The sequence below is a fragment of the Paenarthrobacter aromaticivorans genome (genome assembly GCF_019038615.1).
GTDB lineage: Bacteria > Actinomycetota > Actinomycetes > Actinomycetales > Micrococcaceae > Arthrobacter > Arthrobacter aromaticivorans.
Genome location: NZ_JAHOPC010000012.1, coordinates 1 through 55,523, shown reverse-complemented (window position 1 = coordinate 55,523; position 55,523 = coordinate 1). Strand labels below are relative to the sequence as shown.

Sequence of the window (55,523 nt, the reverse complement as noted above, 5' to 3'; positions counted from 1 at the left end):
ATCAACGCAGCCATGCTGTACCTGACAGCGTGGCTGAGCAGCTTTACGCCTGTGCACCTCACCATTGACTCGTTCTTCTGGACAGCCATCCTCGCCTCGATCATCATCAGCATCATCAGCCTGGTTGCCGGCCTCATTCCAGGGGCCCGCAAACGCTAGATGCAGTTCCCGCAACTGGCGATCCACGTACCGCTTGGGCTGCATTGACCATCGGACTGTATTACCGCGCACTGTACTTACCGTGCCGCGCATTTGCGGTGCCCTGTACTAACGGCGCGCTGTACTGACGGCGCCCCGTACTTACCGCGCCCCGTACTTACCGCGCGCCGGCCACGGATCGCGTCTCTGGAAGATTGGGGTTCCGCAGGCCCGGCCTTTTGTCCGGCACGGGTGCCCGTTGCAGTTTGAAATGCGTCACCTTTGCCGCCCCGCCTACACCAACAACACCCGCGAACGCCGCGGTAGAAGCCGCAAGCGAGGCATCCTGACTCGCCGTGACCAATTCGGCGCCTGCTGCGTAGTTATCCAGGCTATGACCGGGTCCCAAGCCATGGCCTTCCCCCTCGGGCGTTTTGACGTCATTGTTCAGCGTGACAGTGACCCTGTCCCTGGTATCCGGGTTTAACCGGCCATCCGAACTCGGGACCCAATCCTGGACATGCTCCAGATGCAACGCAGCAATTCCTGGTTCCGGGCTAATACCGCCAACGGGGGCTCCAGCCGTTAGGACGTACCGGAGATCGAATTCGCTAAGGAATGCCTTGTTCTGGCTGAGGTTCATAGCGTGAGCGCCTCCTTGGCTATGACCGACTGCCACCACCTGCTCGCCGGCTTCAGCGCCCGCTTCCCGCAATGCCTGACCAATAGCCGGCACCACTTCTTCAGAGTTGTAACCGAGGGCTTCACCAACACCCGGCATGTCGAAAGGATTGGTATCTGGTGCTTTAGGTTGTGTTCCCGGAATCAACACCATCCAAGAGGACGAGCCATTGTGGTCGAGCTGGATGATCTCAATTTCTCCATCGCCCCGGGCATGAAGTTGCTCGAGTCGCCGGAGGCTTTCCGCCATGGACGGATCCACTTGCTCGATCGACTCGTCGATCTTCTCGATGCTCACCGGGTGCGGTCTCAGTCCGGGAACGAGGGGTGATTGCAGAAGTCCACGCATGATGCTCCGAGCCTCCATCCCCGGGGGAATGACGCTTGTGGCCACGTTGTGCATGATGTCCCGGCCAGGTAGCCACGGTGCACCTGACATCTTCATCTCATCAGGCCTCAATATCCGCGGGTACATGTTCCGGACCTCTGTTTGCACGTAATCGTTATGGCTGGACCGCACACTCGCGGTGACACCAACCAATTCCTGACGCACCCTGCCTACCTCCTGACCGCTTTCAGCCACCGCATCGATCGCGGCGCACCCCGAGGCGTACGAGTCGAAGAGGTAAGGCCCCAAATCAGCCTTCACCCTGCGGGTTTCTGCTTCCACACCAATTAATTGTTGGATCAACTCGTCAAGAAGCGCCGCTCCACGCAGGAGCTCTTCCAACTGGCAGGATATTCCGCCCACTCCGCCACGAATGCTGAGGATCCCATTGGGGGCGGGGGCCGTAGGTTGAGGGGCTGAACCCGCGCCAACAGGAGCAACATCAGCCATCAGTAGCCCCTCCCGCCGGAGACGGCGACGTTCTGGGAATGACGGAGTACTGAGGCAGCAGCGTCTTCCAATGATGCCCGTGCACGCATTAGCGCCGACGCGTGAAGCGCAATGGTTGTCCTGTATGCACTTCCGGCGGGAGACTGCCACTCTTCCAACTGGGTCCGCCGCAAGGATGCCAGCACGGCATCCGTCTGATCCACGCACGACTTAATTCGCCACGCGATCCTCTGGACCTCGTGACTGCGCGAGGCACACTCCAAGGGATCGAAGGTGGGTGGGGTGGCTGCAGGCATCAAGCCGACGCTCATGTCCGTGTACTCCATTGATTGTTCTGCTGATCGGTTGGTATGACGCTACGGAGCCGCGGAACCGGGCGGAAGCGCCGCCGCCGGCTATGTGGATAACGCGGGCGGCTGTCCACATAGCGCAGTCACCAACTCGGGCGCCTCCACGGATCATGAAAGAATAGGCACCATGGCTGAATCCCCTCGCGTGTCCCTCGCTTCTGAACCCCTCGCTCTTGGCGCCCTCGATGGCCGGTACCGTGCCGCCGTCGCGCCCCTCGTTGACTACCTGTCCGAGGCCGCATTGAACCGAGATCGCGTTCACGTTGAGGTTGAGTGGCTGATCCACCTGACCAGCCAGTCGGTGCTGCCCGGCGCGGGTCCCCTGACGGACGAGCAGGTTTCACAGCTCCGTGCCATCGTCACCGAATTCAACGCCGCATCGGTTAACGAACTCGCCGAGATCGAGGCCGTCACTGTCCACGACGTCAAGGCAGTGGAGTACTACATCGGCCGCCGCCTGCCCGCGATTGGCATCGAAAACCTGACAGCCATGGTCCACTTCGGCTGCACGTCAGAGGACATCAACAACCTCTCTTACGCTGTTGGCATCAAGGGCGCCGTAGAGGATGTTTGGCTCCCCAACGCCACCGCACTGGTCCAGCAGATCGAGGCCATGGCCGAAGCCAACCGCTCGGTTCCCATGCTGTCCCGCACACATGGCCAGCCCGCCACGCCCACCACGCTCGGCAAGGAACTGGCGGTCATCGCGCACCGCCTGAGCCGCCAGCTGGCACGGATCTCCAAGACCGAATACCTGGGCAAGATCAACGGTGCCACGGGCACATACGCGGCACACGTTGCTTCCGTCCCTAGCGCCGACTGGGAAGCTGTTGCCAAGACCTTCGTAGAAGGACTGGGCCTCACCTGGAACCCGCTCACTACGCAGATCGAAAGCCATGATTGGCAGGCAGAGCTCTACGCCGATGTTGCCCGCTTCAACCGCATCCTGCACAACGTCTGCACGGACATCTGGAGCTACATCTCCATCGGATACTTCCGGCAGATTCCCGTTGCCGGTGCCACCGGATCCTCCACCATGCCGCACAAGGTCAACCCGATCCGCTTCGAAAACGCCGAGGCCAACCTCGAAATCTCGAATGGCCTGCTGGACACCCTGGGCGCAACGCTGGTTACTTCCCGCTGGCAGCGTGACCTCACGGACTCCTCCTCACAGCGCAACATCGGCGTAGCCTTTGGCCACTCCCTGCTGGCGATCTCCAATGTAGCCAAGGGCCTCAAGGCGCTTGACGTCGCCGAGGAAGTGCTTGCGGGCGACCTCGACACCAACTGGGAAGTCCTGGGCGAAGCGATCCAAATGGTCATGCGTGCTGAGGCCATTGCCGGTGTGGAAGGCATGGAGAACCCCTACGAGCGCCTGAAGGATCTAACCCGCGGCCAGCGCGTGGATGGCGCCCGGATGCAGGAATTCGTGCAGGGGCTCGGCCTGTCCGCCGACGCCGAAGCCCGTCTGCTCGCCCTCACCCCGGGCAAGTACACCGGCATCGCCGACAAATTGGTGGACCACCTGAAGTAGCAACAAACGCTTGACGACGGCGGACCAGGGCTGGATGCCTCGGCCCGCCGTTCGCGTTTAAGGCCTTAAGGCGCTGTCGTCGAGTAGCCCACTGCCCTACCCGCTGTCCTCGTTAACCCGCCGACGTTTTACTAAATCAGCACAGCCATTCAACGCTGCCTTTAAGCTGATAGAACCCACCAGCGCAACCAGACAGCTACGAAGTAAGGAGCGGAGCACCCATGAAGCTCCTACTGATCAGGCACGGACAGACCCCCGGCAATGTGGCGGGCCAACTGGATACTGCTTTTCCTGGCCCGGGGCTGACGGAACTCGGCGAGCGGCAAGCGGAGGCGCTCCCGGAGGCTCTTGCAGACGAGTCCATTCAGGCGCTCTACACTTCCACGCTTCTCCGGACCCAGCGGACGGTGATACCGCTCGCCGCTGCCACAGGACTGGAACCGGAAATCCTGGACGGCGTCCACGAGATCGAGGCGGGTGCTCTGGAGAAGAAGACCGATCATGAGTCGCATATGCGCTACATGAGCACGGTGTTCGCCTGGTCTGACGGCGACCTCGACGTCCGCATGCCGGGCGCCTTCAACGGCCATGACTTCTTTGCCCGCTTCGATGCCTCTGTGGAGAAGGTTGCGGCGGCAGGACATTCGACGGCGGCCATCGTCAGCCACGGTGCAGCAATCCGCTGCTGGGCAGGCCGCAGGGCAGAGGATATCGACACACTCTTCGCTGAGACCCATCAATTGCCCAATACCGGAATTGTGGCACTCGAAGGTGATCCGGAATCAGGGTGGCGCGTGCTTCATTGGGACCAGATTCCCGTGGGTGGGCTCGCCTTGGCGGACCAGACGGCAGAGGACCCAACAGGCGAGGCGTTGTGAGGCCTGCTCTGCGCGCCAAAATCCCGCGCGAAGGCGCAGAGCAGGCCCCGCAACGCGAGAAAAATCAGCAATTCTCCCGAAGCTTACGCGCAGGAAACACGGCGGTAACCACGGCTTCCTAGGCTTAAGACGCATAAACACCTCAGCGAAACCAAGCGAAATGAGGCATCGATGCAGACCAACCCCCGGCTCAACATCCGGCAGGTCACCTGGGCGAACCCGGTAGGCGCTGACCTCCGCGCCGCGCAACAGGCTGAACTGGACGCCCGTTTCGGAACCACGGATCATGAGCCCGGTCCCCCGCCCTCGGAAGCTGACACGGCGGTTTTTGTTGTGGCTTACGAGAAATGCTCCGGACAGCCCCTCGGGTGCGGCGGCCTGAGGATGTTGGACGAGAACACAGCTGAAATCAAGCGATTGTACGTGGTTCCCTACGCGCGGGGATCAGGAGTCGCAAGCTCCATCCTGGCGGCACTCGAAGCACAGGCTCACTCACACGGCTTCAGCGTCATCGCAGCTGAGGCAGGATCAGCGCAGTCTGATGGACGGAGCTTCTATGTAAGCGCCGGATTCGCCGAAGTTCCTAATTTTGCGCCGTACGTCGGCGTAAATGGGTCTTACTGCTACTCCAAGCGGATCAACTCCCATAGCGCCTCCCACACTGCGATGGCCTAAACACCTGTGCTCCGGCAGCAACCAGCGTCGCGCAACATCAAGCACGCGCTCCGGTAGTCAGATAATCTCGGAAAATGGAAAAAGCAGACATCACCTTCCGCACGCGCAAATGGGTGCGGCCCGAGGACCTCAATGCCAACGGCACACTCTTCGGTGGAAGCCTGCTGAAGTGGATCGATGAAGAGGCCGCGATCTACGCCATCCTCCAGTTGGGCAATGGCCGCGCGGTCACCAAGTACATCTCCGAAATCAACTTCGTGAGCTCAGCCGTTCAGGGCGACCTCATCGAAATGGGGCTGACGGCCAAACGCTTCGGCCGCACGTCCTTGACCATGCGCGCCGAGGTCCGGAACATGATCACCCGGCAGAGCATCCTGACCATCGAGGAAATCGTGTTCGTGAACTTGGGCGCTGATGGCCGCCCGCAGCCCCACGGCTACACGGAAATCACGTACGACCGGGACCGCATCCCAACCCATCACCTGACTGAAACCCTGCACGAGGACTGAACCACGCGCCGTCGGGAGTTTATACCGTTGAACCCCAGGGTCCTGGAGGGTAGAACGGAGGCATGACCGACGTGAACTCCTGGATGAGCCAATACATACGCGCTTGGACCTCGAATGAGCCCGATGACATCCGGGCGTTGTTCACTGAGGACGCCATCTACCACGACAGGCCGAACACTGAATCACCATGGAACGGCCATGAAGAAATCGTCAAATCATGGTCGGACGCTGGCGACAAGCCTGATGATTGGACCTTCGAGTGGACGCTCCTTGGCCAGGATGGTGACACGGCTTTCGTCCAGGCCGTGACTACATACCTCAACGGCGAGCCCACCTACGACAACCTTTGGGTCATCCGCTTTGCCGAGGACGGCCGTGCGCGCGAATTCACCGAGTGGTACATGGCCAGGAAGGAATCCACGCCCGACACTACAACCGAGGAAATGGCTCAGTAGCTGTCGCGCTCCGCCGATTCCGACACAGGAATGAACGTCGAGGCGAACCCTTCCGATGCCCGGGCGAGCACCGCAACATCGGCGCCTACCAGCACAAAGGAGGCACCGGCGTCGAGATAGGCGCGGGCGGTGGACTCATTGAAGGCGTTCACGCCGGCTGGCTTGCCGGCCGCTTTGGCAGCTTCAAGGCAATGCTCGACGACGGCCCTCACCAAGGGATTTTCCTGCTGTCCCAGCAAACCCATGGAAGCTGCGAGGTCCGAGGGGCCAAGGAAGATGCCGTCCACGCCATCGACTGCCAGGATTTCCTCCACAGCCGAAGCCGCTGCCTCGGATTCAATCTGAACTGTGAGGCTGATCGATTCCGAAGCAGCAGCAAGGTAGTTAGGAACTCGGTTCCAGCGCGAAGCCCTGGCCAAAGCAGAACCCACACCACGTACGCCCAGGGGCGGGTACCGGACGGCGGCCACCGCAGACGCGGCGTCGAACGCAGAATTCACCATGGGAATCAGGAGATTCTGTACTCCGAGGTCAAGGTATTGCTTGATGACCACGGTGTCGTTGACCGGCGGCCGGACCATGGCCTGAATGGGGTAACCACTCACGGCGTGGAGTTGCGCAAGGATCGATTCGAGGCCATTGGGACTGTGCTCGGCGTCAATCAACAGCCAGTCCAGCCCGGATCCCGCGCACACCTCAGCCACCAACGGGCTACCGGAACAAACCCACATTCCAGCCAACGGACGGCCAGCCTCTGAGAGGGCCGAATAGAAGGTGGGGCTCAGTCGAAGTTGCATGTCACGACTCCCAACGGTCCGTAGTCCGCGTGCACGGTATCACCTTTGTACACCCACAAGGGCCGGGTAAACGAGCCCGCAAGAATAATATCTCCGGCTTTCATCGAGTCCCCGTGCGCGGCGATTTTATTGGCCAGCCAGTGCACGCCGTTGGCCGGGTGATCAAGCACTCCGGCTGCCACTCCGGTCTCTTCCACGGTCTGGTTTTTGTACAGGATCGCAGAGACCCAGCGGAGGTCGACCGCGTCGGGACGTACTGGTCGGCCGCCAATCACCATGGCCCCCATCGCGGCATTGTCCGAGATGGTGTCCACGATGGTCCGGCCCTCCATTTCGATCCTGGAGTCCAGGATTTCGAGGGCCGGAACCACGTAATCGGTGGCGTTGAGCACATCGAAAATCGTGCAGCCAGGCCCCTTGAGTGCGTCCTTCAGCACGAACGCGAGCTCCACTTCAACGCGCGGGTGCGTGTACTGGTCCCATTGCACGGAGCAGCCGGTTTCCAGGACCATGTCATCGAAGATCGCCCCATAGTCCGGTTCGGTGATGCCGGTTGCGGCCTGCATGGCCTTGGACGTGAGGCCGATCTTGCGCCCCACCAACGTGCGCCCGGCTTCCTCGTTCCGTCGCCGCCACAACTGCTGGACGGCATAGGAATCCTCCACCGTCATGTCAGGGTAGCGGGCGGTGAGGCGCGGGACCGGCTTGCGGTTCCGGCCGGCGTCGAGCAGTTCGTCGGCAATTGCTTCGATCGTCTTCGCGTCCATCATGGTTTAGACCTGCGCCCCCAGTTTGAATCCTTCAGTAGCCCCACCGGAGGCGCCTTCGGGACGGGTGTAGGAGAAGCCGTCGGCACCTACGGTGACGGCCATTTCGGATTTCTCTTCGCGTTCGATGACGGGCTGGGGGTTACCGTCCAAGTCCAGGACCAGGGAGGCTTCGGTGTACCAGGACGGGACTACGGGGTTGCCCCACCAGTCGCGGCGCTGGTTGTCGTGGACGTCCCAGGTGACGGTGGGGTTGTCCGGGTCGCCGGTGTAGTAGTCCTGGGTGTAGATCTCCACTCGGTGGCCGTCCGGGTCCAGGATGTAGAGGTAGAACGCGTTGGACACGCCGTGGCGTCCGGGGCCTCGTTCGATGCGGTCGGAGATGCGCAGGGCGCCCATCTTGTCGCAGATCTGGATGATGTTGTGCTTCTCGTGCGTGGAGAACGCGATGTGGTGCAGGCGGGGTCCGTTCCCGCCTGTCAAGGCGGTGTCGTGCACGGTCTGCTTGCGATGCATCCACGCGGCGTAAGTGACGCCGTCGGAGTCCTTGATGTCTTCGGAGACGCGGAAGCCGAGGTCTTCGAGGTACTTGCGGCCGCGCGGAACGTCCGGGGTGACCTGGTTGAAGTGGTCCAGGCGGACCAGTTCACCGGCGGAGTACAGGTCGTAGCGCTGGGTGAGGCGTTCCACGTGCTCCACGTCGTAGAAGAATTCGTACGGGAAACCCAGCGGATCTTCCACGCGGACGGAGTCGCCCACGCCCTTGGTGAAGCCTTCCTTGCGGCGCTCCACCCGGCAGCCCAGTTCGCGGTAGTAGGCCTCGGCGGCGTCTACTTCGGCCGGGGACTTCACCCGGTAAGCGAAGGCAGCAGCGGCGGCAACCGGTCCCTTACGGAGGACCAGGTTGTGGTGGATGAACTCCTCGAAGGAGCGCAGGTAGATGGTGTTCTCGTCTTCCTCGGTGACGTGCAGGCCGAGGAGGTCCACGTAGAACGCACGGGACTTGGCGAGGTCCGTGACCACGAGTTCCAAGTAAGCGCAGCGGACGATATCCGGGGCCGGAACCGTGGGCGTGGGGATGGGGCCGGTAAAGGGGTTGCTCATGATGGTCTCTCTTCGTTGGAAGGGTGGTTGTGGAACCCAACTGAGTAGCAGTAGATGCCGTTTTGGGGGCTCAAAACGCGCACTATTGCGACCTAGTTGGGTTTAGGCGCCGAACTTGGGGGTGTGCACGGAGCCGAGGGTGATGTGCACGGCCTGCTGGTCGGTGTAGAAATCGATGGACCGGTAGCCGCCCTCGTGGCCCAGGCCGGAAGCTTTGACGCCCCCGAACGGGGTGCGGAGGTCGCGGACGTTGTGGCTGTTAAGCCACACCATGCCGGCTTCGACGTTCTGGGAGAAGTTGTGCGCCCGGGTCAGGTTCTGGGTCCAGATGTAGGCCGCCAGGCCGTACTTGGTGTTGTTCGCCAAGGCGAGGGCTTCGTCGTCGTTCTCGAACGGCGTGATAGCCACAACCGGCCCGAAGATTTCTTCCTGGAAGATCCGCGCATCAGGCCCGACGTCGGCAAACACGGTCGGTGCGATGTAGTTGCCTTCGGGCAGGTGCTCGGGTCGGCCGCCGCCAGCCAGGAGCCTGCCTTCGGACTTGCCGATCTCCACGTAGGACGCCACTTTTTCGTAATGCTCCGGGTGGACCAGCGCACCTACCTGGGTCTTGGGATCGTGGGGATCGCCCACCACGATGTTCTTGGCGCGGGCGGCGTACTTTTCGCAGAATTCGTCGTAGATGGCCCGTTCCACCAGGATGCGGGAACCGGCGGTGCAGCGCTCGCCGTTCAACGAGAAGACACCGAACAAGGCTGAATCGATAGCGGCATCAAGGTCGGCATCGGCAAACACGACGCACGGGGACTTTCCGCCCAGCTCCATGGACAGGCCCTTGAGGTTGGCTGCTGCGTTGCGGAAAATCGTCTGGCCGGTGGTGGTCTCACCGGTGAAGGAGATCAACGGTACGTCCGGGTGCTTTACCAGGGCGTCGCCGGCTTCTTCGCCCAAGCCGTTGACCAGGTTGAACACGCCGTCAGGCAGTCCCGCATCCTTGAAGATCTGAGCCCAGAGCGAGGCCGAGAGCGGCGTGAACTCGGCGGGCTTGAGGACCACGGTGTTGCCGGTAGCCAGTGCCGGTGCGAGTTTCCAGGACTCAAGCATGAACGGGGTGTTCCACGGCGTGATCAAGCCCGCGACGCCGATCGGCTTGCGGTTCACGTAGTTGATCTGTGACCCGGGGACCTTCATGGCGTCATCGAACTGTGCCACGATCAGGTCAGCGAAGAACCGGAAGTTCTCGGCTGAGCGCAACGCCTGGCCCTTGGACTGCGTGATCGGCAGGCCGGTATCAAAGGTCTCCAGCTCGGCGAGGCGCTCTTCCTGGGCCTCCACGGCGTCGGCGATCTTGTTCAGCACACGAGCACGTTCGCGCGGCTTCATCTTCGGCCACGGGCCATTGACGAACGCTTCACGGGCTGCGGCCACAGCGAGGTCGATGTCTTCCTTCTGGCCGGCCGCTGCCGTTGCGTAATTTCCGTTGGATACCGGATCCAGGACATCAAAGGTCTTCCCGGAAACGGAGTCTACGAACTCACCGTTGATGAAGTGCTGGATGTGCGTGGGCAGGTTCTCAGGCACGTGGTGCTTTGCTGATGTTTCTACAGGGGTCGTCATCGTTGTCTTCCTTTTTCATCCAACGCGGGGTCACTTACGGCCCATGTTGGGTGCGTTTATGGGCCGTAAGTGACCCCGGGTTGCTTTTAGTTGGTGGTGGCGAGGTACGCGTCCAGTGTTGCGGCGCGGTGGCGGCGGGCGGCGTGTTCGATCGTGTCGGCGTCCGCTCCAGACTCGATGAGCTGCAGCAACGCTTCGTGTTCTTGCACCGATTCCTGCGCGCGGCCGGGAACGAAGCGGAACGTAGACGATCGGAGCGATGCCAGCCGGTTCCATCCACGATGGACCAGGTCCAGAATGTGCGGGTTGGGGCAGTGCTCAAACAAGACACTGTGGAAGTCCTGATTCAATGCAGTGAAACGAACCGGGTCGAAGTGCTCCAGGCATTCCCGCATTTCCTCGTTCACGGCACGGGCCCGCGAAATCGCAACGGCATCTATCAACGGTGCGGACAGCGCGGTGGCCGCACCCTCCACGATGCTTAGCGTCTGCATCGTGTACAGGTACTCCGTGGGATCAATCCCGGAGACTGTGGCACCAACGTTCCGCTCGAACTTCACCAGACCTTCGGCTTCCAAGCGGCGGATCGCTTCCCGCACGGGGACCACACTGAATCCCAGGTCCTCGGCAATCTTCGCGAGTACCAGCCGGTAACCCGGCGTGTAGATGCCTTCCACGATCCTGGCCTTGACGGCGGTATACGCCTGCTGGGACTTACTTTGGGCAGCGGCGCTTTCGACGGCGGTTTCAGTCACTTTTGGCTCCCTTGCCGGCTCTGCCAGTCAGCAAACCTGGCCTGCCATTCCTTGTTCATCGGGTAAAGCCCGTCCACGCTGTTGCCTTCCTTGACCTTCTGGAAGATGAACGTCTCTTCCTTCTCCTGCTGAATGCAGTCGTCCGCCAATTCCTCAGCGAGGGACGGCGGGATCACCAGGATGCCGTCCGAATCGGCAACAATGATGTCTCCCGGCTGGACTGTTGCACCACCGCACGCGATGGTGATGTCCGTATCCCACGGGATGTGCCGGCGCCCCAGCACGGCCGGGTGCGGATTCGCGAAGTAGGTAGGCATCTCCAGGTCGGCCACCGCCGAGTAGTCACGGACGCCACCGTCGGTAATGATCGCAGCGGCTCCACGGACCTGGGCGCGCAGGGCGAGGATGTCTCCAACAGTGCCCGTGCCCTTTTCGCCGCGGGCTTCCATCACGAGGATTTCGCCTTCATTCACGGAATCGATGGCGCGCTTCTGTGCATTGAATCCGCCGCCGTGGGTCTTGAAAAGGTCCTCGCGGTTGGGTACGTACCGCAGGGTCCGGGCCAGGCCCACCACTTTGCGGTCGGGACGCGTGGCCTGCAGGCCGTCGATGCTGACGTTGTTCAGTCCGCGCTTGCGGAGCTGCGAAGAAAGCGTGGCGGTTGCAACGCTTTCCAGCTTCGCCTTCAGCTCGGGCGTCAGGACGGAGACATCAGCGGGCAGGCCCGCCGCTTCACGCGATCCGTACGCCTCTTCCCGCTGTGTGTCATCAGCCTTGGGCTTGGCACCAAAGTCCGCGAACGGCGTCGTACCTTCCGCTACTTTGGTGGTCAGGCGGCCGCTGCTGAAGCTAGCCCCGGTGACCTCAACCTCGACGACGTCACCTGGTTTGGCGACCGACGCGCCGGCTGGGGTGCCGGTCAGGATAATGTCGCCCTCTTCGAGCGTGAGCAGCTGGGACAGGTCCGCCACCAGTTGCGTGAACGGAAAGAGCAGGTCCTCGGTGGTGTCGTCCTGGACGAGGTCGCCGTTGTGCCAGGTGCGGATCCGCAGCTGGGCTGGATCAACGGCGTCGCCTGGAATCAATAAAGGGCCCACAGGTGTGAAGCCATCGCCGCCCTTGGAGCGAACATTGGAGCCCTTGTCTGCGTAGCGAAGATCGTAGACACCCAGATCGTTGGAAGCGGTCACCCACTCGACGTGGCTCCAGGCGTCCTCGAGGCCAACGCGGCGGGCCGACTTGCCAATCACCAACGCGATCTCGCCCTCGTAGCCGAGCAGTTCGCAGCCGGCAGGGCGCTCAACGATGCCAGGAGCGTCGGCGGAACCGAGCGCCAGGGAAGACGGCGGCTTCAAGAAGTACGACGGTTGCCCCGGGGTGCGCCCACGCTGGGCCGCGCGGCTAGGGTAATTGATGTGGACGGCAATGACTTTGCGCGTACGGGCCAGCATGTCTTGGCTGACTTCCTCGGTCCGAAACTCCAATGTCACGGCGCCTCCTCCTGATTCAACATCTATCGAGTACGAAATCGTATACGATAACTATCACTCTTGAAGCGCCAGTCGTCAACCCCCTTTTTTCAGCCCACATGACGAGGTGGTCTGCCAAATGATCCAGCAAAAATGAGTGCATACCCCCTGCGGACTCCCGTAGGGTACCCGCATGGACATCATCCTGGTACCCGGTTTCTGGTTGGACGCTTCGTCGTGGGAGGAGGTGACGCCGCCGCTTGTGGCAGCTGGGCACTCGGTTCACCCACTCACACTTCCCGGGCTGGAGTCCGTTGACGCGCCACGCGCCGGGATTGGCCTTCGCACACACATCGACGCCGTGGTGGACAAGGTGGATTCTTTTGGCGGCAATGTGGTCTTGGTGGGCCATTCAGGCGGTGGCGCAATCATCCACGGCGTTGTTGACGCCCGTCCGGATCGAGTGGACCGGGCCGTCTATGTGGATAGCGGGCCACTCGGTGAAGGCGGCGTGATCAATGATGAACTGCCCGATGATGGCGACGAAGTTCCGCTGCCCCCTTGGGAAGGCTTTGAGGACGCGGACCTCGTCGATCTGACCGATGAGCTCAAGGAAGCCTTCCGCGCACGCGCCATTCCCGAACCCAAGGGCGTAGCCTACGACCAACAGCACCTGCATGACGTCCGGCGCTACGACGTACCAGCCACGATCATCGCCTGCGAGTTCCCCTCGTCCATGCTCAACGAAATGATGGACGCAGGGCACCCCTTCACAGAAGAACTCGCACGCGTCCGCGAAGTCGATTTCATCGACCTACCCACCGGACACTGGCCACAATTCACCAAGCCACGTGAACTGGGAGAAGCCATACTGGCCGCCGTCGAGCGCACCAACTAACGCTCGACGGCGGTACGCGCCATAGCCCGCACGGGAACCTGACGAACGGGGACATCCCGTCGGACGATCTACGTGAAGGCTCGCCCCTGCAAGTCAGGGCTTGGCCGGGGTGTTGGTCGCGGGCCCTTCCGGCGCTGCGCCGCCTTCGTCCGTCCAATCGCTTCCCGTCTGATCATCGAGCGCAGGATCGGATACTACGTCCGACCTGACTGGAGGCGTTGAGGTAGAAGCCGAAGCAGAGGAACCGGTGCTGGAGTTGTCATGGTGCCCGGACTTCGCGTCCAGGATGCCCGGAAACATGGTCTCCGCCTTCTCCAGGAGCTTCTTGCCCGCGGCGTACAGATTGTCCAGGATGTCCGGGACTGATTCCTGGACGGTCTCAGTGGCCTGATGGACGTTCTCCTGGACCTCCGGATTCTTCCAGACCTTTTCGGCGCCTCCGCGAACGCGCCGATACACCTCCGGCCAAGACTTGGACCCCCACACATAGCCAACAGCGATGCCGGCGGCGAACAATGCTTTCCCTTTCACAGGACCCACTCCTTTCGAGGTGCTATTCCTACGACACTAGTCCGGCCTTCACCCACTGTCACGCGTGCTTTCAAGGGCGGATGGTTAACGGACATTTGCTGAATTGAGAAACAGGACTAAACTTTAATGCCAACCAGCGGAAAACCCGCAGGCTACAACCACAGGCAACCCGAGGAGTGAAAACCATGGGACTGGATGACAAGATCAAGAATGCCACGGAAGAAGCAACGGGCAAGATCAAGGAAAAGACCGGCGAAGCCACTGGTGATCGGGACCTCCAAGCCGAGGGCGCGGGCGAGCAAGCTGCGGCCAATGTGAAGCAGGCTGGCGAGAAGGTCAAGGACGCTGCGAAGGACGCTTTCGGCGACAAGTAGCCGGATTTCAGGCCATACGACCCCGCCCGAGGGGCAAGGGCCCCGACCGGCAAAAATAGCAAGGTTACTTGCTGTTGTTCCCGGGACCAGCTAGCGTTGCTGTTGTAGTACTACGGTCCGGCCCCTTGGACAGGAGTGCTTTTGGCTGCATTTAATAATTCTTCGGCGTTTGCAAAATAAACATCCCGACCCATATTCCACTGGGCCTCGAACGGCCCCGTTACAGCGCTTAGCCGCTGGAACTGACAACCGATGAACGGAACCGCTTCACCGAGTTCATGGAATTTCCATCAACAAGAAAGTAGGAGCAAAAATGGGTTTCTTTGGTTTTCTTTTGCTCGGCCTTTTGGCTGGGGCTATCGCAAAGCTTATTCTTCCGGGACGCCAGGGAGGCGGCTGGTTTGTTACCTTGCTGCTGGGCGTCGTTGGCGCCCTGTTGGGTGGCTGGATCGGCGGCCTGATCTTCGGCGAGGGCCTGACAGAATTCTTCGCCATTCGAACGTGGCTCCTGGCCATCGGCGGATCCATCATCGTCCTGCTGATTTACGGCCTGGCCACAGGAGGACGCCGGGCCCACCATGGCTGACGAAACCACACCCAACACCAACCAGGACGACCTTGAGGGTCAGTACGCAGAAGGTGATTACGGCGCTGCCGGGGCATCGCCCGAGGCCCTGAAAGAAGACGCCGGCGGGGATTACACCGCAGGCGACTACGCCGAGAAGACGGTCCCCTCTGCGGACGCGGAGCTCGACGAGCACAATACGGAGGACACGCCCGCGGACAGGCCGTTCTCGTCCGAGCCGGATGACGAAGCTTCCGGCTCAGGACACCCTTAACAGTCAGGTATCCGCAGGGTCCTGAATACACAAGAACCCGGAGACTGCAGTTGCAGCCTCCGGGTTCTTGCTTTGCCCACTCCTGGGGTTGCGAAATGAATTGGCGCGGGGCGGAAATTCACGGGGCTGATATTTTCGGGCATGGATAGTCGGGGCAGCGGCTGAGCCGTCACCGTAGCGTGATGGTCAGGAATGAAGGGAGGAACAGTGCAGGAATGGACGCGGGCGCTTGAGCTCATCGAACAGGACCTTACTGAAGCGGTCGAGGTCAGCACGTTGGCTCGAACGGCATTGACGTCGGAATACCACTTCAGGAGGATGTTTGCCTCCTTGGCCGGCATTCCGATTTCGGAGTACATCCGTCGACGCCGCCTTACGTCCGCCACCGCGGAAATCATCGCCGGCGCAACGGTGCTGGATGTTGCCCTCCGCTACGGATATGGATCCCCAGAGGCGTTCGCGCGTGCTTTTAAGGCGATGCATGGGCTGACCCCCTCAGAAGCTCGGCAACCTGGCGCAGTCCTCCATTCCCAGCCTCAGTTGAGGTTCCACCTCCGTATTGAAGGGAATACCGTCATGAAGCACCGAATAGTCAACAAGGAGGCTTTCCGCCTGATTGGCCTCAAAGTCCGCGTTCCGCTGGTCCACGAAGGTCCGAACCCTGCAATCATCGAGTTTCATCGCAGCATTGACCCGGATGCCACGAAGCGGCTGATGGCGATGGCGGACACCGAGCCATCCGGGCTCCTGTCCGTAACGGACAAGATCGACGAAGAGCGCAGGGAGGGCAGTGAACTGGACTATTGGCACGCGGTGGCCTCAACCCAGCCCGCTCCAGAAGGTTTCGAGAGCCTGGACATTCCCGCCGGCCAATGGGTGGTGTTCGAAACCGAAGGAAAATTCCCGGATGCCCTGCAGCGCATGTGGGCGGACGCGGCTACTGAATGGTTCCCGGCCAACCCTTACTTTTGGGCACGCGGCCCCGAACTCCTTAGCGTCAGGCCGGACGCGGATGGCACCCACGGGAGCGGGCAACTCTGGATCCCCATTGAGTCCAGTCAGGGGCCCTTCAAGAGTTTCAGCACCTCGTCAAGCGGCAAGACCCTCTGACGATATTCACGGGTAAGAACCCGGAGGACTGCCTCGGCAGACTCCGGGTTCTCCGTTGCCAGGGCTTCAGCTGCATAAATGACCCGGATGTTATGGGCGAAAGCATCAGCAGCAGTCTGGGCAACGCAGTTGTGGGCCGAGACTCCGGCCAGAATGACAGTTTCCACATCCCAGTTCCTGAGGCGCATCCCCAAGTCCGTGCCAAAGAACGCGCTGTCGCGGGTTTTGACCATCTGCGGGAAGTCGGCGGTCACCAGGCCAGGAACGAAGTTGGCCTGTTCGCTTCCCCTGAAGATGAAGCCTTGGTCATCGTCCAGCATGTTCAGGCTCCACGTGGACTTATCCCGCTCATGCTGGGTACCAACCAGGAGCACGTTTGCCCCTGCCTCCCGCGCCGCGCTGGTCAATGAATTGCAGGCAGCAACAACTTCTTCCTGACGCCGCTTCAGGGCCGGTTCCTCAAAAAAGGCGTTCTGCATGTCGATTACCAGCACAGCAATCATGCGCGCATCCCCTTTCCTGTCCTGGCTCAGAGACCCTTGCCGCCGGTCACCGGAAGTACAGCGCCCGAGATATAGGAGCCTTCGTCAGATGCGAGGAGCACATACGCCGGTGCCAGCTCAGCAGGTTGTCCGGCACGGCCCAGCGGAGTGTCCTGGCCGAATGTGGGAAGCTTGTCCGGCCACTCGGTGGCCGGGATCAACGGCGTCCAGATCGGGCCGGGGGCCACGGCGTTGACACGGATTCCTTTGGGCCCCAGTTCCTCTGCCATGGCTTTGGTGAACGCCACTTGCGCGGCCTTGGTCATGGCATAGTCCACAAGTTGGGCGGAAGGATTAAAGGCCTGGATAGATGCCGTGACGATGATCGACGCCCCCGGGCGAAGGTGCGGAATCGCAGCTTGTGCTGTCCAGATCAACGAGTACAGGTTGGTCTTGAAGACCCGATCGAATTCCTCTGTAGGAATGGTCTCCAAACCCTCGCGATTCTTTTGATACGCGGCGTTCAGGACCACCACGTTGAGGCCGCCGAGCTCCTGCACGGTTCGCTCCACAATCTCAGCCGCAAACTTTTCGTCGCGCGCGTCGCCGGGCAGCAACAGTGCCTGGGCCCCGCACTCACGGATCCATTCCGCCGTCGACTTCGCGTCTTCTTCTTCCTCCGGAAGATAGCTAATGGCCACATCCGCACCTTCGCGGGCATACGCGATCGCTACAGCGGCACCGATGCCCGAATCACCGCCGGTGATCAAGGCTTTCTTGCCCTGCAGGCGGCCGTGCCCCACATAGCTGGATTCGCCATGATCGGGCTGGGGGTTCAACGGTTTGGTCAGGCCGGGCTGTTCTTGTTCCTGCTGGGGAAATTCGTCGGAGTGATATCCGCTGCGGGGATCCTTGGGGGCCGAGGTGAGGCGATGATCGCCGTTTGCTTGCTGGCCATTGTGGTTTGGGTCGGATTGAGTCATGGTTCTGGCCTTTCTCAGATGTCTGATTCCCGGCTTGCGACGCTACCGTTGGCTGTACCCAGGCACATTGGACTCTAAACGCACGGGCTAGGTCCGGAGCGTTTTGGCCTTCACCATGAGGAACAGTCCGTAGGCGATCAGGCCCACGGCAACGGCCGCTAGAAGGTACGGACCATACGGTTGCTCCCGCAAAGCACGCAGGCTTCCATCAAGACCTGTGGATTGCTCGGGCTGAACGCGAACCGCCGCGATGACCACCAACAGGCCTACGAGCAACAGTGCTATGCCCTTGGTGATATAGCCCACGACGCCAACACCCGATTGGAACTTCCGTGTTGGTTCCTTGTAGGACAGCGCGAGGTCCTTTTCGAAGGTCCGCATCACGCCCCGGACGACGAACACCACGCCGGTGATCATGATGCCTGCGCCAAGTGCAACAAGCAGGACTATCCCGAACGGCGCTTTCATGAGCGTCACAGTTACATCGCTGGCAGATTCCCGACTGTTTTTCCCCCGACCCATGGTGAAGGACAGGATGGTGGCAGCCAGCCCGGCAAACACTATTGCCTGGCCCACGGCGGAAAGCCGCTTGGAAAGCTTGTTGTCTGAGGCCTTGCGGTAGCCGAAGGTTGCGTTGCCCAATTGCCACAAGGCCAAGGCAGCGCATGCGCCGAAGCACGCCCAGAGCAGGATGGGACCCACCGGTTGTGCGGCCAGTTGGGCAACAGCGCCACTGACGTCGGCTTCACCACCGCGCCCAAAGGCGAGCTGAAACGCAATGACCCCGATGAGTATGTGCAGGAGCCCGCTGACGGCGTATCCAGCCCTCGCAAAAACAGCCAGGGCGGGTGAGTTTGAGGCTTCCTCGGCCGCATCAGCGGCCTTCTTCATCTCCTCTTTGATGACAAGCCTCCTTATTGTTTTGTGACTTGTCACCATGGTGCCACTCGAACGAGTACAAGACCACGGGGCGCAGGTGGCTTGCTAGAAACCACACACCGACTGCGGCCAGATACTCCGAAGCCCCACACCCAAAGGGTTGAAGTGCTCGCGGACGGTGGTGACGGCATGGGCCTGGCCGGGGATTTCGCCCCCATGGCCGCCAGCCTCCCCGGTACCCGCAAGGGGCTCGGACTTCACGTGGGCCGCTCCGGTATTCAGTGACGTAGCTGCGATCTGGTCAGGCATTTCGGTGGTCCTTCCGGAGAGTTCCCATCAACTCCATTGGCTGATAGTTCAACCATGGGACGGGGCCCTCAAGAAGGACGCCGGGTCATCTCAAGATTCGCTCAAGAATCCACGCGGCTGGGAAGGCAGGTTCAGAAGTCGAAAATGACCTCCAGTTGTTGGCCCGTCGACAGGGTAACGTGCCCCCTTACACGGGCCCCGTCGTCGTCAATCACGACGGCGGTAGGAACCGCTGCGGGCGCCTCGCCTCCCAGGTACACCAAGGAGGCGAAGATGCTGCGCCCTCCTGCCAAACGGCCTTCCAAGCATCCACAAGCAGCGTGCTGGCCGAAGGGCGATACACCCTCGGCGCGGAAAGTCCCGCTTCCGGAGTAGCCGTACAACGGCCAGATGCCTGTGTGAAGTCCGCCGACTCCAAGAACATCGTCATGCAGCTCAGGCGGCCGGGTATCTGCGAGCGCATATCCGCCGTCGCGGACGCGCAGCCTGGACGGTACCAGCCCTGGGTCGGCCTCGCCCATGTTAGGCGTCTCAACCACGTGGACCCTGAGCTCATATCCACTGGCAGCAGCTGTCGCTGTTGCCACCCGCCAGCGTGAATCGGCGGGATCCTCCACGTCGTTCCAGACCGGCGCATGCCAGCTAGCTGCCTGGTGTTGCCCGGCTTTAAGCTGCCCGGACTCGAGCCGGTGAATCCTCGCGCGACGGCTGGGCGTTCCCTGCGCATCCACGACGGCGAAGTGGTTGTCCACGGGGTCCTCGGTGAAGAGCGGCGCGGTGTGGCTCGAATAGGCCAGGCGGCGGTAATGGGGGTCGTCCGGTCCAGGCGCGTAGTACTTGTCACTGCCGTGGTTGAGCACGCGGGCGATACCGTCCACAGAGGTGGAGTGGAGCAGGTAGTTCGGGCCTTCTGCGTGTTGCACGGCGTCCATGCACTCCCGGGGCGAAGGCTGTTCGACGGCGGTCCACACCGGATGGTCGGCGGGGAGGAGAAGTCCCACGAACGCCTTGGAGGTCCAGTACGGCGACGCCGGGCCGGAGTATCCCTGGGTCATCGGCTCAAAAGCGCTAAGCCACCCAAGTGACGGCAGGCCGTCGTCGTAAGCGCCGCCGTCGAGGAAGTACTTTGCGGCACCGCTGGCGATCCGGCGGCTCTGTCCGGGGCTGAGGGGCGTCGCTCCGATTGCCTCCCCTAGGAACACCGGAGCCACAGCGGCGTAGCGGTAAATCAGCGAGCGGCCCTGGAAAACCGGGGCGCCGTTCCCGCCGAAGAAACGCACATGATCGTCCATGAACGCGGCGAGACGGGCCCGGTAGACCTTGGACCTGGCTTGGGCTTCAGGGTGCCGGTTGGCCGCGAACCCACACCACAACACGGGATAAAGATGAAGCGCCCAGCCGCAGTAGTAGTCGAAGAAATCGCCCGTGCCGTCATTGTCCCCGTCCCGGTACCACCCATCGCCGACGTACCAGTCGTCAAGCCGCTTCAGTCCATGTTCGATCTGGGCTGCGTTGTGCTCGAACCCGGCGCCAGCCAGGAACTCGGCGATCAGGACCTGGAAGAGCACCCAATTGTTGTCCACGCAGGTGCTCCGCGAGGAACCCTGCAGCCACTCGGCCACCTGGGCCCGCTCGTCCCCGGACAGTGTGTCCCACAGCCAAGGTTTGGTCAGCTGCAGGCCCAGCGCAATGGATGCGGCTTCCACCATGGGCTGGGAGCGGTCGCGAATGGGCAGCCACGCTTCAGGACTACCCGGCCGCGTACCCTCAAGGAGGCCCGTCCTGTACAGGTCAAGATGGCCGTGCGGATCGTTGCCCTGCTCCCCCGCCACACGGAAGGCGGCCAGCATGAAGGTGCGCGCGAACCCCTCCATGCCGTCGGACAAAACACCCGACGACGACGGGCGGCCGCTCAGCCGGATCAGCGCCTTCTGCGCGGAGAAGTAGGGGCGCACCGCGAGAAGCTGCTGATCCGCGAAAGCGACCCAGTGATCCCGCGTCCATCCGGTGATGGGGCTGAGCTCGTAATCCGGGGCGGGCATGGTGAAGCCGGTGGCCATGGGTCTCCTGCGGGTGTGCTGTCTCCAAGAGCCCTAACCGTAAGCCATTGAATACCGCCGTGGGGCAAGGCGAACAAAACTGAACGCAGGCTGGGCAACAGCAGCCCGTGGCGTTTGAGTCGGCTGCGATTTTCGTTGTTGTACCAGTTGGCCAGTGGGAAGATGATCGAAGAGTTGGGCCTCCACCACACGGGGATGCCGGCGAACTGGCGGCGCGTGCCCACCCAAAACAGGCGGTGACCGAGCCATGACAGAGCACAATCTGCAGCGGAGGTTGCGGGTGTCCGACGTCAACGTCGTCGATCACCGCACTCTGCGGAAGGCGCTTGGGGGCACCATCGTGGGTAACACGATGGAGTGGTACGACGTTGGCGTGTTCGGCTATTTGATCACCACAATGGGGCCGGTGTTCCTGCCGGAGGCGGACAGGGCTGTGCAGAACCTGTTCCTGCTGGGAACCTTCGGTGCTACGTTTATCGCCCGGCCGCTGGGCGGGATCTTCTTCGGCTGGCTGGGCGACAAGATCGGCCGGCAGAAGGTCCTGGCCATGACCCTGATGATGATGGCCGGCGCGACGTTCGTCGTCGGCCTGCTTCCTGGGTACGCGGTGCTGGGCATCTGGGCCGCGGTCCTGCTCGTGGTCACGAAGCTGGTCCAGGGCTTCTCCACGGGGGGCGAGTATTCCGGCGCCACCACGTTCGTATGCGAGCACGCACCGGACCGCCGCCGCGGCTTCTTCGTCAGCTTCCTGGACATGGGCAGCTACCTGGGATTCGCACTGGGCGCCGCACTGGTGTCCGCGCTCCAGCTGATCCTGGGTCAGGGACAGATGGAGGAATGGGGCTGGCGCATCCCGTTCCTGATCGCAGGGCCGCTGGGCATCGTGGCCATCTACTTCCGCATGAAGATCGAGGAGTCGCCCGCTTTCAAGGCCACACAGGAGGCAGAGGCCGTGGCTGCCCAGCATCACGAGACCGGCGACGAGCTCCGCCCCGTCGGACCGGTGGGGATCTTCCGCGATCACTGGCGCCACATCGTGCTGGCCATGATCCTCGTGGCCGCGGGCAACACTGTGGGTTATGCGCTCACGTCCTACATGCCCACCTACCTGACCACCAACAAGGGGTACGACGAGATCCACGGAACGCTGCTGACCGTTCCTGTGTTGGTGGTCATGTCGCTGTGCATCCCGCTTACGGGACGCCTCTCGGACAGGATTGGCCGCCGCCCAGTGCTCTGGATCGGGGCCATCAGCACCGTTGTCCTGGCGCTTCCCGCTTTCCTGCTCATATCGATCGGAACCGTTCCTGCCACGCTCGCGGGCCTGGCCATGGTCGCGTTTCCGGTGGCGTTCTTCGTTTCCATCCTCGCGTCGGCGCTGCCGGCACTGTTCCCCACTGCGCACCGCTACTCTGCCATGGGCATCGCCTACAACTTCGCCGTGGCGATTTTCGGCGGCACCGCACCGTTCATCATTGCCTCGCTCATCCAGGCGACAGGCAACGACCTGATGCCGGCGTTCTACCTCATGGCGACGTCGGTCATCGCGGCCGTTGCTATCTACTTCCTGCCGGAGTCCGCCAAACGGCACCTTCCCGGCTCAATGCCCAGCGTGGACTCCGAGGCAGCCGCCCGCGAGCTGGTAAAGACGCAGGATCACAACCCGCTGCTGGAGATGGATACGCTCCCGTTCGACAGCAGCTACGAAGCCGCCCAGGCGGCCCACGAGAACCGCCCGAACAGGCCGACGGCGATGTGAGCACCGGGCCGAACAACCCCTAACGCTTGTGTTGACGGTACGAAGGACGGTCAGAAGCGCCGCCCGTTGAGCGGCGCGGTACGGCCAGCTACTCCGCGCACGACGTCGAGCAGAGCTTGGGCCGTGCGGCCTGAAAGCGCGCCAAGATGTCATCCATGGCCCCCTGAAGGAACTCCGCCGAAATGTTCCAGTGCCTATAGTTCATAATGAACAAACTGAACACAAATGAACTTGATAGGCGGGGACCTACATGCTGTCCGAGGATCGTCAACAGCTCATCCTGAGGGAATTAGCCCTTCACGGTTCCCTGAATGCTGCCGAATTTGCGGCCAAGCTTGGAGCCTCCGGCATGACAGTACGGCGGGATCTCGCGATACTTGCTGAGCGGGGGTTGCTCGAACGGGTGCATGGGGGAGCCGTTCCTGCCGGGGGCCGAACAACCGGAAGCGGCGCGACTGTACAGCATTCCGCCTCCTGGCAACCGGGCGGGAGGCGGCCTTGGGCGACGATCGGGATGATCGTTCCGTCGGCGTCGTACTACTTCCCGGGAGTGATCCGCGGCGCCGAGGCCGCCGCCCAAGAAGCGGGTGTGCGATTGGTACTTGGTGTATCCAACTACTCGGGCGAGGAGGAACGCCGTCAGCTCCGCCGCCTTTATGAACATGGGGTGGACGGGATCCTGGTCACGCCGAGCGAGGAGTCGTTGGCTGGCACAGAAACGCTGGACCTGCTGGCCGCAGCTGAGGTGCCGGTGATCGTCGTCGAGCGCTCCATTGATAACGCCCTGGATCACGGAACGCTCGAAGCCGTGCGGAGTGATCATGCGCGCGGGGCAGAGATCGCCGTTAAGCATCTGCTGGGTCTCGGCCACCGGAAGATCGCGTTGTGCCTGCGCGAGAACAGCCCGACGGCGTCGCAGCTGATTGACGGCTACCGTCGAGCCATGGAGCGGGCCGCGCATACTCACGGCGCCTCGGATCCTAACCGGGACTCCATGGTTCGCACGATGTCCCGGGCGCAGAACGATCCGAAGGCCCACCGGCTGGTGGTTGACGGAATCCTGGACTGGTGCACCGAAACCCGGATCACGGCCGCGATAGTCCACAGCGATGAGGACGCCCTCCAGTTTGCCAGCGCTTGCCAAGAGCGGCAGCTTCGCGTCCCTGAGGACTTTGCGATCATTGCGTACGACGACGAAATCGCCGCCCTGGGGGCCGTTCCGTTGACGGCCGTGGCGCCTCCGAAGTACGACGTCGGGCATCAGGCGATGGTGATGTGCCTGAATCGGATTGGCGCAAGACGCGGGAGCACCTCTGCGCTGCAGCGCGTGAACTTGTCTCCGACGCTGATGGTCCGGGACTCGACCCAAACCTGAATGTTCACTCCTGTTCACTTCGTTGAATTTGTTCATATGTGGCGATTTCAATGGTGATTAGTCAAATGTGCCGTAGAGCACACCCCGACTTCGCATCGTGAACTTCAAAGGAGAACAGAATGAAGCGTCGCAAGCTTCTGCTTGGAGCGGTAAGCCTGATGGCCAGCGCTGCCCTCGTTACCGGCTGTGGCAGCACGACGGCAGCCACGCCAACGCCGACTGAAGACCCTTCAGGGACCATCACGTTCTGGTCCCCGTTGGCCGGGATGGACAAGGTTGCTGCCGCGTTCAATGCCAGCCAGAGCAAGATCAAGGTCAACTTCGAGACGGTGCCCAACGGTTCCGGAGGCGGTTACGCCAAGCTCTCCACCGCCGTCACGGCAGGCAATGGACCGGATGTCGCAACGATTGAATATCCGCAATTGCCGCAATTTGTCAGCAACGGCCAGCTCCAGCCACTTGATGGTTTGATCAACAAGTCCGCCACAGTGGACAAGCTCAAGGACGAAACCAAGTCCCTGGTGCAGTTCGGCGATAAGACCTTCGCCCTGCCTTACGATGCTGCCCCGATGATCATGTGGTACCGCAAGGACATGCTGGACAAGGCCGGTGTAGGCGTTCCGAAGACATGGGATGAGTTCGAACAGGCGGGCAAGAAGTTCAAGGCGATCGCTCCGGATTCCTTCCTGGCCAGCTTCAACCCTAACGAAGCTTCGCTGACCGGCGCCTTGGCGTGGCAGGCAGGGGCCAAGTGGTTCGGCACCGACGGGGAGAGCTGGAAGATCGGAGTGAACGACGACCCAACCCAGAAGGTCGCCAGCTACTGGCAGAAGCTGATTGACCAGAAGATCGTCAAGGTCCAGCAATCCTTCAGCGACGAATGGAGCGCAGATTTGGCCAGTGGCGCCGTCGTCGGTGTCCTGGGCGCGAACTGGAGCGCAACAGGAATTCAGAAGCGTACCGAAGCCAGCGGGCAAAAGGGCCAGTGGATCGCGGCTGAGGTTCCCAACTGGGGAACGCCTTCGGACGCTTTCTACGGCGGTTCCACGTTCAATATCACCAAGAGCAGCAAGAACCCCGCCGCGGCGGCCAAGTTCATCGAATACCTCGCCACCAATTCCGATGCCATCAAGGCACGCGGCAACACCGGGTCCGCGTTCCTGGCCTTCCCCGGGCTCACACCTGTAGCCCAGCAGGCCTACGACGCGAGCTACTTCGGTAACGACATCTACTCGGTCTTTGATAAGGCCTACTCCACCATCACGCCCGGTTGGCAGTGGGGACCGAACTGGGACATTACCAACACGGCCCTCAAGGACGCATACGGCAAGCTGACCACCGGCGGCAAGATCACGGAGGCCGTTGACACAGCACAAACCGCAACAGTGGCCGGACTCAAGCAGAACGGCCTCTCCGTCAAGGAGTAGGGCCCTACGACGGGGTGGTTTCGGGGATCCCGGAGCCACCCCGCCCGAGGAGATGAATCATGGTCACCCAAGAAACCACCGCAAACGCCGGGGCCCGCCAAAGTGCCCGCAAGCAACGCTCAATGTCCGGAACGGGCGGCCGCACGGCGGCGCTGTTCCTCACGCCCTTCTTCGCAGTCTTCACCCTCGCAATGGTGGCGCCCGTCGTTTACTCAATTGTGCTGAGCTTCTTCGCCCAGCAGAAGTCCGGTCTTGGCTTCGGCGAGGCCAAGACCTCGTTCGTCGGTCTGGAGAACTACCTGCAGGTCCTGCAATCCGAAAGCTTCGTGGGCGGCATCGGCAGACTCGCCCTCTACTGTCTGATTTATATACCTTGCATGATGGGCGGCGCCTTGGCGTTCGCGCTCTTGCTGGACGCCGGCGTCGCTCGTGCCAGGAAGCTCTTCCAGCTCCTTGTCTTTCTCCCCCACGCAGTGCCCGGTGTCATCGCGGCCCTGATCTGGGCCTACCTCTACACGCCGGGGGTTAGCCCGATCGTGTCGGTCCTGGAATCAGGCGGGATCTCGCTGAATTTCCTGGACAACCACATGATCCTTCCCTCCATCGTCAACATCTCCGTGTGGGAGTGGACCGGCTACAACGTCATCATTCTCTTCACGGCGCTGCAGGCTGTGTCCCGCGAGGTTTTGGAAGCAGCACGGGTAGACGGCGCCGGCGAAATCCGTGCCGCCATCAGCATCAAGCTGCCGCTGATACTTCCGGCCCTGAGCGTCATCATGCTCTTCACGGTTATCGGCACACTTCAGCTCTTCACCGAACCATCCATTATCGGCAAAGCCACCGCCTCCGTCACCAGCACCTGGGTTCCGAACATGTGGGCCTACGACGCCGCATTCAACAGGCATAACCTCAACCAGGCCGCGGCAGTGTCCATCATTATCGCGCTCCTGGCCGCCGTGCTGTCCTGGGCCGTGACCCGCTTCAGCTCAAGGATGAACAAAGCATGAGCACCAGTACCATGCCCAGACAACACGCCACGCCACCGCAGACAACGGCATCAGAACGCCGGAACGCCAAACGCAGCCGCAGGTTCACCGGCACCTTCACCGTCAACGCACTGCTGGTCATTGGCTGCGCGTACATGGTCCTGCCCGTCCTGTGGCTCTTCATCGCCTCAACCAAGAACACCGCTGACCTGTATGGCACCGGAGCGTACGCGTTCGGCCAACCCGCCTTCCTTGACAACGTAGCTGCCGTTCTGGGGCAGGACGGCGGCGTGTTCCTGCGCTGGATGGCGAACTCGATGTTCTACGCCGCGTTCGGGGCGGTCTTCGGCGGGCTCATCTCCGTCATGGCAGGCTACGCGTTCGACAAGTTCCAGTTCCGCGGCAAGGATTCCTTCTTCGGAGTGGTCCTGGTAGGCGTCCTTATCCCCAACACCGCCACCGTTTTGCCCATGTATTTGTTGGCTTCGGTGTTCGGCATCACCAACACCGTTTGGGCCATCCTCATCCCGGTGCTCTGCAACCCGTTCGGGGTGTATCTGGCCCGGGTGTACTCGGCCGCCTACGTCCCTGGCGAGACCCTGGAAGCCGCCCGTGTGGACGGCGCGGGTCCGATCCGTTCATTCTTCTCCCTCGGGCTGCCGATGATGATGCCCGGCTACGTAACCATTGCCCTGTTCCAGTTCGTGGGAGTGTGGAACAACTTCATGCTCCCCTTGGTGATGCTCCAAGACCAGAAATTGCTGCCCGTCAGTGTCGGTATCTCGATCTGGCAGGGCTACTCCGTGCCACAGCCGGAATTTACGCCCATGGTCATCACGGGGTCGCTGCTCTCGATTGTCCCGCTCCTGCTTGCCTTCGTTATGTTGCAGCGGTTCTGGAAGTCAGGACTCAGCGCGGGAAGCGTCAAATGAGCACCAACTCCCTGAACGTGGCCCTGGCGATGCCCGCCAGCACAGCACGCACTGTCTTTCCGCCGACCAGCCTTGATCCGTTGGAGCGTTCGTTGAACCTTCTCAGTCATGACCCGATTGAGGACTTCCACTCACCGGAAGGCCGGGCTGTCCTGGTGGAAGCGGACGTCCTCATTACTGGCTGGGGATGTCCGATGATCGACGACGCGGTCCTGGATGCCGCACCCCGCCTCCGCTATGTCCTTCACGCTGCAGGCACCGTGAAACACCACATTGGAGACGCCTGCTGGGAACGCGGCATCCAGATCAGCTCCGCCGCTGATGCCAACGCCATCCCCGTTGCCGAGTACACAGTTGCAATGATCGTCCTGGCCAACAAGAAAGTGCTCCAAATCGCCCAGGCCCTGCACTCCACCCGGACGGCAGTACCTGCGGAGCAGCTCTTTCCAGACATGGGCAACTACCGCAAGCGGGTCGGCATCATTGGAGCCTCAAAGATTGGCCGGCACGTCATTCGCCTCTTGGCTGGCTACGAGCTGGAAGTGGTGGTCGCCGACCCATACCTCAGCGCCTCGGAGGCCTCTGCACTCGGCGTCGGGCTCCTCAGCCTGGACGAGCTCGTGGCGAGTAGCGACGTCGTGAGCCTCCACGCGCCGTCGCTCCCCTCCACGAAGAACCTCATTGATGCAGGACTGATCGAACGGATGCGGCCGGGAGCCACGTTCATCAACACCTCGCGAGGTGAGCTGGTGGACCAGGAAGCACTTCTTGCGCGAGTGGAAAAGGGTGACCTTTATGCCATCCTGGACGTCACCACGCCCTGGGTGTTACCGGCAGAGTCCCGGTTTTACTCACACCCCAACGTGCTGCTCACCCCACACGTGGCGGGGTCGCTGGGCACCGAGCTCGAACGCATGGCAGCGAGCGCCGTGCAGGAAGCACTCCGGCTATCCCGCGGCGTGCCCCTCGCCTACCAACTGAAAGCCGAAGATCTCGCAATCACGGCGTAGGCCGCCTCACCACATACCAAGTCCGTGACATGTGTCATTCCCCATTACATCGAAGGCGAATCAATGGAACACACCACGAATTCAACCGCCCCTAAGAACACCCGCCGGGCAACCCCGATAGTCCTGAACCGTAGGACCTTGCTGCAGTTCGGCGCCGTCGCTGCGGCTGTGCTCGGAACTCTCCCACTGACAGCACCACGCGCATCCGCGGCGGATGACCTCTTCATTGCCGCCCGCCAAGCCTGGCAAAAGGCCCTGATGGGCGGTGGCTACGACCCCGCCGATCCAGCCTTCGCATCCCGGCTGACGGCTATAGCTACCACCGGCCGGAAATGGCAGACCTCCATGAATACCGCATCGGGCCGCACATCCTTGTGGGCGGACCTGCCTCTGGGTATCAAATCCTCGAACGTCACCAACACCGCCCGCCGACTCCGCGATATGGCCATGGCCTGGGCAGCAACCGGATCCTCTACGTATCACGACACCGGGCTGGCCGCGACAATCGTGAACGGTCTTGATTGGCTGTGCACCAATGCCTACACCACCAGCGGAACCGCATACGACAACTGGTACGAGTGGAAGATCGCCACGCCCCAAGCCATCAATGACGCCGTGGTCCTGCTCTTCGATCAACTCTCGCCCGAACAGATCAGCTCCTACGTGGCCGCAGAGGCGCACTACGTACCCCAAATGCCGACTACCGGCACAGAGGCCGCCGCCGCCAACCTGGCCTTGGTCGCAGATGGATTCAGCGGCCGTGGCGTACTATCCGGTGACATGCCCACGGTCACGGCAGCGCTGCACAGCCTGTCTTCACTCATGACCTACGCAAAGCCAGCGGGCGTCGCGGTGGGCACGATCGACGGCAACAAGGATGAAGCAGCCTTCTTCAGCTATGACGGCTTCTATCCGGACGGTTCATTCATCCAACACGGCCAGTTCCCCTACGTCGGAGGCTACGGGGCGAGCCTTCTGACGTCCATGGTGGCCACCATCCTCAGAACCGTTCCCTTGGGTGCCTCCATTGATACGAACATCATTTATGACTGGATCCACGATTCCTTTGAACCCTTCATGTGGAACGGACTCATGATGGACACCGTCCGGGGCCGGAACGTCGCTTTCTCTCCCGACGGCGACCACGGTGCCGGACACGGCGTCCTGGCCGCTGCACTGCCGCTGCTGGACACGACTACAGGAGACCAACGCAGTCGGCTCGCTGCCGTGCTCAAGCAGGAACTCACCGGCGACAAGGGCGATGACCCAATGGCTGGCTTCACCCTGGCGGCCTTCAGCATGGCACGGGCACTCGTCAACGACGCGGCCGTGGCACCCCGCGGACCACTGGTCACCACCCATGTTTTCGGATCCATGGACAGGGTCCTGCACCGCAATGAAACGTTCGCAGCCGCCGTAGCCATGAACTCCCCTCGCATCTCCAACTACGAAACCGGCAACAATGAAAATCTGGCCGGCTGGTACACCGCCGACGGCGCCCTCTACCTTTACACTGACGACCCCACTCAATTCGGCAACGGATACTGGTTCACGGTGGACCCCTACCGGATCCCCGGAACCACGATCGACACCGTAACCCGCACACGGGTCACGGTTCCGTGGCGCGCCGAATATCACAACCCTGATTACTGGGCCGGAGGCGTTGCAGACTCAAACTGGGGCCTCGCCGGTTTACGGCTGAAGGCAGAATCCCCCTCCACACTGCAATGCCGGAAATCCTGGTTCTTCTTCGGCGACGAGATCCTTTGCCTGGGCGACGGTATCACCGGGGACCCAGGCCGGACACTCGAGACAATCATCGAAAACCGTCGAACCGGCTCCAGCGCAACCATCACCATCGACGGGCAAGCACTCACCACCAACGGTCCCATCAAACAGACGAGCGCCACGTGGGCGCACCTGGGCAATGCAGCGGGCTACGTCCTCACCGAGCCCACCACGCTAAACGTCCTGCGGGAAGAACGAACCGGCAAACTCTCCGATATCAGCCCCAACCGAACCTCCGCATCATTCACCAACACGTTCGCCACCTTCTGGCTCGAACACGGAACGGCAGGAGCAGACCACTATGGCTACGTCCTCCTGCCCAAGGCAACGGCCGAACAAACCCGTGCCTACGCCCAAAAATTGCCCATCCGGGTGGTTGAGCGGTCCGCGACCGTGCACGCCGCACGCCATGAAACCTTTGGAAAGCTCGGAGTAGCCTTCTTCACCGCGGGCACCACGTCATTCATCACCGCGCAGCAGCCGTGCGCGGTCATCGTTGAAGAAACGGACACGGAATTGCGCCTTTCCGTCAGCGACCCAACCCAGCTGGCCAGCACCGTCGTCCTCGATCTGGACATCACCGGGGCAGAAACGGTATCGGCCGACGACGGCGTCACCATCACCAAAAACGGAAGCGCAACACGCATCTCCGTAGACGTTGCCAACGCCGCAGGCAGCAGCCGATCCGCCCGCATCAAATACGTGCTGTCCCCCACCATCGTGAGGGAACGGCTCTTACGCGATTACGACGCCGGCAAACTCACCAAACCGCTCTACGATGACCTCGACAAATGGCTGAAGAAACTCGCCCACGCCGACAGGAAAAGCCGGGAAAGCCAGGAATACCTCGATGGCTTCAAAGCCCGAATTGCCAGCTCGCAGCAGAACCTCGACCCGGCCACGTACTCCGCAATGCAAGATCTGGCCTCCCGCCTGGTCGCGCGCATTAGCTAACGCCTCCCGACAGGGTGGATGGACCCGTACCAGCCACCCTGTCGGGGCGACGTCACAAGCTGCTGACAATGACCGGTGAGGGGAACGCGTAGCGAACTCGCGCCGTCGCAATGTTGCGCAGATCACATCTGATGCCTACGCTGGGGTGGCTGCAGCGTGGCAGCGAACGGATGAAAGGCAGCATATTGACCAGCGAGAAGCTCTCTGTAGTTGTTCGAGTCGACCTCGACGGAGCACAGATCCAGATCGCAGCAACCGGTCACGTGACCACCTCCAATCTCCACGCGCTATATCCAATCGTTCAACGCACCAACAGCCTGGCCGACGGCAGGGACGTCGAGATGGACCTTACGGGCGCCTTGATCGAACCGGATGCTCTTGAACAACTGCAGGGCTACGCGATGCTGCACGAATTGCCGGTTCGGGTAGATCCTGCCCCAGCGTTGGCAGGGGCTGGGCTGGCGGCGTGAGTTGCGCCAGCCCTCAAACCGAGGACTAACCTGACTGACATGACTCAGTCAGCGCGCGCGTGGATCGGGACCATTGTTTTCCTCTTCCTCGCGCCTGGCATCGTGGCGGGTCTCATCCCATGGCTCATCTCCGGATGGCGGCTCTACGACTGGGACGGCGCGACGTGGATCGTGGCGCCCGTCGCCTGGATCGCGATCGCCCTAGGGGTAGCTTTCCTGCTCCACGCATTTGCGCTGTTCGCCCTTCACCGGGGAACCCCGGCGCCGGTTGCGCCGACCCAGTCGCTGGTTGTCACCGGGGTTTATCGATTCGTGCGCAATCCCATGTACATTGCGGTGCTCACGATCATCCTCGGCCAAGCGCTGCTCTGCGGCAGCTGGTGGCTCGTAATCTACGCTGCGATAGCCCTCATCGCCGTGGTCACTTTCGTGAAGGGTTACGAGGAGCCCACCCTCACCGACACCTACGGCGGGCAGTACCTCGAGTACCGGCGCAACGTTCCGGGGTGGTGGCCGCGGCTGACGCCTTGGCGGGGATGACAGGTCAGGGCTGGGGCGGCGGCAGGTCCGGGTTCTTCTGCTTCCTGCATTTTTACGATGAGTTCAAGAGTGTCGAAGCCTGCGGCGCTGGGGTTGTTGAATCAATCAACAGAATTGCTATCCCCTGGGCTAGCCCGTGGTCGGCTTTGCTGGTTTGTCTCGAGGCGCCCAGGCAAGCGGAAAGGTTCCTTCCGCTGGATGGGCGGCATAAATTGGGGGAGGATTCATGCCGAAGGATTACGATCTTTGCCCGGCAGGCCTCTGAGCCGACGGTTCTCGCGCATCTTGGCGCTCGATGTGAACTGGAGCGTTCGTCCGGGTGTTGGGTACGAAGCGGCGGATGAATGCTGCCGTTGTGGCCCCGAGCAGTGACATAAGGAGCCAGGGAGCTAATGCGGGGATTGAGGGCGTGTACGCGTGTTCATAAAGCGGAGCAAGGGCCGTGTTGCCGATAACCACAGCGAGCCCACCGGCACTGGCAAGCAATCCGTAGTAGGCTCCTGTGGGGCGTCCGGCGGAAAATTCGAGTACCAATCCCATAGCGATAGGTGTCACGCACATGTTGCCGAGGGAGAGGCCCGTCACCAGCACGATGGCTGGCAGCATCGGAAGCCCGCTGGGCGGTGGGACCACTGCCCAGGCAGCGAGTGACGCGAAGCCCAGGGATTGGAAGGCAAAGCCAAGGCTTAGCGCGATTTTCGGTCCCGCTTTGCGCATGATCCGTCCTATTGGCCATTGAAGCGTGATGGTCAGGATCGACGCGTAGGCAAAGACTAAAGCCAGGGAGCTTGCACCGGCCCCGCTTCGTTCGAGTTCGACGGGAAGCCCGAAATACAGCTGGTTGGTCGCCAGAAGATTGACGCTGAAGAAGGCGGCGAACCCGATAAACCTCTTCTCCCTCAGGCAGGACCAAAGGTCCGCCGACGGGTGGCCAGGCAGGTCGGAGGGGGTCTTGGCTGCTTGGGGCCGGGCCTTGGGCAGGAATAGCCAAAAGACCACGGACATCACGGCAAAGACGGCGGCCCCTGTCAGCAGGGCAGTATCAAAGCCGGTGCTGAGGAGTAGGGAACCCAACAGCGGACCGAGCACCACGCCTACCTCGCCGCAGACCACCAGCAATGCAAAGAGCGCGGATCTGTTGCTGTGCCGTTCGACACTGCTAGGCACGCTACCGTCATGGCTCGTAGCTTCCTGGCGATCCCCTTCCCGTACGGTGCCATGTTCGGCGGCAGAGGCTACGAGGCTTTGCAACGCAGGCGAGAACAGGGCCCCGCCAATACCGGTGACAACGGCACCAATAAGGAACAGCGGGAAATCGGCGGCCCAAGCGAGCACCAGAAAGCCGGTGATCCGTACCAGGCAGCCCGTGATCATTGATTGCCTGGCTCCCCACCGGTCAGCAAGGGCCCCGCCGAAGAGGAACAGACCCTGCTGGGCGAAGGTGCGCGCTCCAAGGACGATGCCGATTGCCATCACACCCATACCAAAGTCGTTCCGCATAGCTACCGCAAGGAAAGGTACTACTGCATAGAAACCGATGTTGAAGATGAGCTGGCTGGCGAGCAGCAGTTGCGGCGCTGGCGCAACCCTCGCGGGACGTCGGCGGGTGGGTTTTGGGCGCAAGGTCAGCGCGGCCGTCGGCTTCATTTGTTGGTGCCGGCTCGGAGGACGGGAAGCATGACGGATCCTTGTGTAAAGGGCTGGTGGATTGCCATTAATACTATCCGGAATCATTCGCATTAGAGTGAATCCGTCACAGAAGGTCACAAGGAGCGTTATGCGTTGCCGTCCGGTCGTCGCGGTCGGGATGGCCGGGCCAAGGAATCTCGGAGCCGAGCCCCTCCATACAGCCGCCTCAGCCAGCTCCCCGACTCAGCCGAACGGCCGCCTCCTGCTGGACGCGCGCGGCCTTGCTTGAGTAGTCCGCGATGATCCGGAGTTCGTCGTCGCTGTAGCCCTCCAGCAGCGCGGCCATGCCGCCCATGAAATCGGTGAAGTAGGGTGCCGCTGCGGCAACCTGGTCACCGACGAGCTCGATCAGGACCTTCCGCTTGTCCTCGCCATGCTTGCTCCGCCGGGCCACGCCTTTGCTTTCGAGTCGCTGCATGAGCCCGGTGACGGATGCGGGGGCCAGCCCCGAATGTTCCCCGAACTCACCCGCCGTCATGGGGCCGTGCCGCAGCAGGATGTCGATGGCCTTGCCCTCCGTCGCCGAAAGGCCCCGGAGTTCCGATAGTGCGGTGTGGAACATGATCGCGGCAGTGGACAGCTCCCGGCCCGAGGCATAAACAGCTTCCAGCAGAGCCTCGCGTTGCCCCTTATTCGTCATGCTCCGAGGCTAGCAAAGTCTTTCGCTTGCCCGAAACGATTGACCGGGGCCGAGCTCAGGATTATATTTCTTTTAATCGAACGAAATAAATTCCCAAGGAGCTCCCATGCTGAACTGTCTTGTCATCGGATCCGGCGTAGCCGGCCTTTCCACGGCCCTCTCACTCCGGAAAGCCGGCCACTCCGCCACGGTTTTTGAGGCCCACAATGGGCCTTCTGACGGAGTCGGCGCCTTCCTCACCCTCGCGGTCAACGGTTTCGATGCCCTGGACACGCTGGGACTCAAGGAGCAAGCCGCGCAGCTGGGCTTCAGCACTCCCCTTATGTCCATGTACCTGGGCAGCACGGGTCGCCACCTGATCGATTTCGATTTTGGCGGCACCCTCCCTGATGGCACCACGGCCCGGACCATGACCCGCTCGGAGCTTTACACCCTCTTGCGGGAGGAAGCACTCCGCCGTGGGATCAGGATCGAGCATGGCAGGCGTTTGATAAAGGTCGAGGAACTGCCCGACGGCGTCACGGCCGTTTTCGACGACGGCACATCCGCCCGCGGTGACCTGCTGGTTGGGGCCGACGGGCTGCGCTCGGCGGTGCGGCCGCTGATCGACCCCGCCTCCCCCGCACCGCGCACCATCCCACTGCTCAACACGGGCGGCATCATTCCTGCCAACACCGCCGCCTTGGCGCTAAAAGACGTAGATCTCGGCGTGTCCCCGGGGCGCATGAAGATGGTGTTCGGCAAGCGCTGCTTCTACTGCTACATGCCCAGCCCCGACGGCAGGATCTGGTGGTTCGCAAATCCTTTGCAGCGCTCCAGTGCTGATCCGGCTTTGCTTGGCCAGGAGGAACTCAAGTCTTGGCTGACCGGGCTGGTGGCTGGAGACCGAACACCGGTGGCGGCCCTGATTCGCGCCACGGAAGATATCATCAAGCCGTATTCCACGTTCGATTTCCCGAGCGTCCCCCGCTGGCACAGCGGCAAGATGGTCCTGGTGGGCGATGCCGCCCACGCTGCCTCTCCATCGTCCGGGCAGGGCGCATCGATGGCAATCGAGGACGCCGTCACGCTGGGCCGTGCCCTTCGGGGAGCCACAAGCGACGACAAAGAAGCTAGCCTCGCTGCCCGGTTTGCGGCCTACGAAGCGGAGCGCCGCCCCCGTGCAGAGACGGTGGTTGCCTGGGGTCGCCGGAATTCTGAACCCAAGGTCAGGAACCAGTTCACCCGAGTGCTCCAGGATCTGGCCATGCGTGCCATTTTCAGGGGACTTGCCCGGAAGGCCGCGGACAACTTCGATTGGCTGTACGGCCATCACATCGACTGGGATGCTGTTCCCGAGTTTGCCGACAGATGACCACGGCGCTCACCCGGAAGATGCTGCCTCAGCACCCCCGGTAGCCAGGCTCCCGTCAGCGCCGGCACCCCCACCATCGCCTCTGCCCGCTGCCTTCTGCATATACGACGCCGAGACGCTCCGGTAAACGGGTGTCAGGAAGGCGATCAGTGCCGCGGCAATGAGAATGAATCCGGCAATCAGGAACACCAGGGCGATCCCGCGGGACGTGCCCTGACCCAACAGCGGTTCGAGTTGGGCGGCGCCCTCGGCGGAGCGGGCGTAGGGGATGATCCAGAACTGGGCGATCGGGGCGATGAGGAACGCTGTAATGGGTGCTGCTGCGGACTCGAAGGCCATGGCGAATCCGAACACCCTGCCCTGCCGGTTCAGGGGAACCACCTGCTGGATGACTGTTTGCTCGGCAGCTTCCACGATGGGAACCAGGGTCAGATAGAGCCAGATACCGGCTACATACAGCCATGCCCATTCACGCAGGGTGAACACTGCACCAAGCAGCCCCATCACGGCGACAACGATGAGCATGGTCCGCAAAGGATTGGAGCCGAGCCCGAACTTTCCCACCAGGGCACCGCCCACCAGTATCCCAGTGCAGCCCAGGGCGAAGAACGTTCCCCACATTTCAACGGAGAACATTTCCAACCCATAAGGATCCATCAAGGCCATGTACACACCGCCCACGAAGTTGTTGAACGTGGAAAACACGATCAGCGCAAACAGCCCGGAAATTGCCAGGACAGCGGCAAGCGAGCCCCGGAAGTCGAAGCCGCCATGCGCGTCAGTAGCGGCGGCCTGCACCTCTTCGGGCATTCGCAAGGTAAGTAGATGGGCGAACGCCAACGCGGTAAGAATCAGGGCGGCCACAATGGTCCAGCCCATGCCCAGCAGGCCTACTGAGAGCCCGGAGAGGACCGAGGTAACAACGAACATCAGTCCCTGCACCATCCCCACCATTCCGTTGGCATTGGCCCGGCGATCAGGCTCGATGAGGATGGTGACGGTGGTGGAGAGGGCAATATTGCGCAGATTTTCCACCACTGCACCCACGAGGATGATCAGAGTGAAAAGCCAGAACCACGGCTGCGTGAGGTCCAACAGCTGCCTGGTAGGGATCAGGAGAAACAGCACTCCTGATAGCACGAACATCACCAGGGTGAACCCAGCAGCGAAGCGCATCACGGCAAGCTTCCGATACCTGTCCACGAAGGTGCCGAAACTGATGCTGGAGAGTGCAATCAGCAGCATGTAAGCGCCCCCGACCACTCCCGTGGCAATAACATTGCGCGTTTCCAGATAAACCCAGAATGTCAGGGCGAACCAGAGATAGCTTGTGGTGATGTTTGCGAGGGCAGTGTTCACCAGGATCCCCATAAATGTGCGGGATCGCTCTGCCGGAGTGCGCAGGGAGAGGTCGATAACGTCAGTTACCCCAGCCGGTTCCTGCTCGGTCATGCGTTCCAGTGTACTGACACCAATTGCCGCAGATAAGGCCCAGCGACAACCCGGTCCTTATGACAATCAAACCCCGCCAACCTCCCGGTAGGATCGGCAAGGAATCCTAAAGAAGCCTGGGGGAAATTCTTGATGAAAGGTGCAAAAGGCCAGCTCGCCTTCACCGATGACGTTAGCCGGGATCTGGAGTTGCGGGAGTACGGCCTGGACCCCGCAGAGGATTCCACCCTGCTTCCCAACGCCGCCGTCATGAGTGCGCTGCAGAACCTCGTGCGCCTTGCCACTGAGCTTTGCGGCGCCCCTTTTGGGGTGGTCAATATCATCAGCGCCGAATACCAATACCAAATTGGCGCATGGGGTGTGGAACCGGGCATGTGCTCGCGCGAAGATTCCATGTGTGCCAAGGTGTTCCTCTCCCGCGAGATCACGGTTATCCCTGACGCTTCGCTGGATCCGCGGTCCGCTGACAACCCCTTCGTCACCGGTGAATTGGGCCGGGTTCGGTTCTACGCTTCGGTTCCGCTGCAAACAGAATCAGGATTCGTTCCCGGCACCTTGTGCGTCTTTTCTGACAAACCCAAAGAGATACGGCCCGAGCAAGTCAGCATGCTGGAAGTCCTGGCCAAGCAGGTGGTAGAGCTGTTGGAGTTGCAGCACCGCACAATCCAACTGGACCGCACGTATGCAGAGTTGAAGGAGAGCAACGCCAAGCTGGCTGGTTTCGCTGGCCGCGTCAGCCACGATCTGCGGATTCCGCTCACCACGATCCTGGGTTACGTGGAGTTGGTGGAGGACGATCCAGACGTCCAAGCGGACAGCGCTGCAGCCGAATACCTGAGCCGCATCGGGGCGAGTGGCCGCCGGATGCTGGGGATGCTGGAAGACGTCCTGAGCTACTCGAGGGTGGGCGGCGGCATACAGCCACAACAGGTCTCACTCAAGGAGGCAGCGGGCGAGGTAGCCCGGGACCTCGGCATCGAGGACGACATCCTTGAAGTGCAGGACCTGAACCTCCAGGCGGACAAAGGCCAACTGCGCACTTTGCTGCAGAACCTGTTGTCCAACGCCATGAACTACCGCAGCCCCGTAAGGGATCTACAGGTCCGGATCAGCGGTGTCTCCAATTACCACGGCGCCACCATCTTCGTGGCCGATAATGGAAAGGGCATCAACGCGGACGACCGGGCCAGGGTCCTGGAACCGTTGGTGCGCCTGCGCCGCCAAGGCGACGGGCCCGGCTCCGGCCTGGGGCTTGCCACCTGCAGCAGCATCGCCAAGGCCCACGGCGGCGAACTCACCCTCTCGGAGACTGCCGGCGGTGGAACCACGGTGGCAGTGAGCTTTCCGGCCGATCTTTAGCGGCGCGCAACACAAGAAAACGCGCGACGCCGACCTACCGCCGTCGTGCGTTTTGCCCCTCAGGCGTTACCCGCGGCCGTTCCCCTTACCTTTGTCGGGCTTCGTGTCATCCTTGCCGCCGCTTTTGGCGTCCGCGGGATCTTGGGAGCCGGCGCCTGCACCATCCTGGGCAGACACGTTGGTTTGTGCCGCTGGCGCCGGAACGGGCTGCTGATCCTGCACATCCACAACTTCGGCTGCGGGCGCCACCGCTGGCGGCGCCGTTTCCATGGGAGTCGCCGGCCCGCTGGGTTGTGATTCGATGACGGTGACACGCGGATCGACCTGCCGCGTCGGTTCGGCTGAAGATTCCGGGACAAAGACGCCATTGGTGAGCAACGCCAAAGCGACGGGAACCGCGAGGGCAGCCGCAACCAGCCCGGCGAGCACCTTGGACTTCTTTCCAAAAACCCTTGGACCCGTAGCGGAGGCACGCCTTCCCGCGGCTGAAGCAGCTGGCCCGGGGCTTGAGGTCACCACCTGCGGCGGCCGCGACAGCAAAGCCGGCTTCGATGGGACTGCAGGCGCCGCTGGAACTGACGGCAGGATTGCCGTTGCCATGGGTGGCAGCTTTCGACGCCGGCCCGCCAGGACTTCTTCAACGTCGCCCGCGGTCGGGCGTCGTTCTGGATCCATGTCGGTCATTGCCTGGAGGAGTCCGCGCAGTCCATTGGGTAGGTCTTCCGGGATCTCGGGTGCCCGGTGAAGGCGCGCCGAGGCCGTCTCCACCGGGGTTCCAGGGTATTCGGGCTTGCCAGTGAGGCACTCCAGGAGCACCAAACCCAAGGAGTAGATGTCGCTGGCAGGCGTCAGATGCAGCCCTTGTGCCTGCTCCGGGCTGAGGTATTGGGCTGTACCGACGGTGAAGCCCGTTGCGGTGAGGCGGTGATCGTCCATGACCAAGGCGACGCCGAAGTCTGCCAGCTTCACGGAGTCGGCGCCATCTGTCCCCTCCGAGACGACGATATTCGCCGGCTTAATGTCGCGGTGGATGACGCCCTGGGCATGCACCTGCGCAAGGGCGCCGGCCAGTCGCACGCCGATGCGGGTGGTTTCGGAATGCGTCAGAGGCCCATCGGACAATACGGCTTTCAGGTCACGTCCCTCGGCAAGCTCCATGACAAGGTACGCGCGTTCTTCGTCATTGCGCGTATCAACACCGGCATCGAAGGCTGCCACCAGGCCTGGATGGTCAAAGCTTGCGAGCAGCCGCATCTCGGTTTCCTGGCGGCTCCTGAACGAGTCGTCGCCAGAACCAGGCAGGAAGATCTTGATTGCCACGTCCCGGCCAAGGAGCAAGTCCGTGGCCCGGTACACCGTGGACATGGCTCCTCGGCCCAAAACAGGTCCCAGCTCATAGCGGCCATCGATAGCAGCCACACTGGAATCGGTCACGTGGAACTCCACGGCCTCGTCATTGTTGCCCACGAATTGTCACGCCCTTCAGGCCCGCCTGTGTGCTCCGGACCCTAACAGTGTCCGTTACTACCAGGCAACGCCGCCGATCAAAATTTCACGAGAGCCGTGCGGCCGCCCTGTTCGGCGAAACCGCTACGGCTTGAGCAGTCCTGCGTCAAACAGCATCATCCGGATTCACCAGATAAGTCATCAGGATACTTAGTATTGGCCCGGAAGGGAAACGGGCCACCCACGGGTCGTCTTACTCTCCTCGGAGTTCCGCCAGCCGCGAGCCCAGCAAGGCCCGCAAGTGCTGCTCCTCATCCATGGCCAGGCCCCGCCGTAATCGCCCTTCCACTGCATTGGCGGCCTCACTGGCTGCCTTCAATCGTTTACTGCCAAGCGGGGTTAACTTCACGGGGAGCGCCCGCCCGACAACAGGCTGCTCCGGCCGGGAAACCAGCCCGTCCCGCTCCAGCGCCTGCAGAAGCACGTTCATTGACTGCCGGGACACGAAGACTCCGCGGGCGAGCTCGGAATTGGAGAGGCCGGGACGCTGCGCCAGGAGCTCAAGGCACGCGTACTGCGGCACTGTCATTCCGAGGGGTCGCAGGGCTGCGTCCATTGCGCTCCGCAACGCAGTATGCACTTGCTTCAGGAGATAGCCCAGGGAGGTGTCCAGATCCACGCCGCTGCCGTCTTGACTCATGTCAATATTCTGACATACCTTACGAATGTCAACATACTGACATATTGAGGAGAACAAGCATGGCTACAATCGGTCCAGATTTCATTTCCCTGCAGGTCCGCGACCTTGAACGTTCGGCACTGTTTTACGAGCACCAACTCGGCCTGAGGCGCTCCATGGCCGGTCCGCCACATGCTGTCGTTTTTGATACCAACCCGGTCCCTTTCGCTGTCCGGGAGCCACTGCCGGAAACCGAGTTGGATTCGCTCCCGCAACCCGGCGAAGGAATTGCCTTGTGGCTGCGGGCAACCGACGCCCAGGAACTTCACGACGCTCTCTCCGCCCATGGCACGCAGATCACGGCAGCACCCATCGACGGGCCCTTCGGGCGCACGTTCACCTTCGCAGATCCGGACGGCTACCGGATCACCATCCACGACGCCGCCTGACACCAACCGCAACAAGCGTCCGACGGCGACCTCCCGCCGTCGGACGTTTTCCTTACGTGACGCACGGAACTGCGGCCCGGGCGGCCGGAAGGCACAATGGAAGGCATGACCCTTACTACCTTCGCCCTCGTCCGCCATGGCCAGACCGACTGGAACGCGGAGCGCCGGTTGCAGGGGGCCACCGACATTCCACTGAACGACGTCGGCCGCGAACAGGCGCGTGAAGCCGTTGCCACCTTGGCGAATTACCAGTGGGACGCAATCGTTTCCTCACCCTTGAGCCGTGCGGCAGAAACGGCGGACCTGATCGCAGAGGGCTTGGGCCTTACCGTCGCCCGGCGGATTCCCGAGCTCATTGAGCGAAGCTTCGGACCGGCCGAAGGCCTGCAAGCCGGCCCGGAGCTCGAAGCACTTCGCATCCCCGGCGGTTTCCGAGGCGGCGAGAGCGATGAGGACGCAGCCAGCCGCGGCATGGATGCCCTGGAACAGTTGGCGCAGGAATTTTCAGGACAGCGCGTCCTGGTGGTAACCCACGGCACGTTGATCCGCCTGGCGCTGAGCCGCGCGATCGGCCGCACACTGGACAGCGTCCACAATGCCGTGCTGAACCTCGCCCATCACCACGCCTCCGATGGCTGGAAGCTGGAGTACTTCAACGGTGAGCTTCTAACGGCCGACGTGGACAGCTGACACAACCGCGAAACTCAGCGCATCTTATTGACATTGCGCATGCCAGTTTCTGTATGCTCAAGAGAGTCAAGCAGTTGGCGCCATTCGCTCCGGTTCACTGGAGGTCAGCTTGGCCCTCACACTTGTTGGCTCCCGACTCGTGACCACCGAAACCTGCCGGGCCAACGCCATCACACTGACGGCAAGGGTAACTCTGGCCACCGACGGCTGGTTTGAACTTCGCGTCGTTCAAATACCGGGGCTAGTGCTCCACGTTTCCCGGCTTGAACAGGCGGCACAAACTGTGCTCGACGCCGCAACTGCCTCAAGCGGGCGGAAGCCGGAAGATTTTGACGTCCAGTTCCAATGCTGAGCACACCGATATCGAACGAACAAAACCTGCTGACGGTTGGGCATGGCGCCACGCCCCAGGCCGACTTTGAAGAGCTTTTGCGCACGGCCGGCGTGAAGTCCTTGGTGGATGTTCGGATTGCCCCGGGAAGCCGGAAATATCCTCACTTCGGAAGAAACCACATGGAGGAGTGGCTGCCCGCTGCCGGAATCGCTTATCGATGGGAACAGCGGCTCGGTGGTTTCCGGAAACTGCCACCCGACTCCCCCGACACATCCCTGCGCAACGATTCTTTCAGGGCCTACGCGGCGTACATGCGCACAACCGGGTTCACGGCAGCCCTGAGCCAGCTTTTGGCGGACGCGAGTGCCCAAAAGACCGCAATCATGTGCAGCGAAACGCTCTGGTGGCGTTGCCACCGCCGCCTCATCGCAGATCATTGCGTCCTGCTGGACTTACAGCCGGTCAGCCATCTCATGCCGGGAGCCAAGCTCGTCCCCCACGTTCCTACGGCCGGGGTGAGGGTGCACGGGGCGCATCTGCAGTACGACCTGCCTATGGACGAGTCAGTGGGTTAGGTCAGCGGAGTTGGGCTAGCGGGCCTCAAGCCTGCTCCGAAGTTGCTGCGCGAAGTCGGGGTAGGCTGCGGCAATCTCTTCCAGATCCACTGTTTGGGGAAAGTCGATCACGGGCTGGTGCTCCGCCAGAAAGTTGGCCGTCTCTTCAGTAATGAACTGCCCATCCTTGCCGTCCAGCCCAGCCTCGGCCAGGAATTCAGGGGTGATCCGGAAGACGGACTCTCCGGCCTGCCCTTCGGATGCCCAGCGCACCAAGTATTCATCCTGATTTACGAGTTCTACATCGAATGACTTCTCCATGCCAGCAGCCTACGTGGTGTTCAGCCGTCCCCACTGCTTGTTCACTAGGATGACTGACATGGCAGCCATCGAATCCGTAATCATCGAGGTCGTTCCCACCACGCAGGTGGCGGAGGCCTTCTACACTGACGTTTTCAACATGGGCGGCAGGGTCCAGGTACGTTCATCCGAGGCGCCGAGCGCGGGCTTTCGCGGATTTACGATGTCACTTGTCGTCTCCCAGCCGGCCACCGTAAACGGCCTTATGGACAACGCCCGCGACGCCGGCGCGACGGTCGTTAAGCCTGCCGCCAAATCCCTGTGGGGGTACGGCGGAGTCCTCCAGGCTCCAGACGGCACCATCTGGACAGTCGCCTCCTCGTCCAAGAAGGACAGCGGTCCGGCCAATCTGCAGATTGATGCGATGGTGCTCCAACTGGGAGTCGCGGATGTGGCCGCCAGCAAACAGTTCTATCTCGACCGGGGCCTCACGTTGGCCAAGAGTTTCGGAAGCCGGTACGTCGAGTTTGATACTGGCTCCATCAAGCTGACGCTCAATAAACGTAGCGCGCTGGCTAAGACCGCCGGCGTATCACCTGACGGCACCGGGTCGCATCATCTGCTTATCAGCGGCGACGCAGGCACCTTCACCGACCCCGACGGATTTGTCTGGGAAGCGCCGCTTTAGCAGAAACGCACGACGGCGACCTCCCGCCGTCGTGCGTTTCCGTCTGCCTTGGAAGAAGCTAAACCTCGGGACGCGGACGCCTGTCGATGATTGTCTCGGGAGCATCGCGCCGCTCCACGATGTGGTCCGTACGCCGGGTGCGGCCTGCCATGATGATGGAAATGATCAGGCCCAATACGCCTACAGCCATCAGGATGTAGCCGATCAGGACCTGGTCCACGAAGGGGATGAGTCCGGGGGCAAGGGCAAAGGCCAGAATCGCTCCAATGGCGATGAGTGCTATGGAAGAACCTATTCTCATGTCGTGCTCCTCTCACTTCCGACCGGCCCGCGATCGGGTGATCACGGAACTGCGTCGATATCGTAAGCATACTTCTCAATTTGGGGAGCGCGAAAGATTGTGCCCGTCATTGTTCGCCTACCAGGCGCGCCGTAACGGTCGCCGGTCAGTGCCCGAAACCCGCCGCAAACCGGGCGATTGCGTCCTCGGGAGAGGGCGGCGGACCGAAAACTTCAGCTTGCCGGCTCGTGTTGGCTACGTATCGGCCCGTCTCGAACCAAGCCGACATGCTGGCCATATCGCTTACCAGCGGGGCAAAGCGCGAGGTGACTTTCCCTAGGCCCTTGAGCACTGGCGTTGGAACAGCCATTATCTTGATGTCCTTGGCGTCCGCCTCGCCATGTTTGGACAGGAGGCCCGCCGCTTCTGTCATGCTGACGGGGCGGGTCCAGCCGATGTCGATGCGTTCGCCATCAGCCACGTCCGCCTCTACGGCATCCGCAAGATAACCCGCGAGGTCGCTGGTGAGGACGAAAGTCAGAGGGGTGTCCTTGGAGCCGATCCACATGACACGCCTCTTCGCTAAAGGATCGCCACCCATCCCAGCGGTCTGGTCAAAGAACGCACCCGGACGGAGCGCAACGAAAGGGACGCCCAGTTGCTCGAAGGCATCCTCGGCCTGCTTCTTGTGCCAAAAGTGCGGAACTTGGGGTGTCAGATCGCAGGTGAGGATGCTGATGAGAACAAACCTGGGAACGCCTGTTTGTTTGGCGGCGACGGCCAGGTTGCTGTTGCCGAACGTGTCGATAGCATTGGCGTTCTTATCGTTCCGCGTGTACCCGGCGGCAGTCGAAATAGCCCCGGCTACCCCAGTCATTGCGTGAATTAACGAGGCCACGTCAAGCATGTCGCCCCGGACTATCTCGACACCCTTGGCTTCCAGCCTGCCCGCGTCGGATTTTGTCCGGACAAGCGCCCGGACGCTCTTGCCGCGCTGGAGAAGTGCATCAACCACCTGACCGCCAAGGTAGCCGGTAGCACCAACCACGAGGACAGGCTTTTCGTCAGCCATGATTTGCTCCTTGGACTCGCCGGGTTCGCTCCAAAGAACAGTCGTAGCATGCCGCGCTGCGTTGATTCCAGACTTCGCGCAAACGCACGACGGCGACCTGCCGGCGTCGTGCGTTGACCCCTCATGGGCGATGCCGGCGCGGCAGCCGAATAACCGCCGCATCCGTTGAGGTGCGTGAGGCAAAAGTGTACGGTCAGGGCATACTTGACGCCGTCCGATTATAAGGATCTGATGCCATGGCCAGAATTGAGGACTATGCGATCATCGGGGACTTGAATACGGCCGCCCTGGTGGCACGCGACGGATCCATCGATTGGATGTGCCTGCCCCGTTTCGACTCCCCCGCCTGCTTCGCAGCCCTGCTGCATACCCCGGAAGCTGGCCGATGGCTCCTCGCGCCCACAGATGCTGGGGCGCGCAACGGCGGAAACTGCACACGGCGCCGCTACCGTCCGGACACCCTGATCCTGGAAACGGAATGGGAAGTGGACGGCGGCGCGGTCCGCGTCACCGACTTCATGCCTGTCCGCGATGACGCTGTAGACCTCGTGCGGATCGTGGAAGGCCTGTCCGGCGAGGTGGCCATGCGTGGGGAGTTGATTCTCCGCTTCGATTACGGTCGCGTGGTGCCATGGGTGCGTCGCAACAAGCACGGAATCAGCGCCGTAGCGGGGCCCGATTCGGCCTATCTCACGACGCCCGCTCCGCTCAAGGGCGTGGACAGGCGCACGATCAGTGAGTTCACCGTCCGCGCCGGGGAACGCATCCCCTTCGTGCTTCGCTGGGCACCGAGCCATGAGCCGGAACCCCGGCGAATCGATGCAACCAAAGCGTTTCACGCCACGGAATCCTTCTGGCGGGAATGGATTGACCAATGCGAGATGGAGGGCCAGTACAAGGACCCGGTGGAGCGATCCCTCATCACCCTCAAGGCACTCACCTATGCCCCGACGGGAGGCATCGTGGCCGCTGCTACAACGTCCCTTCCCGAGCAACTGGGCGGTTCCCGCAATTGGGACTACCGTTACTGCTGGCTGCGCGATGCAACACTGACCCTGCAGTCGTTGCTTGCCGCCGGATATACGGATGAAGCAGCAGCCTGGCGGGAATGGCTGCTCCGCGCCGTGGCGGGCGATCCTTCCGAGCTGCAGATCGTTTACGGCCTGGACGGCGCCCGCAGACTGCCGGAGGCCGAGATCCCGTGGCTTTCGGGCTACGAAAATTCCCTGCCAGTCCGCACCGGGAACGCCGCGGCCCCCCAACTGCAATTGGACGTTTGGGGCGAGGTGTTGGACGGGCTCGCGCTGACCAGGGCAGCTTCCCCGCCGGGCACCGTGGATACATCCTGGGACATTCAAGTAGCGTTGATGGAGTTCCTGGAAGGGGCTTGGGACCAACCGGATAACGGGTTGTGGGAGATGCGCGGCCCCCGCCGGCACTTCACGCATTCCAAAGTCATGGCATGGGTAGCTGCAGATCGCATGGTCAAGGCCGTAAGAACTTCGGGATTGCCTGGCCCCGGAGACCGCTGGGCCTCCCTGCGCAGGCAGATCCACGCAGAGGTGATGACACGCGGTTTCGATGAAGAGCTCAACAGCTTTGTCCAGTCCTACGGCAGTAAGGAACTGGACGCCAGCCTGCTCCTCATCCCCCGCGTTGGCTTTTTGGGGCACCGCCATCCACGGGTTGCGGGCACCGTGAAAGCCATCCAGGAGGGGCTGACCGATGATGGCCTGGTGCTGCGCTATCGAACGGAGTCCGGCCATGACGGCCTGCCTGGCGATGAGGGAGTCTTCCTTGCGTGCTCGTTCTGGTTGGTGGATGCGCTGCTGGGCATTGGCCATGCCGGTCAGGCAACAGCGTTGTTCGAGCGGCTTTTGACGCTCCGGAACGATGTGGGGCTACTAAGCGAGGAATGGGATCCCAGAACCCAGCGGCAACTCGGGAACACGCCGCAAGCGTTCAGCCACTTTCCTCTGATCCACTGCGCCCTGCAGCTCCATCACGGCGAAGCCCATGGCAGTGACACGCCACTGCGTAGCCCGAAACACCCGGAGAAGGGTACCGACCAGCTCCCACAACAGGCCATTTCCGAAAGCGGCCCGGGCACAGATCATCCGGCGCCAAGAAAGCGCCCCGAAACCAGCCGCTGAAAAGCGCCGCAGTCAAGATTCCGTTTTTTGGTCGTCCGGATCCGCGGCTTCAGCCTTGTGCTTGGCTTCCTCCAGATGTTGATCGAGCTTGCGCTCGGCCTCCCGCCGACGCTGGCCGATAGTCCTCATCTGCTGTGTGGTCGGAGATCCAGCGTCGGTATCCTGCCACAGATCGCGTTCCTCTGGCCCTGCGCCCGAGGGCGCGCCAGGGCCCTTCTTCTCTTCTTCGCCCATAAGGAAATCGTCCCATCACCTGGTCTTCTGCGGTAGGACCCGCTGTCTGGAGAAGGGACGGCTGGCTGGATAAAGGCCCGACGGCGGCCTCCCGCCGTCGGGCGTTTTCGCCCCTCAGTAGTGCGGCAGCTGCCGCAGGTTTCAGCGGCGGGTATCGCGCGTGCCTTCAGTTTCAATATTCTCCTTGCGGACTTCCTCACTGACGGGGACATCATCGGTGACGGTGTCCTTTTCCAAGCGCACGCGCTCTACTGGGACGGTTTCCTTATCCACTACCGGCCGCTCTTCGTGAAGTGTGACCTCATGCTCGCTTTCTGTGAGGTCAGGACCGGACATGGCGTCTCCCTTATTGGCGTCCGTGATGGGCTCACGCTCAAGCCGGACTTCCTCACGCTGGACCGGCACGGTGGTAGTCACGTTTTCGGTGGTGATGTACTTGCGAAGACGCGCCCGTCCGGCCGCTGTCCTTTCCGTCCCGACGTTGAGCCGCTCTTCAGAACGGGTCATGGCGTCATCGCCTGCGCGTGCAGTTCCGGTCGTGTCAACGTCCATGCCGCCGACGGCGTCTACCCCGGCTCTTGTGCCCATTCCAGCACTTGTCTCCGTTCCAGCGCTCCGGTTCACGTAGTCACGCTGGCCCTCGAAACCACCCCGGTCCTGGATGCTGTAGTGGTTGTAAAGCCGCTCTTCTTCACCCGGGTCGAGGTGGCCATCTTCAGCCACGCGGGGCGCGTCCTTGATGTGGTCCTTGCTGTAGGGAACAACGACGTCGTCGCCCTCCACGTTGGCTCCCTCCAAGGGAATGAACGATTCAGAAGTGCCGAAAAGACCGGTTTTGGCTGTTACCCATGTTGGCTCCCCTGTGTCGTCATCGGTGTAGAACGTGCCGATTGACCCAACCTTGTCACCCTCCGTGGTCCGAACGTTTCCGTTGAGGCCCATCAGACGGTCAATGTTCTCCCTGGCGAGCATGATGTCTCCTTGGAATGTGATTCTGTTGCATTTGGAGCCCAGCGGCCTGCATCACCGGGCATAGATTCCGGAATCAGGACGGGGAATGGATTCAACCCGCTGACTTCGCGGAACAGCAATACATAAGCATGCTTACTATTTCTTGGCAAGACCCAACGGAAGATTCGAAGCCCTTGTCATCCAGAGCCGGCGGCGTCTAGGCTCAAGCCTGAGAAATCGTACTTGTGCCCAAGGTATCCACTCTCCACTTGTCACAGGATGATCATGCCTGCGCAGTCAGCCCACCCTCCTTTTCCTCGTTCCCCCTTGCCGGCCGAGCCCTTCTGCGATCATTGCGGGACGGATGAGCACCTCCTCATCGAAACCATCGAAAGCATCAGGCAAGCCCCCGGATCTGCCGCAGGATTGATCCATGTGGAGTACCGTTGCCAAGCTTGCGGATTCTCGCGGTCCCACGCCGCGGAAGTGGCCGACGTCGCCGATGTCCTGACCCGCTCCGATGATCCGAACGGCGTCCTGCAGTTCGGACGCCATCATCTGCATTGCGGGGTTCCCATGCACACGGGGCCCGGGAAACTCCACCTGATTTCCTCCGGAGCCACAGGCCGGGCCGATCCCGAGCTTGAGACCTACTTGAACACCCGGGTGCTGCACTGCGATGAGTGTGGGTTCCAGATGGAGATACCGGACTAACGCACATTCAGTGCCGCCGAAAAGAGTCCCTCGGAGAACCCCCATCAACCGGGACTCCCTCAGGCTGAATGCCCGTGATGGTCTGGGACTATGACCACTGATACTTGGCGGGCACCAACAAACCGTCGTCTGCCGCTTGTCACCTACGTGCTCGCCGCGGGCGTGTTCCTCATGGGCACCACAGAATTCGTGGTGGCCGGGATCCTTCCAGAGATCGCCCGGGACCTGGGTATCACTGTAGGAAATGCCGGATTGATGATTACCGTCTTCGCTGTTGGCATGATCGTTGGAACGCCCACCATGTCCATCCTCACCCTCAAGATGCAGCGACGCGTCACGCTCAGCCTCGCATTGGTGGTTTTCGCTGTTGGACACGTCATCGTTGCCCTTACCACCGACTTCGCAGTGATTCTTGGTGCCCGGTTCCTTACGGCTCTGGCCACCGGAGCCTTCTGGGCCGTCGCCGCCGTCGTGGGGGCGAAGGCGGCTGGTGCCGCTTCCGCCTCACGAGCGTTGGGGGTGGTCCTGGGCGGCGGCATGCTCGCCAACGTGATCGGTGTCCCGCTGGGAGCGTTTGCCGGCCAGTCGATCGGCTGGAGGGGTCCTTTCTGGATCCTCAGTGTCCTGGCGATCGGGGCGGCGTTGGCTGTTTACCGTTTGGTCGGCGTCGAACCTTCCTCTGGCACCATCCCCTCAGTTCGGGCCGAGATCGCGAGCATGCGTGACGCCAGGGTTTGGCTTGTGCTTGCAGGCTGCGCAGTCGTGTGTGGATCATCCCTTGCGGCCTACAGCTTCGTCTCTCCGCTCCTGACACAGAACACGGGCATAGGGGCAGCAGCAGTTCCGCTGGTTCTCGTGGGCTACGGCGTCGGAGCGTTCATCGGTTCCAACCTCGGCGGCCATTTTGGCGCGCACCGCCCCTTCACGGCGCTGTTCGTCTCGGCGGCAATGACGTTTCTTGTGCTCGGGGCTCTCTGCCTGCTCTCACGCAACGCCGCGCTGACGGTGATCCTCATCTTCTTGCTGGGCCTGTTCGGCATGGCAACCAACCCCATCCTCATAGGCAAGGCAGTCGGTTATGCCCACCATGCACCCACGCTTGCCTCGGCCCTCAGCACGTCCTCGTTCAACCTCGGCACAGCAGTAGGCTCGTGGATCGCAGGTTTCGCAATCGAGTCCGCGCTCGGTGCCACCGGCCCCGTGCTGGTGGGTACCTGCATAGCGGCACTGTATTTTCTCCCGCTCACCGTCCTGTTGCGGAAAGAACGGTCACCTCAGCCGTCCGAAGCAGCCCTCTCAGGCTCGGCCTGAGCTGCAGTGCCATACTCGCTGGCAGCCCACGATGCCAGGAGCTGCAGGCGCTCCGCCGACGGCGACCCGGGCTCCGCACTGTAGATCGTGAGGGTCAGGCCGGGCTCAGCGGCCATTTCCAGCCCCTCATAAGCGAGGGTCAACTCACCCACAACGGGATGATTGAACGTCTTGAAACCCGTCCCGTGGTGGCGCACGTTGTGCGCACCCCAGCGTTTCCGGAATTCATCGCTGCGGGTACCCAGCTCACCGATGAGGTCGTGCAGTTCCTTGTTGTGCGGGTCGCGACCGGCTTCAGTCCGCAGGATGGATACAGTTACCTCTGCGAAGGCATCCCAGTCCGGATAGAAATCGTGGGCACGTTCATCCAAGAACGTGAAGCGTGCGATGTTCGGCGGCTGGCCTGGCATGTCATAGCAATCTTTGTAGAACGCCCGGGCCAGGGGATTAACCGCCAGCAGATCCATCCTGCCGTTGCGAACGAACGCCGGACCAGCGGTGACAGCATCCAGCGCCCATTGCAGGCTCTGATGCGGAACGTAGGACTTGGAGTTGCGCCGCCGGGGCGGCCGGGCCACCGGACTGGCCGCGTGGGCGAGGTCGAATAAGTGGGCCCGCTCGGCGTCGTCCAAGCACAACGCCCGGGCGAGGCTCTCGAGAACCTGCGGCGAAGCTCCACTGATCGCGCCACGCTCAAGGCGCGTGTAATACTCCACGCTCAACCCGGCAAGAGTGGCCACTTCACTACGCCGCAACCCCTTAACCCGCCGATTGGTCCCAGTGGGAAGTCCCACCCGCTCCGGGGCAACGTGGGCACGCCGTGAAATCAGGAATTCGCGGACCTCCGCTCGATTATCCATAGCTTCCACGCTAGGCCAAGCGGGTATCAGGAGGGAGTCCCTCCCGATACCTGCTTCGCCTTAACGCACGACGCTTCGGTTAACGCACGACGGCGACCTCCCGCCGTCGTGCGTTTTCCTCACCCAACAGCACGTCCATGCATGGCCGTGTCAGTGTGGAGCGTTATCGTTGGTCCCAAGACATCTGACGAGGAGAGCAATTGCCGTACATCGTTGACTTCAAGGACGTTTCTACCGAGGGCCTGGAGTCTTCTCCGGTTGCCGAGAAACTCGCAGGATTGCGGGCCAACGAGGCCCGTTATTACAAGAACAAATACGACCATACCTTCACCGTGCATCCTGCAAGCGAGGTCCCTGAAGTAGTGGATCGGGTGAGCCGAATCCTGAAGGAAGAGCGCGACATCGTCATCGATTCCCGCCCCCTTGAGGCGACGGCCTTCGAAGTGGACGGTCTGCGGATGGACTACGTGTTCTACGAGTCGGGGCTTTCCATCAACGTCATGTACAGCATCGAGGACGGCGGGAAGCGTGCGGTCGGGTTCAAGCTCGCTGAGGGCATGGACGTTCCGGAAGAACTGGAATCGCGCTTCAAGTTCGCCCGTCAGAAGTCCAAGCTGGCAGGGGTAATCCGGGGGTCGTACTTCGTGATCAAGGGTCAGTACTGAGCGCGTCGGATCACCAGGAGCCCTATCCCAACGGGCGGGGACCCTCTATTCTCTTGCCATGGGCGTTTGGGGAGCGTTGTGCCGCACCAAGCCTGGTTGCAACAGCATCGGGCGCAGGTGACGCATGGATCCCCACAACAAGGTTCCTTCACCTGACAATTACGCCGCATTCCTCGCAAGGCTGGACGCGGCAACCGCAAGCCTGAGCACGCGGGCGAGGGCCCTTGACAAGGCGCTGCCGGCAATCTCGCTGCTCTTGGGACGGTATCAACGGGCCCTTCGGGGCTGGGAACGGCGACTGGTCCGCATCAATGAGGAGCTAGCCCGGCACTCGGGCAAGCCGCAGACGTCGGCGGCCCTCGGTGAGCTCCAACGAACTGCCGTTCAGATGGGGTCAATGCACAGTGCACAGGTCCTGCGGCTCACGGAGAAACTGTCACTCATGCAAGGACGACGCGACGCCATCAGCCGTTCGCTCCTGGAGCTTGAGGCCAGCAGAGCCAAGCTGGATGCGTCCCGGAGGTTGTCAAAGGATCGCGAAAACCTCAGCAGGGCCCTCTACGAACTTGCTGGTACCGGCGGTGGCGTCGCGAAGATCCCCGATCTGGGATTGCGGAACGATCTTAAGGAAGCACGCGAGGCAGTAATTCTGGCCGAAGCACTCCTCGAAGTGAAGGGATCCTGACCATGGAGAACGCGTCGGACGCTGTTGAAATCGTGCGCTGGCTCAGGAAACCCGGCGACAAACCCATCATCAAATTCGTCACTTTCGGCATCCTTGCTGTGGTCCTGTGGCTGATCCTGATGATCTTCATGCCTGCCCTGAGAAGCGTGGGCCCAGCAGCGATATTCACCGCCGGGTTCGCAGCGATCCTTACCATTCCAACGGTCGCCGCCCAGAGGAACCTGCTGCGCGGCTTGGCAAAACGGATCAACGACACCCTCACGGAGCTAACGGGCAGCTCCGACGACAAAATCACCACAAAGCAGCTGCGGAAATTGATCAAGAGCGGTGAGCAGCTTCCACTGCTCATCAACGGGATTCCCGGCTTGCGGCTGCACGTGAAAAGGGTCGCAAGTGCCAAGGAAGACGGCTCCGAGAAACTCCTCGCTGTTATCACCGTTGCTCCGGTCAGCAGTGGAACTGCCAGCTTTGACCGCCTGCTTGAGGCGGCGTTGTACGGAGGTCGGTAGGGCGGGCCGTGCAGTCCTTCGCTCTCTCGGCCCGAGGACCGGACCAATCCACGGGCCATAAATCTCTGATTCTGAACACATGGTTAATCTCTGGAAACGCTTGGGAAGCCTGTGGCACCTAGGGCCGCGGCACGGGCCTCCTAATAATGTCAGACCCTGGTGAGAGGGTTTATTCATGGGAAGCATTGGGGAGATTCTGTCGCGTCGGGCAGCAGTGACTGGCGCCTCGCTGCGCCCCCGACGCGTTTCCCTCGGAAGCCACGCCGGTCCTACCCACGGGCAGGACGGCTGTGAAAGCCCGACGGCGGCAGTCACCGATTCGGAGAGCCTAAGGGCCATGGCGCTGCTTCGCGGCGTCAAACCACTGCCCGTTCCTGAGCCCGGCGAAGCGGACCGTGACGCTTTCCCCGGGCACGGCGTTTCCCACGGGCTTGAGGACGCGCGGGGACTTGATGGTTCTCTGGGACTTGAGGATGCGCGGGGAATTGAGGGTGCGCTGGCTGACAGCGTTGAGGCGTTGGAGAGCCTGCGTTCCTGCACCGTTGCTGGTGCCCTGTCGTTCGGGTTTGCGGAAGCCGCGGGGTTCGCCGGGCGGGTGGAGGAGATCTCCCGCACCGTGGAATACCTGCAGGTCATCGCGGCGCACGCCGTGGAACGGACCCGTACCCAAGCCCAGCAGGCACGGCCCTCCACGGCGGGCACGGGATGGCAGACCGGCTGGACCGACCCCGCAACCACAGACCCCGCAACCACAGACCCCGGAACCACAGACTCCGGAACTACAGACCCCGCCGTCCCGTCACCAGCACCAAACCCCGCCACCCCCACCGCCACGGCTGCAGGGTCTGCTGCTGCCGGTGGATCCGCTGCTGCTGCTGGATCCGCTACTGCTGCAGGTTTCGCCACCGCCACGGGTTTCGATGCTGTCGCTGGATCCGCTACTGCTGCTGCCGGGTCTGCTAGTGCTGGGTTCGGTGGTGTTGCTGCGGCGGACGCTGCCGCGGTGGCCGATGACGGGTACCGGGACGCCGCGCAATTCCTGCGCGCCCGCCTGCGGATCGGCATCAGCGAAGCCCGGCGCCGGCTCGCCCTGGCCTCCGAGGTCCTCCCCCGGACCGGAATCGCCGGCCAACACATCCCGGCCCGCCGCGAAATCCTGGCCCAAGCCCTCGAATCCACACAAATACCCACCCGGTCCGCGAGCATCATCAGCGCCGCCCTGGACAAAGCCCGGCTCCTCACCGACGAAGAAACCCTCACCCAGATGGAACACGCCCTCACCCGCACCGCCGCCGGCTCCGACCCCGACTTCGTCCTGAAAATGACCAAACGCTGGAACGACCTCATCGACCAAGACGGCCCGGAACCCAGCGAAGAAATCCTCCGCCAACTCCAAGGCACCTTCATCCGCAAACCCCGCCACGGACTGCACCACCTGGAAATCTTCGCCACCACCGAACAATACGAAACACTCACCACCGCCATGAACACCGCCACCAACCCCCGACTCACCCCCGCACACGCTAATGAGCCCGGAACCAGCAACACCACCGACGAAAACAACGCCACCGGCGAAAGCAACGACAGCGTTAACGGGAACGGAGACGGCGGGAATGAACCAGCGGGTCCGGAGCTGGATCGGCGTTCCCGGGCCCAGAAACTCCTCGACGGCCTCGTCGGAGCCTGCGCCGTCGCGATGACCACCGGGAAACTGCCCTCCAACGGCGGACTCCGACCCCAACTCGCCGTCACCATCAACGAACGCGACCTCTTCGAACGACTCACACGCACGGCCCCCACCCGGACCACAGGCACAGGGACCGAACCTGGCCCGCGCCACTCCCGGCTCAGCTCCGGCGCCGCCACCTTTACCGGCCCGATGCACCCCAACACCATCCGCAAAATCGCCTGCGACGCCGACATCCTCCCCGTCCTGCTCGGAACCGACTCCCGCATCCTGGACATCGGCCGCACCACCCGGATCTTCCCACCCCACATCCGCAAAGCCATCACCGCCCGCGACCAAGGCTGCGCCTTCCCCGACTGCACCATGCCCGCACCCTGGTGCGAAGCCCACCACATCACCTACTGGTCACACGGCGGCACCACCTCCACCGACAACGGCACCCTGCTCTGCAGCCACCACCACCACCTCATCCACAAAGAAAACTGGACCATCACC

At 62.0% G+C, this 55,523-nt stretch carries 59 protein-coding genes (1 of these 59 running past the window's edge); 34 read left to right on the top strand and 25 right to left on the bottom strand.

What is annotated here, in order from left to right; all coding sequences use genetic code 11:
* Positions 1 to 159 carry the final stretch of a phage holin family protein gene (locus tag KSW38_RS17655; protein WP_216926244.1) on the top strand. Its footprint begins 270 nt before the window's first position, so only the last 159 of its 429 coding nucleotides appear in the window; the start codon falls outside the window, past its left edge; it ends in the stop codon at positions 157 to 159.
* 157 nt (positions 160 to 316) lie between these two features.
* Here KSW38_RS17655 and KSW38_RS17650 read toward each other — a convergent pair whose 3' ends face one another.
* Together KSW38_RS17650 and KSW38_RS17645 are read right to left on the bottom strand one after the other, a co-directional pair.
* Positions 317 to 1,657: an alpha/beta fold hydrolase gene (locus KSW38_RS17650; RefSeq protein ID WP_216926243.1), complete on the bottom strand. Its 1,341-nt coding sequence runs from the start codon at positions 1,655 to 1,657 to the stop codon at positions 317 to 319.
* Positions 1,657 to 1,968 (bottom strand): hypothetical protein, encoded by a 312-nt coding sequence (locus KSW38_RS17645; protein WP_216926242.1) that lies wholly within the window; start codon positions 1,966 to 1,968, stop codon positions 1,657 to 1,659. The genes KSW38_RS17650 and KSW38_RS17645 overlap by 1 nt, the downstream gene beginning before the upstream one ends.
* A gap of 166 nt (positions 1,969 to 2,134) precedes the next feature.
* On the opposite strand from KSW38_RS17645, the gene purB reads away from it, so the two are divergent.
* The 5 genes from purB to KSW38_RS17620 all read left to right on the top strand — a co-directional run bounded on the left by purB (position 2,135) and on the right by KSW38_RS17620 (position 6,058).
* The gene (gene purB / locus KSW38_RS17640; RefSeq protein ID WP_216926241.1) at positions 2,135 to 3,541 is read left to right on the top strand and encodes an adenylosuccinate lyase; all 1,407 of its coding nucleotides are present in this window, start codon (positions 2,135 to 2,137) and stop codon (positions 3,539 to 3,541) included.
* Between the two features lie 221 nt (positions 3,542 to 3,762).
* Complete coding sequence (locus tag KSW38_RS17635) at positions 3,763 to 4,419, top strand: histidine phosphatase family protein (RefSeq protein WP_216926240.1); 657 nt, start codon at positions 3,763 to 3,765, stop codon at positions 4,417 to 4,419.
* 171 nt (positions 4,420 to 4,590) lie between these two features.
* Entirely contained in the window at positions 4,591 to 5,094 is a 504-nt protein-coding gene (locus KSW38_RS17630; protein ID WP_216926239.1) for a GNAT family N-acetyltransferase, read from the top strand.
* 74 nt (positions 5,095 to 5,168) lie between these two features.
* Complete coding sequence (locus KSW38_RS17625) at positions 5,169 to 5,603, top strand: acyl-CoA thioesterase (RefSeq protein ID WP_216926238.1); 435 nt, start codon at positions 5,169 to 5,171, stop codon at positions 5,601 to 5,603.
* A 62-nt stretch (positions 5,604 to 5,665) separates the two neighbouring features.
* Positions 5,666 to 6,058 (top strand): nuclear transport factor 2 family protein, encoded by a 393-nt coding sequence (locus tag KSW38_RS17620; protein ID WP_216926237.1) that lies wholly within the window; start codon positions 5,666 to 5,668, stop codon positions 6,056 to 6,058.
* Here the strand turns inward: KSW38_RS17620 and KSW38_RS17615 are convergent.
* The 6 genes from KSW38_RS17615 to KSW38_RS17590 form a co-directional block, all read right to left on the bottom strand.
* On the bottom strand, positions 6,052 to 6,855 hold the full coding sequence (locus tag KSW38_RS17615; RefSeq protein WP_216926236.1) for an aldolase/citrate lyase family protein: 804 nt from the start codon (positions 6,853 to 6,855) through the stop codon (positions 6,052 to 6,054). The genes KSW38_RS17620 and KSW38_RS17615 overlap by 7 nt on opposite strands.
* The gene (gene hpaH, locus KSW38_RS17610) at positions 6,840 to 7,625 is read right to left on the bottom strand and encodes a 2-oxo-hept-4-ene-1,7-dioate hydratase (RefSeq protein ID WP_216926235.1); all 786 of its coding nucleotides are present in this window, start codon (positions 7,623 to 7,625) and stop codon (positions 6,840 to 6,842) included. The genes KSW38_RS17615 and hpaH overlap by 16 nt, the downstream gene beginning before the upstream one ends.
* Positions 7,626 to 7,628: 3 nt before the next feature.
* Complete coding sequence (hpaD, locus tag KSW38_RS17605) at positions 7,629 to 8,726, bottom strand: 3,4-dihydroxyphenylacetate 2,3-dioxygenase (RefSeq protein WP_216926234.1); 1,098 nt, start codon at positions 8,724 to 8,726, stop codon at positions 7,629 to 7,631.
* 102 nt (positions 8,727 to 8,828) lie between these two features.
* On the bottom strand, positions 8,829 to 10,343 hold the full coding sequence (gene hpaE / locus KSW38_RS17600; RefSeq protein WP_216926233.1) for a 5-carboxymethyl-2-hydroxymuconate semialdehyde dehydrogenase: 1,515 nt from the start codon (positions 10,341 to 10,343) through the stop codon (positions 8,829 to 8,831).
* 86 nt (positions 10,344 to 10,429) lie between these two features.
* A complete protein-coding gene (locus KSW38_RS17595) occupies positions 10,430 to 11,098 on the bottom strand; it encodes a GntR family transcriptional regulator (RefSeq protein ID WP_216926232.1) in 669 nt (222 codons plus the stop codon).
* A complete protein-coding gene (locus tag KSW38_RS17590; RefSeq protein WP_254186663.1) occupies positions 11,095 to 12,549 on the bottom strand; it encodes a fumarylacetoacetate hydrolase family protein in 1,455 nt (484 codons plus the stop codon). Before KSW38_RS17590 ends, KSW38_RS17595 begins: the two co-directional genes overlap by 4 nt.
* A gap of 211 nt (positions 12,550 to 12,760) precedes the next feature.
* Between KSW38_RS17590 and KSW38_RS17585 the strand changes: the two genes are divergently transcribed.
* Complete coding sequence (locus tag KSW38_RS17585) at positions 12,761 to 13,465, top strand: alpha/beta fold hydrolase (RefSeq protein ID WP_216926230.1); 705 nt, start codon at positions 12,761 to 12,763, stop codon at positions 13,463 to 13,465.
* A 93-nt stretch (positions 13,466 to 13,558) separates the two neighbouring features.
* Here the strand turns inward: KSW38_RS17585 and KSW38_RS17580 are convergent, their stop codons facing one another.
* Positions 13,559 to 13,996 (bottom strand): hypothetical protein, encoded by a 438-nt coding sequence (locus tag KSW38_RS17580; protein ID WP_216926229.1) that lies wholly within the window; start codon positions 13,994 to 13,996, stop codon positions 13,559 to 13,561.
* Positions 13,997 to 14,181: 185 nt separating this feature from the next.
* On the opposite strand from KSW38_RS17580, the gene KSW38_RS17575 reads away from it, so the two are divergent.
* The 4 genes from KSW38_RS17575 (at position 14,182) to KSW38_RS17560 (ending at position 16,319) form a co-directional block, all read left to right on the top strand.
* Entirely contained in the window at positions 14,182 to 14,370 is a 189-nt protein-coding gene (locus KSW38_RS17575; RefSeq protein WP_216926228.1) for a CsbD family protein, read from the top strand.
* 313 nt (positions 14,371 to 14,683) lie between these two features.
* On the top strand, positions 14,684 to 14,956 hold the full coding sequence (locus KSW38_RS17570; protein ID WP_216926227.1) for a GlsB/YeaQ/YmgE family stress response membrane protein: 273 nt from the start codon (positions 14,684 to 14,686) through the stop codon (positions 14,954 to 14,956).
* A complete protein-coding gene (locus KSW38_RS17565; RefSeq protein WP_216926226.1) occupies positions 14,949 to 15,209 on the top strand; it encodes a hypothetical protein in 261 nt (86 codons plus the stop codon). Before KSW38_RS17570 ends, KSW38_RS17565 begins: the two co-directional genes overlap by 8 nt.
* A 207-nt stretch (positions 15,210 to 15,416) precedes the next feature.
* Entirely contained in the window at positions 15,417 to 16,319 is a 903-nt protein-coding gene (locus KSW38_RS17560; protein ID WP_216926225.1) for an AraC family transcriptional regulator, read from the top strand.
* On the opposite strand, the gene KSW38_RS17555 is transcribed toward KSW38_RS17560, so the two are convergent.
* The 5 genes from KSW38_RS17555 to KSW38_RS17535 form a co-directional block, all read right to left on the bottom strand.
* Entirely contained in the window at positions 16,268 to 16,822 is a 555-nt protein-coding gene (locus tag KSW38_RS17555) for a cysteine hydrolase family protein (RefSeq protein ID WP_216926224.1), read from the bottom strand. The genes KSW38_RS17560 and KSW38_RS17555 overlap by 52 nt on opposite strands.
* A gap of 26 nt (positions 16,823 to 16,848) precedes the next feature.
* On the bottom strand, positions 16,849 to 17,784 hold the full coding sequence (locus KSW38_RS17550) for an SDR family oxidoreductase (RefSeq protein WP_216926223.1): 936 nt from the start codon (positions 17,782 to 17,784) through the stop codon (positions 16,849 to 16,851).
* Positions 17,785 to 17,871: 87 nt separating this feature from the next.
* Entirely contained in the window at positions 17,872 to 18,675 is an 804-nt protein-coding gene (locus tag KSW38_RS17545; RefSeq protein ID WP_216926222.1) for a DUF1206 domain-containing protein, read from the bottom strand.
* 93 nt (positions 18,676 to 18,768) lie between these two features.
* Positions 18,769 to 18,972, bottom strand: coding sequence for a hypothetical protein (locus tag KSW38_RS17540; protein ID WP_216926221.1), 204 nt, complete (start codon positions 18,970 to 18,972; stop codon positions 18,769 to 18,771).
* Positions 18,973 to 19,103: 131 nt separating this feature from the next.
* Positions 19,104 to 21,032, bottom strand: a complete 1,929-nt coding sequence (locus tag KSW38_RS17535) for a DUF2264 domain-containing protein (RefSeq protein WP_216926220.1) — start codon at positions 21,030 to 21,032, stop codon at positions 19,104 to 19,106.
* A gap of 247 nt (positions 21,033 to 21,279) precedes the next feature.
* Between KSW38_RS17535 and KSW38_RS17530 the strand changes: the two genes are divergently transcribed.
* From KSW38_RS17530 to KSW38_RS17490, 9 genes are all read left to right on the top strand, one after another.
* A complete protein-coding gene (locus KSW38_RS17530; RefSeq protein WP_216926219.1) occupies positions 21,280 to 22,791 on the top strand; it encodes an MFS transporter in 1,512 nt (503 codons plus the stop codon).
* Positions 22,792 to 23,041: 250 nt separating this feature from the next.
* Positions 23,042 to 24,166, top strand: coding sequence for a substrate-binding domain-containing protein (locus tag KSW38_RS17525; RefSeq protein WP_216926218.1), 1,125 nt, complete (start codon positions 23,042 to 23,044; stop codon positions 24,164 to 24,166).
* Positions 24,167 to 24,285: 119 nt separating this feature from the next.
* Positions 24,286 to 25,593: an ABC transporter substrate-binding protein gene (locus KSW38_RS17520; protein ID WP_216926217.1), complete on the top strand. Its 1,308-nt coding sequence runs from the start codon at positions 24,286 to 24,288 to the stop codon at positions 25,591 to 25,593.
* A 59-nt stretch (positions 25,594 to 25,652) separates the two neighbouring features.
* Positions 25,653 to 26,600, top strand: coding sequence for a carbohydrate ABC transporter permease (locus KSW38_RS17515; protein WP_216926216.1), 948 nt, complete (start codon positions 25,653 to 25,655; stop codon positions 26,598 to 26,600).
* Entirely contained in the window at positions 26,597 to 27,511 is a 915-nt protein-coding gene (locus KSW38_RS17510) for a carbohydrate ABC transporter permease (RefSeq protein ID WP_216926215.1), read from the top strand. The genes KSW38_RS17515 and KSW38_RS17510 overlap by 4 nt, the downstream gene beginning before the upstream one ends.
* Positions 27,508 to 28,521, top strand: coding sequence for a hydroxyacid dehydrogenase (locus KSW38_RS17505; protein ID WP_216926214.1), 1,014 nt, complete (start codon positions 27,508 to 27,510; stop codon positions 28,519 to 28,521). Before KSW38_RS17510 ends, KSW38_RS17505 begins: the two co-directional genes overlap by 4 nt.
* Positions 28,522 to 28,584: 63 nt before the next feature.
* A complete protein-coding gene (locus tag KSW38_RS17500; protein WP_216926213.1) occupies positions 28,585 to 31,263 on the top strand; it encodes a polysaccharide lyase 8 family protein in 2,679 nt (892 codons plus the stop codon).
* A gap of 185 nt (positions 31,264 to 31,448) precedes the next feature.
* The gene (locus KSW38_RS17495; protein ID WP_223947262.1) at positions 31,449 to 31,733 is read left to right on the top strand and encodes a hypothetical protein; all 285 of its coding nucleotides are present in this window, start codon (positions 31,449 to 31,451) and stop codon (positions 31,731 to 31,733) included.
* A gap of 39 nt (positions 31,734 to 31,772) precedes the next feature.
* Positions 31,773 to 32,273, top strand: coding sequence for a methyltransferase family protein (locus tag KSW38_RS17490; RefSeq protein WP_216926211.1), 501 nt, complete (start codon positions 31,773 to 31,775; stop codon positions 32,271 to 32,273).
* Positions 32,274 to 32,510: 237 nt separating this feature from the next.
* On the opposite strand, the gene KSW38_RS17485 is transcribed toward KSW38_RS17490, so the two are convergent.
* Both KSW38_RS17485 and KSW38_RS17480 read right to left on the bottom strand, forming a co-directional pair.
* Positions 32,511 to 33,920, bottom strand: a complete 1,410-nt coding sequence (locus tag KSW38_RS17485; RefSeq protein WP_216926210.1) for an MFS transporter — start codon at positions 33,918 to 33,920, stop codon at positions 32,511 to 32,513.
* Positions 33,921 to 34,128: 208 nt separating this feature from the next.
* Entirely contained in the window at positions 34,129 to 34,602 is a 474-nt protein-coding gene (locus tag KSW38_RS17480; protein ID WP_216926209.1) for a MarR family transcriptional regulator, read from the bottom strand.
* A gap of 106 nt (positions 34,603 to 34,708) precedes the next feature.
* Between KSW38_RS17480 and KSW38_RS17475 the strand changes: the two genes are divergently transcribed.
* The gene (locus tag KSW38_RS17475; protein WP_216926208.1) at positions 34,709 to 35,956 is read left to right on the top strand and encodes an FAD-dependent oxidoreductase; all 1,248 of its coding nucleotides are present in this window, start codon (positions 34,709 to 34,711) and stop codon (positions 35,954 to 35,956) included.
* 9 nt (positions 35,957 to 35,965) lie between these two features.
* Here KSW38_RS17475 and KSW38_RS17470 read toward each other — a convergent pair whose 3' ends face one another.
* Positions 35,966 to 37,408, bottom strand: a complete 1,443-nt coding sequence (locus KSW38_RS17470; protein ID WP_216926207.1) for an MFS transporter — start codon at positions 37,406 to 37,408, stop codon at positions 35,966 to 35,968.
* A gap of 132 nt (positions 37,409 to 37,540) precedes the next feature.
* On the opposite strand from KSW38_RS17470, the gene KSW38_RS17465 reads away from it, so the two are divergent.
* Positions 37,541 to 38,767, top strand: a complete 1,227-nt coding sequence (locus KSW38_RS17465; protein WP_216926206.1) for a GAF domain-containing sensor histidine kinase — start codon at positions 37,541 to 37,543, stop codon at positions 38,765 to 38,767.
* Between the two features lie 66 nt (positions 38,768 to 38,833).
* Here the strand turns inward: KSW38_RS17465 and KSW38_RS17460 are convergent, their stop codons facing one another.
* Both KSW38_RS17460 and KSW38_RS17455 read right to left on the bottom strand, forming a co-directional pair.
* Positions 38,834 to 40,201 (bottom strand): serine/threonine-protein kinase, encoded by a 1,368-nt coding sequence (locus KSW38_RS17460; RefSeq protein ID WP_308169429.1) that lies wholly within the window; start codon positions 40,199 to 40,201, stop codon positions 38,834 to 38,836.
* Between the two features lie 265 nt (positions 40,202 to 40,466).
* Complete coding sequence (locus KSW38_RS17455; RefSeq protein ID WP_216926204.1) at positions 40,467 to 40,913, bottom strand: MarR family winged helix-turn-helix transcriptional regulator; 447 nt, start codon at positions 40,911 to 40,913, stop codon at positions 40,467 to 40,469.
* Between the two features lie 59 nt (positions 40,914 to 40,972).
* Between KSW38_RS17455 and KSW38_RS17450 the strand changes: the two genes are divergently transcribed.
* The 4 genes from KSW38_RS17450 (at position 40,973) to KSW38_RS17435 (ending at position 42,940) form a co-directional block, all read left to right on the top strand.
* Complete coding sequence (locus KSW38_RS17450) at positions 40,973 to 41,341, top strand: VOC family protein (RefSeq protein ID WP_216926203.1); 369 nt, start codon at positions 40,973 to 40,975, stop codon at positions 41,339 to 41,341.
* Between the two features lie 96 nt (positions 41,342 to 41,437).
* Positions 41,438 to 42,031: a histidine phosphatase family protein gene (locus tag KSW38_RS17445; RefSeq protein WP_216926202.1), complete on the top strand. Its 594-nt coding sequence runs from the start codon at positions 41,438 to 41,440 to the stop codon at positions 42,029 to 42,031.
* Between the two features lie 109 nt (positions 42,032 to 42,140).
* Positions 42,141 to 42,383: a hypothetical protein gene (locus tag KSW38_RS17440; protein WP_216926201.1), complete on the top strand. Its 243-nt coding sequence runs from the start codon at positions 42,141 to 42,143 to the stop codon at positions 42,381 to 42,383.
* Positions 42,377 to 42,940 carry a DUF488 domain-containing protein gene (locus KSW38_RS17435; RefSeq protein WP_216926200.1) on the top strand — a complete coding sequence of 188 codons (564 nt, stop codon included), beginning with the start codon at positions 42,377 to 42,379 and terminating at the stop codon, positions 42,938 to 42,940. Before KSW38_RS17440 ends, KSW38_RS17435 begins: the two co-directional genes overlap by 7 nt.
* A gap of 15 nt (positions 42,941 to 42,955) precedes the next feature.
* On the opposite strand, the gene KSW38_RS17430 is transcribed toward KSW38_RS17435, so the two are convergent.
* Complete coding sequence (locus tag KSW38_RS17430; protein WP_216926199.1) at positions 42,956 to 43,240, bottom strand: hypothetical protein; 285 nt, start codon at positions 43,238 to 43,240, stop codon at positions 42,956 to 42,958.
* 58 nt (positions 43,241 to 43,298) lie between these two features.
* On the opposite strand from KSW38_RS17430, the gene KSW38_RS17425 reads away from it, so the two are divergent.
* Positions 43,299 to 43,907, top strand: coding sequence for a VOC family protein (locus tag KSW38_RS17425; protein ID WP_216926198.1), 609 nt, complete (start codon positions 43,299 to 43,301; stop codon positions 43,905 to 43,907).
* 58 nt (positions 43,908 to 43,965) lie between these two features.
* On the opposite strand, the gene KSW38_RS17420 is transcribed toward KSW38_RS17425, so the two are convergent.
* Together KSW38_RS17420 and KSW38_RS17415 are read right to left on the bottom strand one after the other, a co-directional pair.
* On the bottom strand, positions 43,966 to 44,208 hold the full coding sequence (locus tag KSW38_RS17420; RefSeq protein ID WP_216926197.1) for a DUF6458 family protein: 243 nt from the start codon (positions 44,206 to 44,208) through the stop codon (positions 43,966 to 43,968).
* A 145-nt stretch (positions 44,209 to 44,353) separates the two neighbouring features.
* Positions 44,354 to 45,259, bottom strand: coding sequence for an SDR family oxidoreductase (locus KSW38_RS17415; RefSeq protein ID WP_216926196.1), 906 nt, complete (start codon positions 45,257 to 45,259; stop codon positions 44,354 to 44,356).
* A gap of 236 nt (positions 45,260 to 45,495) precedes the next feature.
* Between KSW38_RS17415 and KSW38_RS17410 the strand changes: the two genes are divergently transcribed.
* Complete coding sequence (locus KSW38_RS17410; RefSeq protein WP_216926195.1) at positions 45,496 to 47,412, top strand: glycoside hydrolase family 15 protein; 1,917 nt, start codon at positions 45,496 to 45,498, stop codon at positions 47,410 to 47,412.
* 12 nt (positions 47,413 to 47,424) lie between these two features.
* Here KSW38_RS17410 and KSW38_RS17405 read toward each other — a convergent pair whose 3' ends face one another.
* Both KSW38_RS17405 and KSW38_RS17400 read right to left on the bottom strand, forming a co-directional pair.
* A complete protein-coding gene (locus KSW38_RS17405) occupies positions 47,425 to 47,646 on the bottom strand; it encodes a hypothetical protein (RefSeq protein ID WP_216926194.1) in 222 nt (73 codons plus the stop codon).
* A gap of 141 nt (positions 47,647 to 47,787) precedes the next feature.
* Entirely contained in the window at positions 47,788 to 48,618 is an 831-nt protein-coding gene (locus tag KSW38_RS17400) for a DUF2382 domain-containing protein (protein WP_216926193.1), read from the bottom strand.
* Positions 48,619 to 48,882: 264 nt separating this feature from the next.
* Between KSW38_RS17400 and KSW38_RS17395 the strand changes: the two genes are divergently transcribed.
* Positions 48,883 to 49,311: a hypothetical protein gene (locus tag KSW38_RS17395; RefSeq protein WP_216926192.1), complete on the top strand. Its 429-nt coding sequence runs from the start codon at positions 48,883 to 48,885 to the stop codon at positions 49,309 to 49,311.
* 90 nt (positions 49,312 to 49,401) lie between these two features.
* Complete coding sequence (locus tag KSW38_RS17390) at positions 49,402 to 50,622, top strand: MFS transporter (protein ID WP_216926191.1); 1,221 nt, start codon at positions 49,402 to 49,404, stop codon at positions 50,620 to 50,622.
* Here KSW38_RS17390 and KSW38_RS17385 read toward each other — a convergent pair.
* Positions 50,586 to 51,482, bottom strand: a complete 897-nt coding sequence (locus tag KSW38_RS17385; protein ID WP_216926190.1) for a helix-turn-helix transcriptional regulator — start codon at positions 51,480 to 51,482, stop codon at positions 50,586 to 50,588. The two genes, KSW38_RS17390 and KSW38_RS17385, sit on opposite strands and share 37 nt — an antisense overlap.
* Positions 51,483 to 51,682: 200 nt before the next feature.
* Between KSW38_RS17385 and KSW38_RS17380 the strand changes: the two genes are divergently transcribed.
* The 4 genes from KSW38_RS17380 to KSW38_RS17365 form a co-directional block, all read left to right on the top strand.
* Positions 51,683 to 52,147: a phage tail protein gene (locus KSW38_RS17380; protein WP_216926189.1), complete on the top strand. Its 465-nt coding sequence runs from the start codon at positions 51,683 to 51,685 to the stop codon at positions 52,145 to 52,147.
* Positions 52,148 to 52,271: 124 nt separating this feature from the next.
* Entirely contained in the window at positions 52,272 to 52,832 is a 561-nt protein-coding gene (locus KSW38_RS17375; RefSeq protein WP_216926188.1) for a hypothetical protein, read from the top strand.
* A 2-nt stretch (positions 52,833 to 52,834) separates the two neighbouring features.
* Positions 52,835 to 53,341, top strand: coding sequence for a hypothetical protein (locus KSW38_RS17370; protein ID WP_216926187.1), 507 nt, complete (start codon positions 52,835 to 52,837; stop codon positions 53,339 to 53,341).
* A 175-nt stretch (positions 53,342 to 53,516) separates the two neighbouring features.
* The coding region (locus tag KSW38_RS17365; RefSeq protein WP_216926186.1) for an HNH endonuclease signature motif containing protein at positions 53,517 to 55,523 on the top strand (2,007 nt) is incomplete at its 3' end.

Bases quoted from the DNA above. Each gene is read 5' to 3' on its own strand.
- KSW38_RS17465 (WP_216926206.1), top strand. From the start codon at position 37,541: ATGAAAGGTGCAAAAGGCCAGCTCGCCTTCACCGATGACGTTAGCCGG.
- KSW38_RS17590 (WP_254186663.1), bottom strand. From the start codon at position 12,549: ATGCTGGCCCGTACGCGCAAAGTCATTGCCGTCCACATCAATTACCCT.
- KSW38_RS17540 (WP_216926221.1), bottom strand. From the start codon at position 18,972: ATGCCTGACCAGATCGCAGCTACGTCACTGAATACCGGAGCGGCCCAC.
- purB (WP_216926241.1), top strand. From the start codon at position 2,135: ATGGCTGAATCCCCTCGCGTGTCCCTCGCTTCTGAACCCCTCGCTCTT.
- KSW38_RS17530 (WP_216926219.1), top strand. From the start codon at position 21,280: ATGACAGAGCACAATCTGCAGCGGAGGTTGCGGGTGTCCGACGTCAAC.
- KSW38_RS17375 (WP_216926188.1), top strand. From the start codon at position 52,272: ATGGATCCCCACAACAAGGTTCCTTCACCTGACAATTACGCCGCATTC.
- KSW38_RS17545 (WP_216926222.1), bottom strand. From the start codon at position 18,675: ATGAAGAAGGCCGCTGATGCGGCCGAGGAAGCCTCAAACTCACCCGCC.
- KSW38_RS17575 (WP_216926228.1), top strand. From the start codon at position 14,182: ATGGGACTGGATGACAAGATCAAGAATGCCACGGAAGAAGCAACGGGC.
- KSW38_RS17470 (WP_216926207.1), bottom strand. From the start codon at position 37,408: ATGACCGAGCAGGAACCGGCTGGGGTAACTGACGTTATCGACCTCTCC.
- KSW38_RS17505 (WP_216926214.1), top strand. From the start codon at position 27,508: ATGAGCACCAACTCCCTGAACGTGGCCCTGGCGATGCCCGCCAGCACA.
- KSW38_RS17385 (WP_216926190.1), bottom strand. From the start codon at position 51,482: ATGGATAATCGAGCGGAGGTCCGCGAATTCCTGATTTCACGGCGTGCC.
- KSW38_RS17400 (WP_216926193.1), bottom strand. From the start codon at position 48,618: ATGCTCGCCAGGGAGAACATTGACCGTCTGATGGGCCTCAACGGAAAC.
- KSW38_RS17585 (WP_216926230.1), top strand. From the start codon at position 12,761: ATGGACATCATCCTGGTACCCGGTTTCTGGTTGGACGCTTCGTCGTGG.
- KSW38_RS17405 (WP_216926194.1), bottom strand. From the start codon at position 47,646: ATGGGCGAAGAAGAGAAGAAGGGCCCTGGCGCGCCCTCGGGCGCAGGG.
- KSW38_RS17395 (WP_216926192.1), top strand. From the start codon at position 48,883: ATGCCTGCGCAGTCAGCCCACCCTCCTTTTCCTCGTTCCCCCTTGCCG.
- KSW38_RS17480 (WP_216926209.1), bottom strand. From the start codon at position 34,602: ATGACGAATAAGGGGCAACGCGAGGCTCTGCTGGAAGCTGTTTATGCC.
- KSW38_RS17390 (WP_216926191.1), top strand. From the start codon at position 49,402: ATGACCACTGATACTTGGCGGGCACCAACAAACCGTCGTCTGCCGCTT.
- KSW38_RS17650 (WP_216926243.1), bottom strand. From the start codon at position 1,657: ATGGCTGATGTTGCTCCTGTTGGCGCGGGTTCAGCCCCTCAACCTACG.
- KSW38_RS17430 (WP_216926199.1), bottom strand. From the start codon at position 43,240: ATGGAGAAGTCATTCGATGTAGAACTCGTAAATCAGGATGAATACTTG.
- KSW38_RS17450 (WP_216926203.1), top strand. From the start codon at position 40,973: ATGGCTACAATCGGTCCAGATTTCATTTCCCTGCAGGTCCGCGACCTT.
- KSW38_RS17500 (WP_216926213.1), top strand. From the start codon at position 28,585: ATGGAACACACCACGAATTCAACCGCCCCTAAGAACACCCGCCGGGCA.
- hpaE (WP_216926233.1), bottom strand. From the start codon at position 10,343: ATGACGACCCCTGTAGAAACATCAGCAAAGCACCACGTGCCTGAGAAC.
- KSW38_RS17370 (WP_216926187.1), top strand. From the start codon at position 52,835: ATGGAGAACGCGTCGGACGCTGTTGAAATCGTGCGCTGGCTCAGGAAA.
- KSW38_RS17435 (WP_216926200.1), top strand. From the start codon at position 42,377: ATGCTGAGCACACCGATATCGAACGAACAAAACCTGCTGACGGTTGGG.
- KSW38_RS17420 (WP_216926197.1), bottom strand. From the start codon at position 44,208: ATGAGAATAGGTTCTTCCATAGCACTCATCGCCATTGGAGCGATTCTG.
- KSW38_RS17620 (WP_216926237.1), top strand. From the start codon at position 5,666: ATGACCGACGTGAACTCCTGGATGAGCCAATACATACGCGCTTGGACC.
- KSW38_RS17615 (WP_216926236.1), bottom strand. From the start codon at position 6,855: ATGCAACTTCGACTGAGCCCCACCTTCTATTCGGCCCTCTCAGAGGCT.
- hpaH (WP_216926235.1), bottom strand. From the start codon at position 7,625: ATGATGGACGCGAAGACGATCGAAGCAATTGCCGACGAACTGCTCGAC.
- KSW38_RS17455 (WP_216926204.1), bottom strand. From the start codon at position 40,913: ATGAGTCAAGACGGCAGCGGCGTGGATCTGGACACCTCCCTGGGCTAT.
- KSW38_RS17550 (WP_216926223.1), bottom strand. From the start codon at position 17,784: ATGACTCAATCCGACCCAAACCACAATGGCCAGCAAGCAAACGGCGAT.
- KSW38_RS17415 (WP_216926196.1), bottom strand. From the start codon at position 45,259: ATGGCTGACGAAAAGCCTGTCCTCGTGGTTGGTGCTACCGGCTACCTT.
- KSW38_RS17475 (WP_216926208.1), top strand. From the start codon at position 34,709: ATGCTGAACTGTCTTGTCATCGGATCCGGCGTAGCCGGCCTTTCCACG.
- KSW38_RS17425 (WP_216926198.1), top strand. From the start codon at position 43,299: ATGGCAGCCATCGAATCCGTAATCATCGAGGTCGTTCCCACCACGCAG.
- KSW38_RS17535 (WP_216926220.1), bottom strand. From the start codon at position 21,032: ATGGCCACCGGCTTCACCATGCCCGCCCCGGATTACGAGCTCAGCCCC.
- KSW38_RS17630 (WP_216926239.1), top strand. From the start codon at position 4,591: ATGCAGACCAACCCCCGGCTCAACATCCGGCAGGTCACCTGGGCGAAC.
- KSW38_RS17635 (WP_216926240.1), top strand. From the start codon at position 3,763: ATGAAGCTCCTACTGATCAGGCACGGACAGACCCCCGGCAATGTGGCG.
- KSW38_RS17555 (WP_216926224.1), bottom strand. From the start codon at position 16,822: ATGATTGCTGTGCTGGTAATCGACATGCAGAACGCCTTTTTTGAGGAA.
- KSW38_RS17570 (WP_216926227.1), top strand. From the start codon at position 14,684: ATGGGTTTCTTTGGTTTTCTTTTGCTCGGCCTTTTGGCTGGGGCTATC.
- KSW38_RS17625 (WP_216926238.1), top strand. From the start codon at position 5,169: ATGGAAAAAGCAGACATCACCTTCCGCACGCGCAAATGGGTGCGGCCC.
- KSW38_RS17520 (WP_216926217.1), top strand. From the start codon at position 24,286: ATGAAGCGTCGCAAGCTTCTGCTTGGAGCGGTAAGCCTGATGGCCAGC.
- KSW38_RS17485 (WP_216926210.1), bottom strand. From the start codon at position 33,920: ATGAAGCCGACGGCCGCGCTGACCTTGCGCCCAAAACCCACCCGCCGA.
- KSW38_RS17490 (WP_216926211.1), top strand. From the start codon at position 31,773: ATGACTCAGTCAGCGCGCGCGTGGATCGGGACCATTGTTTTCCTCTTC.
- hpaD (WP_216926234.1), bottom strand. From the start codon at position 8,726: ATGAGCAACCCCTTTACCGGCCCCATCCCCACGCCCACGGTTCCGGCC.
- KSW38_RS17410 (WP_216926195.1), top strand. From the start codon at position 45,496: ATGGCCAGAATTGAGGACTATGCGATCATCGGGGACTTGAATACGGCC.
- KSW38_RS17515 (WP_216926216.1), top strand. From the start codon at position 25,653: ATGGTCACCCAAGAAACCACCGCAAACGCCGGGGCCCGCCAAAGTGCC.
- KSW38_RS17510 (WP_216926215.1), top strand. From the start codon at position 26,597: ATGAGCACCAGTACCATGCCCAGACAACACGCCACGCCACCGCAGACA.
- KSW38_RS17645 (WP_216926242.1), bottom strand. From the start codon at position 1,968: ATGAGCGTCGGCTTGATGCCTGCAGCCACCCCACCCACCTTCGATCCC.
- KSW38_RS17525 (WP_216926218.1), top strand. From the start codon at position 23,042: ATGCTGTCCGAGGATCGTCAACAGCTCATCCTGAGGGAATTAGCCCTT.
- KSW38_RS17445 (WP_216926202.1), top strand. From the start codon at position 41,438: ATGGAAGGCATGACCCTTACTACCTTCGCCCTCGTCCGCCATGGCCAG.
- KSW38_RS17565 (WP_216926226.1), top strand. From the start codon at position 14,949: ATGGCTGACGAAACCACACCCAACACCAACCAGGACGACCTTGAGGGT.